The 56,385-nt window shown below is 59.8% G+C and carries 55 protein-coding genes (1 of these 55 only partly in view); 27 read left to right on the top strand and 28 right to left on the bottom strand.

What is annotated here, in order from left to right; all coding sequences use genetic code 11:
- The 7 genes from HL45_RS04965 to HL45_RS21095 all read right to left on the bottom strand — a co-directional run.
- On the bottom strand, window positions 1-348 hold the 5' portion of the coding sequence (locus HL45_RS04965; protein WP_144240003.1) for a hypothetical protein. The gene continues 12 nt to the left of window position 1, outside the view; 348 of the gene's 360 nt are visible here — the first part of the coding sequence; its start codon is at window positions 346-348; its stop codon lies beyond the left edge, outside the window.
- A gap of 185 nt (window positions 349-533) precedes the next feature.
- Window positions 534-1,937: a PQQ-dependent sugar dehydrogenase gene (locus HL45_RS04960; RefSeq protein WP_049969977.1), complete on the bottom strand. Its 1,404-nt coding sequence runs from the start codon at window positions 1,935-1,937 to the stop codon at window positions 534-536.
- Between the two features lie 88 nt (window positions 1,938-2,025).
- Window positions 2,026-3,447: an aminomethyl-transferring glycine dehydrogenase subunit GcvPB gene (gene gcvPB / locus HL45_RS04955; protein ID WP_049969976.1), complete on the bottom strand. Its 1,422-nt coding sequence runs from the start codon at window positions 3,445-3,447 to the stop codon at window positions 2,026-2,028.
- Window positions 3,447-4,787 carry an aminomethyl-transferring glycine dehydrogenase subunit GcvPA gene (gcvPA, locus tag HL45_RS04950; protein ID WP_049969975.1) on the bottom strand — a complete coding sequence of 447 codons (1,341 nt, stop codon included), beginning with the start codon at window positions 4,785-4,787 and terminating at the stop codon, window positions 3,447-3,449. Before gcvPA ends, gcvPB begins: the two co-directional genes overlap by 1 nt.
- A gap of 219 nt (window positions 4,788-5,006) precedes the next feature.
- On the bottom strand, window positions 5,007-5,390 hold the full coding sequence (gene gcvH / locus HL45_RS04945; RefSeq protein ID WP_049969974.1) for a glycine cleavage system protein GcvH: 384 nt from the start codon (window positions 5,388-5,390) through the stop codon (window positions 5,007-5,009).
- Window positions 5,390-6,484 (bottom strand): glycine cleavage system aminomethyltransferase GcvT, encoded by a 1,095-nt coding sequence (gcvT, locus tag HL45_RS04940; RefSeq protein WP_049969973.1) that lies wholly within the window; start codon window positions 6,482-6,484, stop codon window positions 5,390-5,392. The genes gcvH and gcvT overlap by 1 nt, the downstream gene beginning before the upstream one ends.
- A gap of 87 nt (window positions 6,485-6,571) precedes the next feature.
- Window positions 6,572-6,739, bottom strand: coding sequence for a hypothetical protein (locus tag HL45_RS21095; RefSeq protein ID WP_162833844.1), 168 nt, complete (start codon window positions 6,737-6,739; stop codon window positions 6,572-6,574).
- 63 nt (window positions 6,740-6,802) lie between these two features.
- On the opposite strand from HL45_RS21095, the gene HL45_RS04935 reads away from it, so the two are divergent.
- A complete protein-coding gene (locus HL45_RS04935; RefSeq protein WP_049969972.1) occupies window positions 6,803-7,255 on the top strand; it encodes a hypothetical protein in 453 nt (150 codons plus the stop codon).
- Here HL45_RS04935 and HL45_RS04930 read toward each other — a convergent pair.
- The 3 genes from HL45_RS04930 to HL45_RS04920 form a co-directional block, all read right to left on the bottom strand.
- A complete protein-coding gene (locus tag HL45_RS04930; protein WP_211250824.1) occupies window positions 7,231-7,422 on the bottom strand; it encodes a hypothetical protein in 192 nt (63 codons plus the stop codon). The two genes, HL45_RS04935 and HL45_RS04930, sit on opposite strands and share 25 nt — an antisense overlap.
- A 77-nt stretch (window positions 7,423-7,499) precedes the next feature.
- Window positions 7,500-9,164, bottom strand: coding sequence for a Na+/H+ antiporter (locus HL45_RS04925; protein ID WP_049969971.1), 1,665 nt, complete (start codon window positions 9,162-9,164; stop codon window positions 7,500-7,502).
- 166 nt (window positions 9,165-9,330) lie between these two features.
- On the bottom strand, window positions 9,331-10,893 hold the full coding sequence (locus HL45_RS04920; protein ID WP_049969970.1) for a S8 family serine peptidase: 1,563 nt from the start codon (window positions 10,891-10,893) through the stop codon (window positions 9,331-9,333).
- Window positions 10,894-11,120: 227 nt separating this feature from the next.
- Here HL45_RS04920 and HL45_RS04915 point away from each other — a divergent pair, with 227 nt between their 5' ends.
- The 6 genes from HL45_RS04915 to HL45_RS04890 all read left to right on the top strand — a co-directional run bounded on the left by HL45_RS04915 (window position 11,121) and on the right by HL45_RS04890 (window position 18,664).
- The gene (locus HL45_RS04915; protein ID WP_049969969.1) at window positions 11,121-11,585 is read left to right on the top strand and encodes an NYN domain-containing protein; all 465 of its coding nucleotides are present in this window, start codon (window positions 11,121-11,123) and stop codon (window positions 11,583-11,585) included.
- Between the two features lie 31 nt (window positions 11,586-11,616).
- On the top strand, window positions 11,617-12,465 hold the full coding sequence (locus tag HL45_RS04910; protein WP_049969967.1) for a TatD family hydrolase: 849 nt from the start codon (window positions 11,617-11,619) through the stop codon (window positions 12,463-12,465).
- Window positions 12,466-12,514: 49 nt separating this feature from the next.
- Entirely contained in the window at window positions 12,515-13,096 is a 582-nt protein-coding gene (locus HL45_RS04905) for a DUF2150 family protein (RefSeq protein ID WP_049969966.1), read from the top strand.
- A 44-nt stretch (window positions 13,097-13,140) separates the two neighbouring features.
- Entirely contained in the window at window positions 13,141-15,792 is a 2,652-nt protein-coding gene (locus HL45_RS04900; protein WP_049969965.1) for an Ig-like domain-containing protein, read from the top strand.
- Between the two features lie 119 nt (window positions 15,793-15,911).
- Complete coding sequence (hmgB, locus tag HL45_RS04895) at window positions 15,912-17,249, top strand: hydroxymethylglutaryl-CoA synthase (protein WP_049969964.1); 1,338 nt, start codon at window positions 15,912-15,914, stop codon at window positions 17,247-17,249.
- A gap of 461 nt (window positions 17,250-17,710) precedes the next feature.
- Entirely contained in the window at window positions 17,711-18,664 is a 954-nt protein-coding gene (locus HL45_RS04890; RefSeq protein WP_049970092.1) for a winged helix-turn-helix domain-containing protein, read from the top strand.
- Window positions 18,665-18,690: 26 nt separating this feature from the next.
- On the opposite strand, the gene psmA is transcribed toward HL45_RS04890, so the two are convergent.
- The 4 genes from psmA to HL45_RS04870 form a co-directional block, all read right to left on the bottom strand.
- Window positions 18,691-19,437 (bottom strand): archaeal proteasome endopeptidase complex subunit alpha, encoded by a 747-nt coding sequence (gene psmA / locus HL45_RS04885; protein ID WP_049969963.1) that lies wholly within the window; start codon window positions 19,435-19,437, stop codon window positions 18,691-18,693.
- Window positions 19,434-20,132 carry an Ntn hydrolase family protein gene (locus tag HL45_RS04880; RefSeq protein WP_084156794.1) on the bottom strand — a complete coding sequence of 233 codons (699 nt, stop codon included), beginning with the start codon at window positions 20,130-20,132 and terminating at the stop codon, window positions 19,434-19,436. The genes psmA and HL45_RS04880 overlap by 4 nt, the downstream gene beginning before the upstream one ends.
- 58 nt (window positions 20,133-20,190) lie before the next feature.
- Window positions 20,191-20,469 carry a hypothetical protein gene (locus HL45_RS04875; protein ID WP_049969962.1) on the bottom strand — a complete coding sequence of 93 codons (279 nt, stop codon included), beginning with the start codon at window positions 20,467-20,469 and terminating at the stop codon, window positions 20,191-20,193.
- An 86-nt stretch (window positions 20,470-20,555) separates the two neighbouring features.
- The gene (locus HL45_RS04870; protein ID WP_049969961.1) at window positions 20,556-21,263 is read right to left on the bottom strand and encodes a helix-turn-helix domain-containing protein; all 708 of its coding nucleotides are present in this window, start codon (window positions 21,261-21,263) and stop codon (window positions 20,556-20,558) included.
- A gap of 682 nt (window positions 21,264-21,945) precedes the next feature.
- Here HL45_RS04870 and HL45_RS04865 point away from each other — a divergent pair.
- The 3 genes from HL45_RS04865 (at window position 21,946) to HL45_RS04855 (ending at window position 23,521) form a co-directional block, all read left to right on the top strand.
- On the top strand, window positions 21,946-22,557 hold the full coding sequence (locus HL45_RS04865) for a metal-dependent hydrolase (RefSeq protein WP_049969960.1): 612 nt from the start codon (window positions 21,946-21,948) through the stop codon (window positions 22,555-22,557).
- A 24-nt stretch (window positions 22,558-22,581) separates the two neighbouring features.
- Window positions 22,582-23,097, top strand: coding sequence for a GNAT family N-acetyltransferase (locus HL45_RS04860; protein WP_049969959.1), 516 nt, complete (start codon window positions 22,582-22,584; stop codon window positions 23,095-23,097).
- Between the two features lie 196 nt (window positions 23,098-23,293).
- Window positions 23,294-23,521 (top strand): hypothetical protein, encoded by a 228-nt coding sequence (locus tag HL45_RS04855; RefSeq protein WP_049969958.1) that lies wholly within the window; start codon window positions 23,294-23,296, stop codon window positions 23,519-23,521.
- Window positions 23,522-23,547: 26 nt separating this feature from the next.
- Here HL45_RS04855 and HL45_RS04850 read toward each other — a convergent pair whose 3' ends face one another.
- The 3 genes from HL45_RS04850 to HL45_RS04840 all read right to left on the bottom strand — a co-directional run bounded on the left by HL45_RS04850 (window position 23,548) and on the right by HL45_RS04840 (window position 24,941).
- On the bottom strand, window positions 23,548-23,784 hold the full coding sequence (locus HL45_RS04850; RefSeq protein ID WP_233274684.1) for a DUF7385 family protein: 237 nt from the start codon (window positions 23,782-23,784) through the stop codon (window positions 23,548-23,550).
- Window positions 23,781-24,407 carry a GNAT family N-acetyltransferase gene (locus HL45_RS04845; RefSeq protein WP_049969957.1) on the bottom strand — a complete coding sequence of 209 codons (627 nt, stop codon included), beginning with the start codon at window positions 24,405-24,407 and terminating at the stop codon, window positions 23,781-23,783. Before HL45_RS04845 ends, HL45_RS04850 begins: the two co-directional genes overlap by 4 nt.
- A gap of 84 nt (window positions 24,408-24,491) precedes the next feature.
- Window positions 24,492-24,941 carry a pyridoxamine 5'-phosphate oxidase family protein gene (locus tag HL45_RS04840; protein WP_049969956.1) on the bottom strand — a complete coding sequence of 150 codons (450 nt, stop codon included), beginning with the start codon at window positions 24,939-24,941 and terminating at the stop codon, window positions 24,492-24,494.
- 88 nt (window positions 24,942-25,029) lie between these two features.
- On the opposite strand from HL45_RS04840, the gene HL45_RS04835 reads away from it, so the two are divergent.
- Window positions 25,030-25,920 (top strand): PhzF family phenazine biosynthesis protein, encoded by an 891-nt coding sequence (locus HL45_RS04835; RefSeq protein WP_049969955.1) that lies wholly within the window; start codon window positions 25,030-25,032, stop codon window positions 25,918-25,920.
- A 74-nt stretch (window positions 25,921-25,994) separates the two neighbouring features.
- Window positions 25,995-27,467, top strand: a complete 1,473-nt coding sequence (locus HL45_RS04830) for a replication factor C large subunit (protein ID WP_049969954.1) — start codon at window positions 25,995-25,997, stop codon at window positions 27,465-27,467.
- Between the two features lie 192 nt (window positions 27,468-27,659).
- On the opposite strand, the gene HL45_RS04825 is transcribed toward HL45_RS04830, so the two are convergent.
- The 5 genes from HL45_RS04825 to HL45_RS04805 all read right to left on the bottom strand — a co-directional run bounded on the left by HL45_RS04825 (window position 27,660) and on the right by HL45_RS04805 (window position 32,405).
- The gene (locus HL45_RS04825) at window positions 27,660-29,333 is read right to left on the bottom strand and encodes a Na+/H+ antiporter NhaC family protein (protein ID WP_049969953.1); all 1,674 of its coding nucleotides are present in this window, start codon (window positions 29,331-29,333) and stop codon (window positions 27,660-27,662) included.
- A gap of 75 nt (window positions 29,334-29,408) precedes the next feature.
- Window positions 29,409-30,146: an amino acid ABC transporter ATP-binding protein gene (locus HL45_RS04820; RefSeq protein ID WP_049969952.1), complete on the bottom strand. Its 738-nt coding sequence runs from the start codon at window positions 30,144-30,146 to the stop codon at window positions 29,409-29,411.
- The gene (locus tag HL45_RS04815; protein WP_049969950.1) at window positions 30,143-30,976 is read right to left on the bottom strand and encodes an amino acid ABC transporter permease; all 834 of its coding nucleotides are present in this window, start codon (window positions 30,974-30,976) and stop codon (window positions 30,143-30,145) included. Before HL45_RS04815 ends, HL45_RS04820 begins: the two co-directional genes overlap by 4 nt.
- Window positions 30,977-30,994: 18 nt before the next feature.
- Window positions 30,995-31,831, bottom strand: coding sequence for a transporter substrate-binding domain-containing protein (locus tag HL45_RS04810; protein ID WP_049969949.1), 837 nt, complete (start codon window positions 31,829-31,831; stop codon window positions 30,995-30,997).
- Window positions 31,832-31,925: 94 nt separating this feature from the next.
- Window positions 31,926-32,405, bottom strand: a complete 480-nt coding sequence (locus HL45_RS04805; protein ID WP_049969948.1) for a COX15/CtaA family protein — start codon at window positions 32,403-32,405, stop codon at window positions 31,926-31,928.
- A gap of 325 nt (window positions 32,406-32,730) precedes the next feature.
- Between HL45_RS04805 and HL45_RS04800 the strand changes: the two genes are divergently transcribed.
- Window positions 32,731-33,810 (top strand): M24 family metallopeptidase, encoded by a 1,080-nt coding sequence (locus HL45_RS04800; protein WP_049969947.1) that lies wholly within the window; start codon window positions 32,731-32,733, stop codon window positions 33,808-33,810.
- A 72-nt stretch (window positions 33,811-33,882) separates the two neighbouring features.
- Window positions 33,883-36,141: an NADP-dependent malic enzyme gene (locus HL45_RS04795; RefSeq protein ID WP_049969946.1), complete on the top strand. Its 2,259-nt coding sequence runs from the start codon at window positions 33,883-33,885 to the stop codon at window positions 36,139-36,141.
- A 679-nt stretch (window positions 36,142-36,820) separates the two neighbouring features.
- Here HL45_RS04795 and HL45_RS04790 read toward each other — a convergent pair.
- Both HL45_RS04790 and HL45_RS04785 read right to left on the bottom strand, forming a co-directional pair.
- Window positions 36,821-37,240 (bottom strand): hypothetical protein, encoded by a 420-nt coding sequence (locus tag HL45_RS04790; RefSeq protein ID WP_049969945.1) that lies wholly within the window; start codon window positions 37,238-37,240, stop codon window positions 36,821-36,823.
- Window positions 37,241-37,630: 390 nt separating this feature from the next.
- Complete coding sequence (locus HL45_RS04785) at window positions 37,631-38,263, bottom strand: ribonuclease HI (RefSeq protein WP_049969944.1); 633 nt, start codon at window positions 38,261-38,263, stop codon at window positions 37,631-37,633.
- Between the two features lie 130 nt (window positions 38,264-38,393).
- Here HL45_RS04785 and HL45_RS04780 point away from each other — a divergent pair, with 130 nt between their 5' ends.
- From HL45_RS04780 to HL45_RS04755, 6 genes are all read left to right on the top strand, one after another.
- Entirely contained in the window at window positions 38,394-40,001 is a 1,608-nt protein-coding gene (locus HL45_RS04780) for an ABC transporter substrate-binding protein (protein ID WP_233274683.1), read from the top strand.
- A 30-nt stretch (window positions 40,002-40,031) separates the two neighbouring features.
- Complete coding sequence (locus HL45_RS04775; RefSeq protein ID WP_049969943.1) at window positions 40,032-41,018, top strand: ABC transporter permease; 987 nt, start codon at window positions 40,032-40,034, stop codon at window positions 41,016-41,018.
- Entirely contained in the window at window positions 41,015-42,031 is a 1,017-nt protein-coding gene (locus HL45_RS04770; protein ID WP_049969942.1) for an ABC transporter permease, read from the top strand. The genes HL45_RS04775 and HL45_RS04770 overlap by 4 nt, the downstream gene beginning before the upstream one ends.
- Window positions 42,028-43,230, top strand: coding sequence for an ABC transporter ATP-binding protein (locus HL45_RS21885; RefSeq protein WP_049969941.1), 1,203 nt, complete (start codon window positions 42,028-42,030; stop codon window positions 43,228-43,230). The genes HL45_RS04770 and HL45_RS21885 overlap by 4 nt, the downstream gene beginning before the upstream one ends.
- Entirely contained in the window at window positions 43,227-44,540 is a 1,314-nt protein-coding gene (locus HL45_RS21880) for an ABC transporter ATP-binding protein (protein WP_049969940.1), read from the top strand. Before HL45_RS21885 ends, HL45_RS21880 begins: the two co-directional genes overlap by 4 nt.
- Before the next feature lie 117 nt (window positions 44,541-44,657).
- Window positions 44,658-45,320, top strand: a complete 663-nt coding sequence (locus HL45_RS04755) for an HAD family hydrolase (protein ID WP_049969939.1) — start codon at window positions 44,658-44,660, stop codon at window positions 45,318-45,320.
- Here the strand turns inward: HL45_RS04755 and HL45_RS04750 are convergent.
- A complete protein-coding gene (locus HL45_RS04750) occupies window positions 45,279-47,240 on the bottom strand; it encodes a molybdopterin biosynthesis protein (RefSeq protein WP_049969938.1) in 1,962 nt (653 codons plus the stop codon). The two genes, HL45_RS04755 and HL45_RS04750, sit on opposite strands and share 42 nt — an antisense overlap.
- Entirely contained in the window at window positions 47,237-48,448 is a 1,212-nt protein-coding gene (locus HL45_RS04745) for a molybdopterin molybdotransferase MoeA (protein ID WP_049969937.1), read from the bottom strand. Before HL45_RS04745 ends, HL45_RS04750 begins: the two co-directional genes overlap by 4 nt.
- A gap of 72 nt (window positions 48,449-48,520) precedes the next feature.
- Here HL45_RS04745 and HL45_RS04740 point away from each other — a divergent pair, with 72 nt between their 5' ends.
- Window positions 48,521-49,303 (top strand): GIDE domain-containing protein, encoded by a 783-nt coding sequence (locus tag HL45_RS04740; protein ID WP_049970089.1) that lies wholly within the window; start codon window positions 48,521-48,523, stop codon window positions 49,301-49,303.
- Between the two features lie 251 nt (window positions 49,304-49,554).
- Here the strand turns inward: HL45_RS04740 and HL45_RS04735 are convergent, their stop codons facing one another.
- Complete coding sequence (locus HL45_RS04735) at window positions 49,555-49,776, bottom strand: hypothetical protein (RefSeq protein WP_049969936.1); 222 nt, start codon at window positions 49,774-49,776, stop codon at window positions 49,555-49,557.
- A gap of 359 nt (window positions 49,777-50,135) precedes the next feature.
- Between HL45_RS04735 and HL45_RS04730 the strand changes: the two genes are divergently transcribed.
- From HL45_RS04730 to HL45_RS04715, 4 genes are all read left to right on the top strand, one after another.
- Window positions 50,136-50,492 (top strand): Hsp20/alpha crystallin family protein, encoded by a 357-nt coding sequence (locus tag HL45_RS04730; RefSeq protein WP_049969935.1) that lies wholly within the window; start codon window positions 50,136-50,138, stop codon window positions 50,490-50,492.
- A gap of 6 nt (window positions 50,493-50,498) precedes the next feature.
- Window positions 50,499-52,172, top strand: coding sequence for an ABC1 kinase family protein (locus tag HL45_RS04725; protein ID WP_049969934.1), 1,674 nt, complete (start codon window positions 50,499-50,501; stop codon window positions 52,170-52,172).
- Window positions 52,173-52,259: 87 nt separating this feature from the next.
- Window positions 52,260-52,640: a hypothetical protein gene (locus HL45_RS04720; protein ID WP_049969933.1), complete on the top strand. Its 381-nt coding sequence runs from the start codon at window positions 52,260-52,262 to the stop codon at window positions 52,638-52,640.
- A 68-nt stretch (window positions 52,641-52,708) separates the two neighbouring features.
- The gene (locus tag HL45_RS04715; RefSeq protein ID WP_049969932.1) at window positions 52,709-53,794 is read left to right on the top strand and encodes an aminotransferase class I/II-fold pyridoxal phosphate-dependent enzyme; all 1,086 of its coding nucleotides are present in this window, start codon (window positions 52,709-52,711) and stop codon (window positions 53,792-53,794) included.
- Window positions 53,795-54,054: 260 nt separating this feature from the next.
- Here the strand turns inward: HL45_RS04715 and HL45_RS04710 are convergent, their stop codons facing one another.
- A complete protein-coding gene (locus HL45_RS04710; protein ID WP_049969931.1) occupies window positions 54,055-54,684 on the bottom strand; it encodes an RNA ligase partner protein in 630 nt (209 codons plus the stop codon).
- A 455-nt stretch (window positions 54,685-55,139) separates the two neighbouring features.
- Between HL45_RS04710 and HL45_RS04705 the strand changes: the two genes are divergently transcribed.
- Both HL45_RS04705 and speB read left to right on the top strand, forming a co-directional pair.
- A complete protein-coding gene (locus HL45_RS04705) occupies window positions 55,140-55,520 on the top strand; it encodes a translation initiation factor IF-5A (protein WP_049969930.1) in 381 nt (126 codons plus the stop codon).
- Window positions 55,521-56,327, top strand: coding sequence for an agmatinase (gene speB, locus HL45_RS04700; RefSeq protein ID WP_049969929.1), 807 nt, complete (start codon window positions 55,521-55,523; stop codon window positions 56,325-56,327).
- Window positions 56,328-56,385 lie beyond the last annotated feature (58 nt).

Raw genomic sequence — 56,385 nt, 5'->3', positions numbered from 1 at the left:
CATCTCAGCGCGGTACTGTCCGACCTGTGAATCGTTGACAGAGAGTTCGATGCGGAGATCGCTGGAGAGCGGCGCAGTTCCGACTTCTTGGCCCCATCCGCTTACGGTCGGCCCGACCAATTCGTAGGGATTCGTCCGAAACAGTCGCTCGTCGTCCAGCATCACGTCGAGTTCCGTCGCGTTGACGCTCGCGTTCCACTGAATCCATACGTCTACTGTTTCACCACGCACGGATGGCTGGACGGAACCGATTGCCCCCGTTCGATTCTCGTTCGTGAGGCGGCAGGGTTTCGAGACGACGGCCGTTTGCTGAACTGTCGTCGTCTTTTCGACAGTCGATTGGGCCACGGTTGAGAGTTCGTCCGTCCCGGAAGTCGGAGCTGTATCGAATACTGCGCTATTACACCCGGAGAGACACAGCAGGAGAACTAAACCAAGCGGTTTCAGGAGCCATTTCATCTGTCAACGGTAGCAGGGACAAACCATACGTATTGTGATAAGATGGGGTGGGACTCAGTCATTCGACACCATTCTCAAATCGCGTCACCCTCGTCCGGCGGAACGAGTTTATACACCCCACCGCTCCCCGTCACGCTATTCGTCTCGCTGGTGAGAACGAACAGTTCGCCATTTCCGCCGCGACCGAACGCCAGCACGTAGCGATTCAGTTCGCCGTTTTCGCTCCCGGCGATGCGAAATTCCCGTACCGGCCACTGTTCGCTCGAAGTGTTCGGTCTGCTGGCGAAAAACAGCCTGCCGCGTGGCGACCGAAACGACCGACTCCAATCCCCGAAAATGTAGTCGTCAGTACGATTTTGGAGCGCGCTTCCGTCGTATACGTAGCCGCCGATGACCGCAAGACCGACCGCCTGCCCGCCTTTTTTGTGCGGATATTCGATGATGGGGTCGGCAAACTGTTGGCCGTCGTGCGGTGGCTTACCCCTCGCGGAACCGGGGCAGTTCTTTCGGCGTTGTTTCGGGGCGTTAGCGTTGAAGCAATAGGTTCCTTCCCGCACGTTCCAACCGTAGTTGTCGCCCGCTTCGACCAGATTCACTTCCTCGAATCGTCGTTGCCCCACGTCCGCGACGAACAGTTCGTCGCCGGAAAACGACAGTCGCCACGGATTGCGCAGTCCCCACGCCCACACTTCCGGCAATCCGTTTTTGCCGACTAACGGGTTGTCGTCAGGAATCGCATACGGTTTGTTTTCCGCCCGGTCGTCCACGTCGAGTCGAAGGATGCTCCCGAGCAGGTTTCGGGTTACGTCCTGCCCGTTGCCGCCTCGGTTGCGCGTGTACCAGTCACTCGCGTGGCCTCGCCCCGTGTCACTCGCGCCGCCGCCGTCGCCGAGCGGAACGTAGAGATAGCCGTCCGGGCCGAACACGATATCCCCGGCGTTGTGGTTCGCCTGCGGTTCGGGCACTCCCAGAATCCGACGTTCTGACTCGGGGTTTGCAGCGAGCAAATCCTCGTTTGCCTGGAACTCGGACAAAATTGCAGTGTGGTCGAATTTCGGCGGTGTCGATGTTCCGGGCGGGGCGCTGTACCGAACGTAGAACCGCCGGTTGGTTCGAAAGTTTGGATGGAGTGCGAGTCCGAGCAGACCGCGCTCGTCGCTGAAATCGGTTCGCATCTTCAACCGGTCGCGCACGTCGAGAAACGGTTCGTCCGCGATTCCGTCGCCATCCAAAACGTAAATCCGCCCGATTTGGTCGATGATGTACTGATGGCCGACCTCCGCCGCGGTTTCGAAGCCGACCGGTTGTGTCAGGGGTTCGTCCGCTACTTTTTGCACTCCAATGCTGGCACCGGTCGGTATCGCTGGCCGTTGGGTGGCCTCGGTTCGAGTCGCAGAAATCGAACCGAAAACGGTGGCTCCGCCGATTGCAGTCCGCAAAAACCGTCGTCTGGAAACGCCCTCGTTTTGTCGTCTCATTTTCCCATCCACGATTCCACGAACCGCGGGTTAAGGGTTCGGCGTAAATTGCGCTTGGTGCGCGAGAAAAACGATGAAAGCAGTTGGATTACTCGTCCAACTTCTGCCACGAAAGTCGCAGATTTCGCGCGGCACTAGCTTGGTCGATTCGCTTCGCAGTCGTCTTCTGCGGTGCGGATTCCAGTGTTTCGTCGTTCTCGTCCGAAACCGCGTTGAACGCTTCTGCGAGTTGGTCTAAGGTTTCGCGGTTCTCGATTTCCGTCGGTTCGGTCATCAGCGCCTCCGAGACGATTTCGGGCCACTTCGTCGTCGGCGGGTGGACGCCGTAGTCAAGCATTCGTTTCGCCACGTCCGCGGCGTCTTGGTCGCCCGCGCTGGCCACGAACTCGTGGTGGAACGGTCTGAACGGAACTTCATACTCGATTTGCGAGGCGAGGTAGTTCGCGTTGAGGACGGCTTTCGCGCTGGCGTCGTTCAATCCTTCGTCGCCGAGTCGGGCGATGTAGGCGTAGGTTTTGACCAGCACGAGCCAGTTGCCAGTGAAGCCGTGAACTTTCCCGATGGTTCGTTCGGGGTCGAATCGCTCGTACCGATTTTCGACCTGTTTCACTCGCGGCGCGGGCAGGAACTCGGCCAACTTTTCACCGACACCGATTGGGCCAGCACCGGGGCCGCCGCCGCCGTGCGGCGTGGCGAACGTCTTGTGGACGTTGTAGTGCATGATGTCGAAGCCCATGTCGCCGGGACGGGCACGCCCGAGCAGGGCGTTCAGGTTCGCGCCGTCGTAGTAGAGCAGGCCACCTGCTTCGTGGACGGTTTCCGCGATTTCCTCGATGTCGCGCTCAAACAGGCCGAGCGTGTTCGGATTAGTGAGCATGAACAGCGCGGTGCTGTCGCCGACGGCGGCGGAAAGGGCGTCCAAATCGACGCGCCCGTCCTCCGCGCTCGGCAGTTCGACCACGTCGTACCCGCCGAGTGCGGCGCTGGCGGGGTTGGTTCCGTGGGCGCTGTCAGGGACGATGATTTCGGTTCGCTGGTCGCCCTCGCCGTTCGCCTCGTGGAAGGCTTTGGCGACGAGAATGCCGGTGAATTCACCCGCCGCACCCGCCGGAGGCTGAAGGCTGACGGCGTCCATCCCGCCGATTCTGGCGAGGTAGTCCTGCAAGCCGTGCATGAGTTCGAGGGTTCCCTGCACGCTCCCCTCGGAGCGGTCAGGGTGGATGCTCGCGCCGGGGAGCGCGGCCACGTCCTCGGTGAACTTCGGATTGTACTTCATCGTACAGGAACCGAGCGGGTACGGGCCGCTGTCGATGCCGTAGTTCATCTGGCTGAGTCGGGTGTAGTGGCGCGCCAGTTCCGGTTCCGAGAGGTCTGGCAGTTCGAGGCTGTCTCGGGTCAACTCGTCCGGTAGGGACGAGTCTATTTCGACCGCGTTACCATCTTTTTCCGAAAGAAGCGGTTCGTACAGGTCGTCCTCATCGCGTTCCCATTTCGCTTGTGTGTATTCCATTATTTTGCCACCTCCCGAAACAGCGTGACGAACTCGCCGACGGCGTGTTCGTTCACGTCGGTTACGCAGACCTGTACCTCGTGTTCGCCGACTTCGTGAACCGCGAAGCCGCGCTCTTCCAAGTCGGCCACGATTGGCGGCGCGGGTTGGTCGGTGTGCGCGACGAACTCGCGGAAGTGGTGTTTGTCGTGAACCGGGGCCTGCACGCCGCTGATGTCGTCCAGTTTTTCGGCGAGGTCGTCGGCCAGCGTGACGCAGTTTTCGGCCAGTTCGACCAATCCGGACGATCCGAGGTATGCGATGTGAATCGCGGTTCGGAGCGCGACCCACGCCTGATTCGTACAGATGTTGGAGGTCGCACGCTCCCTGCGGATGTGCTGTTCGCGGGTCTGGAGCGTGAGTGTGAACACGCGATTTTCGTCTTCATCCTCGCTCACACCCACGAGTCGGCCCGGAACCTGCCGGACGAACTCTTCACGCGTTGCGAACAGGCCCAGTCCCATTCCGTAACTCGCGGGCAGGCCGAGGGTTCCGGCATCGCCGACGACCACGTCGGCACCGACATCGGCGGGTTTCTGTAGGAGGGAAAGCGCGACTGGGTCGGAACCGAGACAGAACAGCGCGTCGTGTTCGTGTGCGAGGTCGCCGATTCCGGTGAGATTTTCTTCGATGGTTCCTCGCGTCGTCGGATTCTCCGCGTACACCATCACCACGTCCTCGTCTATCGACTCGGCGAGGGCGTCCACATCGACGTTTCCGTCGTCGGTGGCGAACTCTTCTACCACGAGTCCCGGCCCCTCGGTGTAGTTTTCGAGAACGCTCTTTCGCCCGGAAAGGAGGTACTCCGGAACGAGCACTTTGTTTCCGCTGGTCTGTCGAACCCGCGAGGCCAACAGTGCCGATTCGGCCAGCGCCGTCGCGTGGTCGTACATCGAGGCGTTGGCGATTTCCAATCCCGTCAGTTCGACCAGCATGGACTGGTATTCGAACAGCGCTTGCAGGAACCCCTGCGTGACTTCGGGTTGGTACTGCGTGTACGAGGTCAGAAACTCGGAGCGGTCGGCGATGTGATCAACCAGCGACGGAACGTAGTGGCTGTACTGTCCCCGTCCGAGGAACTCCGTCAGGTTCCGATTTTTGCCGAGAGTTTTCTGTAAATCGCGTCGAGTTGCCTGTTCCGACCGTTGTTCGATGCCAAACTCCCCGTCGAACCGAACCGATTCGGGAATGTCGAAGAGGGCTTCGACGCTCTTGACGCCCACCGCGTCGAGCATCGCCGTCGTCTCCTCCGCCGTGTGTGGTGCGTACGGACTCCCCGCACTCGCATTGCCTCCGGTCATTGCCTTCGGCTAGGGAGCGCACCCTTTTAATATGGGAGGAAAGCGGATGCCCATGTTGCATAGGAGTGGATAGCTCTGTGTGGCTGATGGGGCAAAAAGCGTGAAAATATGCACGACAGAGCAGATTGTACTCGTATCCCGTGTGGAAACCTCTCACAGTTGGTGGTCGCAGTCGCTACAAGTCGAAGACCGGAACGAAAGGGAAAAGTGGGCAGGCCGTTACTCGATTTGGTCGCGGTACTCGTCCGCAGACAGCAGGTCGTCGAGTTCGCTCTCGTCGTCTACTTCGACTTCGAGCATCCACCCGTCGCCGAACGGGTCTTCGTTGACCAGTTCGGGCGTGCTTTCTAACTCGTCGTTGATGTCCGTGACGGTGCCGGACACCGGCGAGTAGAGGTCGGACACCGCCTTGATGCTTTCCACTACACCGAACTCGTCGCCCTGTGCGAGTTCGTCGCCCTCGCTCGGGAGTTCGACGAACACGACGTCGCCCAGTTCGTCCTGCGCGAAGTCCGAGATGCCGATTGTTGCGGTTCCGTCGGTCACGCTGACCCACTCGTGCGATTCGAGATAGTTACAGTTTTCAGGTACTTCGAAGCTCATTATTTGTCATTCAGGAAGGGTGTGCTCTCAATCTTTGCTTTCTTCGACCGCCCGCGCACCATCACGCGGATGACGGTTCCGGGGTCTGCGTAATCGGTCGGGACGTAGCCCAAGCCGATTGGTTCGGAAAGCGTGGGACTCATCGTCCCGCTCGTAACCGTCCCGATGATGGTGTCGTCCGTGTTGGTGATGTCGTAGCCGTGGCGCGGAACGCCTCGGTCGATGAGTTGGAAGCCGACGAACGTCTCCTCGACGCCTTCCTCTTTCGCTCGTTCGAGTGCGTCGCGTCCCACGAACTCCGTATCGAGTTTCACCGTGAAACTTACTTTGGCCTCGTAGGGGTTGCGCGGGTCGTTCTCGTGATTGAAATCCTGTCCCGACAACAGGAATCCCATCTCGGTGCGAAGCGTGTCGCGCGACCCGAGTCCACATGGCTGACAGTCGAAGGCGTCCCAGACGGTTTCGGCGTCGTCCCACGGGCAGATGAGTTCGAATCCGTCTTCTCCCGTGTAGCCGGTGCGTGCAATCCAACATCGCACTCCTGCGACGGTCGCGTACATCGCCTCGAACTTCGAGAGGTCGGTGACAGACTCCTCCGTCGCCTCGCCCACGGCGTCGGCCGCATCCGGGCCTTGTACCGCGTACATGGCGTAATCGTCGGTGGCGTTGCGGATTTCCGCGTCGAGTTCCCACTCGTTTCGGAACTGTTTCCACCGGTCGTGCATCTGCTCGCCGTGTCCCGCGTTCGGGATGAACAGATAATCCGCCTCGTCGTCGTCGGGGAGTCGGTAGACGACGGTGTCGTCGATGATGTTCCCGTCCTCGTCGGTAATCATCGAATACTGGGAGTCGCCAGCCGACAACTGCGTCACGTCGTTCGTCGTCAATCGCTGCATGAGCTGTTCGGCATCCGGCCCGCTGACTTCGATTTCTCCCATGTGGGAGACGTCGAAGATGCCGACGGAGTCTCGAACGCTCAGGTGTTCTTCTTTTATCGAATCGAACTCGACAGGCATGTCCCACCCGCCAAACTCGGTAAACGTCGCGCCCCGCTCATCGTGATGGTTGCGCAACGGCGGTTTCCGAAGGGGCATACCTGAACTGTCGGAGCGAGGTAAGTAATGTTTTGTTTTCTCTGTCGCGGGATGCCGGTTCTTTCGTTCGTCCGAGAGCCGCTCGAATTATGCCGGTTCGACGACAATTTGTCCGTCGCGCTTCTTGAAGACGAGTCGGTCACCCTCCTCGACTTCGATTCCTTCGTCCGCGAACTCTTCTCGAACGGCTTTGATGAGGCTGATTCGCCAGCGTTGGGTGACGGTCGTCGTGCCAAGGATTTGCTCGGAAGACATCACCGATTCCAACGCAATCGGTACTGTTATGGATTTGTAGCTATTCAGACTAAATAGTTGATAATGACTATTTCAACGCCGGATTTCGTTCGCCGACTGCACGAACGCGGTGCAGATTCAGTCCTCGTTCGCGGTCGGTGCGCGCCGACCGGAACTGTAGAGGACACCGCGACGCTCGACCCGGGTGCTGTCGCCACGCTATACGGCGACCATCTTTGCCTCCCACTGCACGTCACAGTGCCAACGGTGAATGGGAGGAAAAAGCGGCAGTTCAGTACAAATCCCTTTGCAGACGCTATCGATGGGATAGACCAGTTGCTCACGGAATACACGCCCAACAACGTGTGGCTTCGAAGACACGCACAACTCGTCTCCGCGCTCACGCCGCTCGCAGTCGGAATGCTGGAAAGTCGGTTAGCGCGAACTGCAACCACTATCGGCGCGACGTTCGTAACGTGGACAGAATCCTCGACACCCGCGAACGACGGGCTTTACGACTCCGTCGTCGAACCGTGAGCGCGTGCAAGTAGGGAAGTCGGTTCGACCGCAATATCCGTACTCTCACACGACGGGCACTGCACGACGAGCGACCAGTCGAGCGGCTTGATGTCGCCCGCGACGTGAGCGGCGATGTCGAGATGCAAGACGAACGAATCGGAATGTCCACAGTTTCTGCAAGTCATTGGTAGTCAGACCGACTGGTGTATTCACGTTGTCGGCCGCTCCGAACTGGTTCCGTTTCGGTATTTGAACGTTCGGTTCAGTCGTTGCCGGGAGAGAGTCCGTACTCGTCCGCGCGAGTTCGCCAAAACTCCGTGTAGGCTTCCTTTTCGGGGTCTTCTCGAACCGTGCTTTCGCCGTCCTCCACGCGGTTGAGTTTGAGGTCAACTTCCTCCAACAATCGTTCACCTACGTCGTCGCTGACGACGCCAGAACGCATCGCGTCCATGATTGCACTTTTTTCTTCTTTGAGCACGCGACGTTCCCCGACGAGGAGTTCTTCTTGCCGCAAGTCCGGATTGTCCATGAGCAGTTGAGAAATTGCGTCGTTCAAATTGTCTTTCTCCTGTTCGTATTCCCCGCGGAAATCCTCGTACACGTCGCCGGGGAGTTCGCCCTTCCGGTGCAATCGCTTCGCGGCATTGAGCGCGGAATCCACAGCGCGCGCACGCCCGAGGAGGAGTTCGTACAGTTCCTTGGTTTCGCTTCGGGTGACGACGTCGAGTCGGTCGAGCAATCGTCCCATAGTCAACCCCTGCACGACGAGGCTGAACGCCGCGACGCCGAACACCATCGCGCGCAGTTGCGTAACGCGGGGGAAATCCGGTGGAAGACCGAGCACCAGCGCGATTGGAATCGAGGCGTGAAGCCCGCCCCACACCATCACGTGCTGATACGAGAACGGCACCGTCCGGTTGCTAAATCGGTTGACGAGACCGGTAATCGGATAGACGATGAGTGCGCGAACCGCCAGCGTCAGTACGATGGCGATGGCGATTATCTGCCAGTTGTCGAGCATCTGTGCGATGGGTGTTTTCGCGCCGATGAGGACGAAGATGAGCGTGTTGACGAGGAAGGTCGCCGTCTCCCACGTGTTGAAGATGGAAATTTTCGTCTGCGGGGTCATCGCGTACTCCGCGCCACGGTTGCCGATAAACAGTCCCGCGGCGACGGTCGCGATGACGCCACTAACGTGCAGGTAGTGTTCGGCCAGCAGGAAACTGCCGTAGGCGAGGATGAGCGTGAGAACGATTTCGGTCATATGCTCGTCCAGATTGACCATGATGCGGTAGATGAGGTATCCCGCTGCGAGACCGACGAGTAAGCCGCCGAGACTGGCGACGACGATTTCGACACCCGCGTCCGCGACGACCGTCGGTGAAATGCTCTTCGACTGGTTCACCAGCACGAATAGGGTCGAGAAAATGACGACACCGACCCCGTCGTTGAGCAGGCTTTCACCTTCGACCAACACGGACAGTCGTTCCGGCGCGCCGAGTTCTTCGAACAGGGCGAGAACCGAAACCGGGTCGGTCGGGAGCACCATCGCGGCGAACAACAGGGCGAGCAAAAGCGGATAGCCGAAGGCGTAGGTTCCTATCCACCCCAAAATGATAACGGAGAAAATCAGGCCCGGAACCGCGAGGGCCAAGACCGGGACGATGTTCTCTCGAAAACTACCCAAGTCCGTTGTGGCCGCCCCTTCGAACAGAAGGGGCGGGAGGAGAACGAGTAGAATGAGGTCGTGTGAGAGAACGATATCGATGTTGATGCCGAGAATCGAGACGCCGAGTCCGGCGAGAAGCAGGGCAATCGTGTACGGAAACCGCCCGACTTTGGCGACGAAGACGCCGACACCGCCCGCGATGATGAACACTGCGAGCAGGTCGATGAGACCGGCCTCGATTCCCGATGAAGCAACCATGGTTGGTGGTTTGCGTGGGGTGTAGGTAAGTATTAAAGCCGAATCAACGAGATTGGGGCCGTCCTATCGGAAAAATACTGTCGAAGACAACATCATATCGACAAAAAATCGCCGTTACTCGTCGGCTATCGAAACGGGAGAGAAGGGACCAATCGGACTGCGGTGTTTACTGGTATTCCGTAATGGTCAGGTCGTAGCTACCCGAACCACTGTAGGAATCCACGTCGATCTGGAGCGCCGTCGAGGTGTCAGGGTTGTCGATGGTGATGGTTTCCTGACTGTTAGTGCTCGTCGACGAGTAGTCGTAGTTACTCGGACTGGCGGCCGTCGTCGTGCCTTCGTTGACGAAAAGGTCGAAGTCAGCACTCGATGGGCCGGACAGTTCGATCTTGATCTGGCTTGGACTGCTGAAGTCCCAGTTCCACGAGTAGTCGTCGTAGTCGGCGTAGCTCGACAGCGAGCCACTGACCGTCTCAGAGGAGGTGTCTCCGCCTGGGTTGTCGCCGCCACCGCTACCGGGTTGGGTGGAGACCGCGTTGTTGGCGTTGACCTGTCCTGCGCCTTGTTTGTCCGACGAGAGACCGATGTCCTTCGCCGTGGCCTTCAGGTGGCTACGGAGTTCGTTGTTCGAGAGGCTCGACCATTTGGCGAGCGTCAGACCGGCGACACCGGACGTGACTGGCGTTGCCATCGAGGTACCGCTGAACCGTGCGTAGCTGTCGGTCGGAATCGTGGAGAGAACGTCCACACCGGGTGCGGCGAGGTCAACGTCGCCGTACTGGGAGAACGAAGCGAGGTTCTCGTTGCTGTCCACTGCCGAGATGGCCATACATTCGCTGTACGCCGCCGGGTAGGAGACACTGCTGGAGCCGTTGTTACCTGCGGCACAGATGATGAGCGAACCTTGGTTGTTCGCGTACGACACCGCGTTCTTCATCGTGCTGTTGTAGCCGCCACCACCGAGCGACATGTTGATGATGTCCGCGCCTTGGTCTGCAGCCCATTCGACGGCGTCCGCGATGTCGGACGTGGAACCGCTTCCGCTCTCGTCGAGTGCGCGGCCGTTGATGAGCGAGGAGTTGCTCTGTCCGGCGACGCCGGTGCCGTTGTCGATGACGGCAGATGCACAGCCGGAAACGTGCGTACCGTGCTGTTCGTTTGCTGCGTCGTCCGGGTACGGGTCGGAGTCGCCGTCAGCAAAGTCGTAGCCGGGGTTGGCTTTGTAGTTGTCCGCGAGGTCTGGGTGGTCGTACTGTGCACCCGTGTCCACGACAGCGATAGTCACGTTGGATGAGCCGAGCGTCGTGTCCCACGCTTGGTCGGAACCGACCTGCTGTGGCGCGTACTGGTCGCCGAACTGCGGGTCGTTCGGCGTCAGTTGCGTTTCCAGCGTCTCGTTTTTCTCAGCGTACTTGATGCCGGGACGGTTCTCGATAGCGTTGATGAAGTTCTCACGAGCCGTCTCGTTGCCGGGAACTTTCACCGCGACGTATCGAAGGTTGTCGTTTTTGTGAACTATTTCCGCATTGCCCATCGTATATTGGGCAACCTTCTGTTCGATGTCCCCTTCACCCGCAGAGATACCGACCAGCACTTCGTCCTTTTTGGGTCCTGGTTCACGGCCCGGAGTCGCCGCAGTAACCCCACCAAGGGCTGCAGCAGCACCGACTGCGCCGGTCGTTTTCAGGAACGTCCGCCTGTCAAATCGAGATGTGTTGTCGTCTGCCATACAGCACGCTAACAAACCGCCCTCTTATATTTAAATTTTATCTATTTAGTTTGAAAATCTGTAAAACTATACTAATAAATAAAAGTGAACCTGTCTGGTAGTAATTGATAGAGAGGTTAATTAACAATTTTAAATGTAGAGAGACACCACAATCGGATGCGTTCTAAACGACTCCGACAGCAGGGAGAATCGCCACGGCTATGTCCGGGTATCCGTTAGTTCGACGCATGACTGGCGGCTTGCGGTCGGTACTCGGCGGAACGAGTGACGACGATGACACGACCGTCGCGCTGTTCGTCGATGGCCCGAACGTGCTCCGCGACGAGTTCGACGTGGATTTGGACGACGTTCGAGCGGCAGGACGGAAGCTCGGGCAACTCGTCGTCGCTCGATTGTATCTCGACGAGCACGCGACACCCGGCCTGATTCAGGCGGCGGAAGCGCGAGGGTTCGAAGTCGTAATCACGAGCGGCGACGTGGACGTGAAACTCGCCATCGACGCGACCGAACTCGCGCTGGACGAGCGCGTTGACGCGCTCGCCATCGCATCGAGAGATACGGATTTCAAACCGGTGTTAGAGAAAGCGGCGCGAAACGGTATCCGAACTGTTGCCATCGCACCCGGCGAGTACGGACGCTCGGATGCGCTCCAAAACGCGGCACACGACGCGTTCGTTATCGAAGAAGAGTAGGCGTTTTTTCCCCGGAGCGAGACGGCTAGGTATGAACGACCTCGGCACACCGGTACTCGACAATCATCTGCATTTAGACCCGGAACACGGACGGGGCATCGAAGCGGTCAAGGATTTCGCACGAAGCGGCGGGACACATCTCTTCGTCGTCAACAAGCCCTCGTGGTTGCTCGGCGTCGAGGCCGAGCGCGGCGATGATTTCAGGGAAGTGTTCGACACCACCGTCGATGTCGTCACGCGCGCGAACGAAATTTTGCCCGGAAAAGCGTGGCCCGTCCTCGGCGTCCATCCCGGTCTGATTTCGAAGGCGGTAGACGACCGCGAATACGCGCCTGCGGACGCGCGCGACCTGATGCAGGCCGGACTCGAAGTCGCAAGCGAGTACGTCGCGGACGGTTCGGCTATCGCACTCAAATCCGGACGGCCACACTACGACGTGAGGGACGAGGTGTGGGATGCTTCGAACGCGGTGCTTCGGCGCGCACTGGAGTTGGGAGCGGAAACTGGCTGTGCAGTTCAATTGCACACGGAGGGAACCGACGACCTCACCGACGTTGCTGGGTGGGCAGAAGATGCTGGGCTCGCGCCCGAGCGAGTCGTGAAACATTACGCAGGTGGGAAGTTGGCGGGCGTGACGCCGAGCGTGATGAGCGAGAAAGAGCGGCTAACCGTTGCCGTGGAGCGTGGCGAACCGTTCCTGATGGAGACGGATTTCGTCGATGACCCCGATAGACCGGGTGCAGTGATGGGACCGAAAACGGTTCCGCGCCGCGTCAGATGGATGCAAGAGCAGGGGTACGACGACGGCATTCGAACGGCCCACGTGTCCACGCCAGAGCGAGTGTACGGGGTAGACACGCTCGAAACGCTCTCCCGATAGACGCCGACCGAAGGAAAGGCCTATTTATCGTGCTACGCAGGGGAAAGGTATGAGCGCTCCTCCAGAGGAGTTCTACTCCGAAGAACGCTGGCAGAACTGGCTGGACAGAATCAAGGACGAGGACATCGACCCGGAGAACGAAGATTCCGCACGCTTGCTCCTCAACCTGCAAGACGACGTAGCGATTGCCGTCGCCAAAATCGTCACCGCCTACGACGATGACAACATCGACGAGGAAACGGCCCTCGACGAACTCACGGACATCCGCGAAACCGTTCTCGCGGAAGTCGAGTTCGAGGACGAAGAAAAAGCGATGCTCATCGACGGCGTCCAGACGAGCCTGCTCTGTGTATTCTACGCCTCGGAGGAGTACGTGGCACACGGGCCAGCAGAGGACGCGGAAGTCGAGGAGTACATCCTCGAAGCCCAGAAGGCCGAAGCCGCGGAGGATTTGGACTCCGCGCTCGGACTCGTCTCCGCCGGTGGAACGCGAATCATTGATGGTGACGAACTCGACATGTCCGTCACCGAGGATATGGACTACGGACTGGTGACGGAGTGGGTAAACGGCCTCGACAGCCTCCTTAGCGCGATGAGCGACCCCGAAGTGGTCGAGGAAGACGACGAGTAATCGAGTAACAGGTTTTTTATCCTTTTCCTGTATCTGTCCCATCCATGACGTTTTGGGCGGACGAGCGGGGGGTGACCGTGCAGGTAGGGACGATTTTGCTGTTCGCCACGCTCATCGTCGCCATGTCGGTGTATCAAGCGACGGCGATTCCGAGCCAGAACGCGGAAATCGAATTTCGACACAACGAGGAGTTACAGGGCCAGATGCAGGACGTGCGAAACGCCGTGATTCGGACGAGCACGACCGGAACCAGCCAACCGACCTCGATAACCCTCGGGACGCAGTATCCGAGTCGGATGTTTTTCATCAATCCGCCACCGTCCTCGGGAACGCTGCGAACGACGGATTTGGGCGCGGTCGGCATCGAAAACGTCACTGCACGCGCGCCCGAGACGGCGGACTATCTGGACAGCAGTCAAACAAACCTCTCGTTTTCTACGCGCGCGCTGGTGTACGCGCCGAACTACAATCAGTACGGAAACGCGCCCGACACCGTCCTCGAAAATACGGTCATCTACAACCGTGCTGGCGAGGGGAACGCGACCTTGACCGGCCAGCAACTCGTGCAGGGGCGAAGCATTTCACTCGTCACGCTCGACGGGTCGCTGTCGAAATCCCAGTCAACCACGGCAAGTATCGACCCGCGGGCGCTTAGCCCATCGACTACGGAAACCCGGTCGATTCCGGTGGAATCGACCGGGAACGGAAACGTGACCGTTCGGATTTCGACCGGCCTCGGCGAGGAAAAATGGAACGACCTGCTCGCCGACCAGATAGTTTCAAAGCCGGGCGGGTACGTGGCCGACGTGAGCGTCGAAAACGGCATCCTTCGGCTAACGCTCCTTGGAACCGATTCGAATGGGGAATCCGTCACCTACGACCTTCGCATGGCGAAGGTCGGCGTCGGGTCGGAGACGAGCGAAACGAACGCGACGTACATCACGAACGTCAGCGGCGGCGGTGGCGCTTCCGTCGGGGAACCGACCACGCTCGTGGCGGAAGTCCGCGACCGGTACAACAATCCGGTGAGCGGAGTGCGGGTGAACGCGAGCGGTGGCGTGACGCCGACGAGCGCGCGGACCGACGAACAGGGCCGGGTTCGGTTCTCGTACACCGCGGACACCCCGGGAACGGAGACGGTGATGCTCGCCATCGACGACGGGAGCGAGGAACGCGAGCGTGTGAACTTCGAAATCGAGGCGACTGCTGGTGGCGGCGCTGGCGGAACCTACGACGTGGAGTGGATTGCAGAAACCGGACTGGACTGCGACGACGAGTTCACCGTCTGTGTCCTGAATCGCAGTCAGCGTCGCGGTGCGACGCTGACTGCCGACGTCACCTACGGCGGGGAACCGGTGACCGACACCGCCGTCGATTTCGGTCTGAACCAGACGGGTATCATCACGACCACGCCAAACGCGGAGACGACCGATTCGAACGGCCGCGTCGAAACGGAGATTCGTGCAAGCGAGACGGGAACCGTGCGGCTGTTCGCCGCGAGCGGCGGCGATGCAGACCCGGTGGTAATACGCGTCACCCAGTCGGGCGAACTGCCGGGAATCGTCTATAACGAGGACGCGACGCCGACCCGCGGAAATCGCGGCGGTGGCCCGCAGTCCGGATTCGAGTTCAGCGTCACGAACCAACTACCGGAGGACGTGACCCTCACGGACGTTCGAATCGACCCGCAAGATACGTCCATCGATGTCCTGAGCGACCCGTCAACCGGAGAGGGTCGGTACGAAAGCGAACTCCACGTCGAAGCCGAGAGCGACGGAACGAGCGACGTCGGCAACGGCGTCTCGCTTCCGGCGACCATCGACATCGACAGGGATGGCCAACAGTTCTCCTACGAAGCGCCGCTCCGACAGGAACCGAGAATCGGCGGCGACGGTGGAACCGCGACGTTCTATCTCTATCAGTTCGAGCGAAACGAGAATCCGGTCGGTATGACGAACGAGGCGGTGGACATCACGCTGTACTTCGAAGACCACGACCCGGTCGAGTTCACTGTGAACGAACAGGATGGCGACGGTGGCGATGGAAATCAACCGAGCGCGAACATCGAATACGTCATTTCGGACACGAGCAGGAACAATAACGCACGATACCAGTTGTCCTACGACGTGACGGAAACGAACGATTTCGACCGGTTGGAAGTCAGGTACAACAATCTGGACGAGAACTACGACGCGGCGAGTGGCCGCTACGAAACCACCGATTCGCGCGGGAAAACCAACGTGTTCACCGCGGGCGGAACGATGGGCGACGACTACGAAATCGTGCTGACGGCCTACGACGCCAGCGGGAACGTCCTCGGCGAAGAGCGCGTGACGGACACCGTGGACGGCCAGAGTCCGCCCGGAGACGACTTGTCCACGCCATCGAGTCCACAAGTTCAGAACGTCGATATCAGGGACAGAACGAACGTTCGACAGGACGAAGGCAGGTATCAGGTGTTCTACGATGTGTCCAACAGCGGCACCTTCGACGCCGTCGAAGTGGAGTTCCGAAATCTCGACAACGAGTGGGCGACGGAAACCGAAACAGCGGGTCAACGAAACGGAAATATCTGGTATCGACGAGGCGGAACCGCGCGAGACGACTACGAAATCATCGTTCGGGTACTCGACGGGGACGGTATCGTCGTGGACACGCAAACCATCACGGACACCGCGGACGATACCGACCCGTAGCGGTTGCGAGCGATTCCGGTCGGTTTCGAATGACTCCGACCGACTCCGAATGATTTCGACGACTGTCGATACTTCCATCGACAAACACTTATACCAAGTCAGACAACGTGATGGCAAGAATGACAGCCGTCGGTATCGACGCCATCGAAATCTGGACTGGGAAGCTGAAACTCGACCTGCCGGAAACCTTCGCTCCCGTGAAGGACGAAGACCCGGAAAAGTACACGAAAGGACTGGGACTGTACGCTAGTTCGTTCCCCGACGCGCACGAGGATATCGTGACGATGGGCGCGAACGCGGCCTATCGTCTGATGGACAGAAAAGGCCTGACGCCGGAGGACATCGGTCGCATCGACGTGGCAACGGAAAGCGCGTTCGACAACTCCAAGCCCGTTTCGACGTACATCGCGGGCTGTCTCGAACAGGTGTACGACGGCGACTTCCACCACGCGAACAAAGGGGAACGAAAGTTCGCCTGCATCGCCGGAACGCAGAGTTTGGACGACGCTTACAACTGGATTAAAGCGGGCCGGAACCGCGGGCGCTCCGCGCTCGTCATCGCCACCGACACGGCACTCTACGCGCGTGGCGACCCCGGAGAGGCAACGCAGGGAGCAGGCGCAGTCGCCATGCTCATCAGCGAAGACCCGAGTCTCGTGGAACTCTCTACGGAACAGGGCTACGGCAGCGCCGACGAAACCGACTTCCTGAAGCCGAACCAGCAGTTCCCGAGCGTAGACGGCAAACGCTCCATGCAGGTGTACCTCGCGCGGATGCGCGAAGCCCTCGAAGACTTCGAGAGCGTTTCCGGCGACACGCACCCCGACGACTTCGAGTACATCCCGTTCCACACACCGTTCCCCGGTATGGTTCGAAAAGCGGGTCTGCTCGGCTACCGACACATGATTCGGGGCACGAACGTCGAAGACGAGTTGGCGGAGGAAATCGGACGCCAACCCCGCGAGGAGGAGTACGACGACCGCGAGGCCTACGAAGAGGCCATCCTCGGGTACATGGACGAACTGAAATCCACCGACCAGTACCAAAGTTGGTACGGCGAAACCATCGACCCGACGCTCAGCATCTCCCGCGAGGTCGGCAACTGGTACACCGGTTCGGTTCACATCGCCCGCGCCTCGGCGCTCCAGTACGCCAGCGAGAACGACATCGACGTCACCGGCAAGCAACTCCTCGTCGGCTCCTACGGCAGTGGCGCGCAAGCCGAAATTCACGCTGAAACCATACAGGACAGTTGGGAGGAAGAAATCAACGACTCCACCATCGACGAACAGATTCGTGACCGCTACGACCTCTCCTTTGCGGAGTACGAGCAGGTTCACGACCGCCACAACCACGACAAGCGCGTCGAGCTGGACGACTTCACGGAACCGGAAGACGAGTTCGTCTTCACGGGTCGCGGCGAGATGGACGAACGAACCTACCAGTACGTCGAATAAGGCGACGAAGACGGTGAAGTGTCGTTCCAGTTTTTCGAGTTGTGATTTTGGTTTTTCGCGTAGTTGAGCTACCCAGACGGTTGGTTCTGGTGTGCTGACTGCAGATGCAGGCAATAGGTCACGCCTGCGAAAGACTCCGTCTTTCGCGGCCCAGAAAATCTTTGATTTTCCCCGGCCCTCGCTCGTCATTCGCTCCTTGCAGCGCTCAGTCCTCGCTTCGCCCGAAGGAACGAGTGACTGCAAGAGCGGGGGCGTGACTTGGAGTCGGCATCAGGAGTCAAAACGTAACCAGAAGCCAGTCTCGTAGTAAGCTCACCTGACAGACCATAGGACAGAACTGCTCTCCCTCACCATTTTCTCGAACGTTTCCGTGGACAAACGATTTATCCGAGTCGGCACCCACTGTGCAACCAAGGAACACACCCGGAACCGCGCGCCAATCGAAAATCCGCACTACCAAAATGACAGAAGCCGAATCAGAAACACAGTCGGCAAAGAATCTCCCCGATATCACATTTCCCGAGAACGACGAGCAGGTAGACCCGACGGACGCCTTCTCGGTTCTCGGCAACGAAGTTCGAATGACCGTCCTTCGCGCGCTCGTGGACGCCGAAACAGGCGGCAAAGACACCCTCGCGTTCTCAGAACTGTTCGAGGCGACCAGCGCCGACAACACGGCGGGCTTTTCCTACCACCTCCGGCAGTTGACCGACCATTTCATCCGGAAAACCGAGGGGGGCTACACCCTGACCTACGCCGGGCGCGAAATCGCCCGCGCGATTCGGGCGGGAACCTACACGGACAGCGTGGATTTCGACCCGATAGAAATCCCAGACCCATGCCCCTTCTGCCGGGAAGAATCACTGACTGCCCATGGCGAGGACAACTACGTCGCCATCGAATGTTCGGCCTGCGACAGGCCGACGCTCACGCTTCCGTTTCCGCCCGGCGGCCACCGCGCGCACGACCGCGATGGCCTGCTGACGGCGTTCGACCGCCATCACCGCCATCGCCTATCGCTCATGGCCGATAAGGTGTGTCCGGAATGTAGCGCCCCGGCGGAGGCTCAAGTAGGCTATTTCGACGCGGACGAGCAATCGGACAGCTCACACGGCGGGCGACCGCAGGTTCGCTTCGACTGTGACCGCTGTGGCTGTCGCCTTCACTCGCCGGTGACCTTGACGGTACTCGAACATCCCGAGGTAATCTCGTTCTATCACCGCCACGGCATCGACATCCGGGAGCGTCCCGTCTGGAACGTCGGCGAGGAGTGGCGCGAAGCGGTCGTCTCCGAAGAGCCGTGGTGTGTTCGGGTTTCGACGGAGCTAGACGGCAACGTTCTCGCGCTGTTCGTCGCGGAAAATCTGGACGTGGTGACGGTGCAGGAGACGACGGTTTCGGGGGCCGCGTCGTAGCCAAAACGAAAATCGAGTCCGACTGTTTACGATGCTCCGTCGGCGAGCAGGTCAAGCGATTTTAGGGTTTCCCGACGAGCACCGACGCCGAGTTCGCGGTAGGTCGGGTCGATAACCACCACATCGACTTCTTCGGGCGAGAGGGGTTCCTCCCGCGCCACCGCGAGCGCGGAGAGCGCGAGTTCGACGCCCGCATCGACCGACGGGTCGGAATCGTAGTTCGTTTCGAGATACTCACGAACCACGTCGTCGTTTGCGCCGATTGCAGTCGCCTGCCACTCGGAGGGCGTCCCTGACGGGTCGGTTTCGAACAGACGGGGATGTACCTCACCCTCGGCATTCGTGTCCACTCCGCCGACTAACAGGGCCGCACCGAACGGTCGCGCGCCGCCCTGTTGGGTGTACTCCTGTACGTGGTCGGTGACGGCTTTGGTGAACGGTTCGACGGCCATCGGTTGGTCGTAGCGCAGACGGTCGGTTTGGGCGCGTCGTCTGCCGAAATAAACGAGTTGGCGGGCGTCCGCGACGTGGCCCGCACTTGCAACCCCGAGGTGGTCGTCGATTTTGTGGAGCTTTTCGATACCCTTCGATTCGAGCAGGGGCGACCGGACGCGCTTGCTCGCGGCCAGCACGACGCCGTCGTGGCCGCGAACCCCGACGCTGACGCTCCCCCGGCGAACTGCCTCGCGGGCGTATTCCACCTGATACAGTCTGCCGTCGGGCGAGAAGATGTTCGTCCCGCGATCGTAGGCCTGCTGTTGCTGGCCGTTCATGCCGACACCCCCTCGGAACCGGAATCGTCGTCGCCGTCATGGCCATCACTGACCTCGTCGTCCCCGTCGTCCTCATGGTCGTCGTAGCCGTCGTAACTACGGATTTCGACCCCGTCACTCGTGATGGTGGCGATGGTGACTCCGTTGCCACTCGCGGTGTCTCGCTCCGCCGCGGATTCGATTGCGCGAACAGCGACATTGCGGGCGGCGTCAGTCGAGAGTCCGGGTTCGAACTCGCGTTCTAAGACACCGTAGGCGAGTTGCATTCCGCTTCCGCCCGCGACGTAGTCGGATTCCATGACGCTCCCGCCCGCGTCCAACTCGTAGACGTGCGGGCCTGTCGCATCGACCCCGCCAAGGGTCGGGTGTGCGCCGCGGAACGGGCCGTTTCGGAGGAGATTCCCAGTGAGCGTTGCGAGGGCGGACATGTCGATGGTCGTGTCCCGCCGCGTTTCGTAGAGGCTTGTTTCAGCCCGGAGCGTGCGGACAAACGATTGTAAGTCGCCGACTGCACCGGCGAGCGTTATCGCGGCGGTCGGATGAATCTGCTCGACTTTTACCATTTCCTTGTTCGAGACGAACCGGCCGCCGAGGCTGGCGCGGCGGTCTGCGGCGAGTAGAACGCTGTCCTCGGTCGTCAGAGCAACCGTGGTCGTCCCGGTCTTGGTTATCGAATCGGCTAGTGATTCGGACATAACAAAACGAAAGTTCCACGTTCGGAAAAGTGTTAGCTAAAATATATTTTAGTTCGTGTTAGGAATCGTTCCATTCGACCATCTCGTTCACGTCGCCGGAAAGCGGCCCCTCCACGAGTGTTCCAAACGCGCCGCGTCCGGCGAGAGTTCGGAGGTTCGAAACGAAATCCCGCCACTGGCCAGCACAATCGACGTGGAGGTGCCACGTATGGCTCGGCGGACAGCGACCGGGAGAAGAGATACGAACATCATCAGTCTGTTGGTCGATACGTTCTGCACACCACGGGCACGTCGGACAGTTTGAGGCGACACCCTCGTGGGATTTCTCTGCACTCATTAAATCAATCAGACACATCTAATTGAGTTCAATTCTCGCCTTCACAACGCCATCATTTACATACCCCGTCGGTTATTTCCTGTTTTTCACACGGCGAGGTCGCGCATGGCATCGACCATGATTTCTTTGTCGCAGTCGGTGACGGCCAAAGAAAAGCCGTCGAGTTGGGCCATCTTCGACGCGTGTTCCCACAGGTCGTCAGCGTCGAGTCCGTGGAGGACGACCGCGTTCGGCGTCGGGTTGACGACGCGCATGGCGACCAGCGGGGATTCCCCGCGCGTGACGTTCGTAAAGACGAGCGCGCGACTCGTGCTCTGGCCGTAGAGGCGGTAGAACTCCTCGCTAGAGAGTCGGGTGATGGCTTCGATGCTGTCGATGACGGTGTGGCCCGTGATTTCGTTTTTCGCGCCCGACGCGATTTCCGTGGCATCAATGGCGTCGTACAACCGAGAGAGCGGAACGCTCGTCGGATATTCGCGCAAATCGTTGACGATGGTGCTGTCGAACCCCGCGGAGAGGACGCGGGCGTACTGCCGGATTCGGTTGCCACCGCGCTGTTGGTCGATGTCCAACAGCGCCGTGACGGTTCGGCGAACGACGCCGATGCCGGGATTTTCGCGCCGCCCGCTCTCGTAGTCAGAAATGACCGACGAGGAAACGTCGAGGTGGTCTGCGAGCGCGGTCTGAGACACGTCGAAATCCGTGCGCCACTTTCTCAGGGTCGCCCCGGGGTCGTCGCTCAAGGTGATTTCACCCGCGATTTGTTCCGCGAGCGTCCGGCGCGCATCTGTCATGAATTTGGATGTGGCAGTGGCACAGAAAAACGTATCGAAAGCCCCCTTCGACACCCGTCGAAACTACGTGGACGAGTGAGTGGGTTGATTGTTTGCAGTGATGAGACTCGTTTTAACCATCCTCCAGATTTTGAGAACAAACAGACCAATTGGGAGTTATTTTTGTTTTTGTGAGAGTAGTGCTTTTTCCTTTGGTTTGAGAAGTTCGCGCTCGGTAATCACGATTCTACATAACCGCCCCCGAATTGCAACCGCAGTTTCCCCACTCCTCCCCGCCAGCGCGGAAGTTGCACCCATGCCTCACTAGCGTTCGGCATTCGTGCGAACGCGCTGGCGCATCCTTCCGCCTGAGTGATCAAGTTCTGTGGCGTGCGAAGGCGAACGTCGATTCGCCCGCGCGAGGGGCGACTGAGCGAACAAAGTGAGTGAAGGAGTCGGTTGGGTAGGTATGTGGACGGTTGCGGTGCGGGGGCGGTTATGTAGAGTCGTGATTTGAACGAAACTCTCCGGAGAAAATCGGCAACCGAGACTCAAAAACCACCCGATAAACCTCCAAACCACTGTTACACCAAATCCAGAAGAGAGTAACCAACACGTACCGACTCCATAGCGTGAAGTACGGCGAACCTACCGCACCCGTTGTCGGACAATTACTATCCGTAACCCTGTCATCCACCGTGTGATGCCATCAGTGGTCGTACACGTTGCGGTGGCGGGACTGCTCGCCACGTCACTGCTTTCCGACCATTTCGACAATCGAGCCGCGATGATCGTAATGGTCGCCGCCGCGATACCCGACCTCGACACGCTGGTCGGACTGTGGATTCCGGGGGGACACAGAGCCGTCTTTCACACGCTTCTCCTCCCGGCGGGAATCGGTCTACTGCTGTTCACGGACAAAATCGGCGGGAGTTGGATTCGTCGGCGCTGGGGAGCCTACGGAGTTCGAGTCGCGTGGGTGAGTCTCGTCGCACTGCTCGTCGCGGGAATCGGATTGGATTTGGTCACCAACGGTGTCAACGTGTTCTATCCGGTTCACGACCAGTTTTACAGCGTCTCCGGGAAAGTAGAGGTTTCGAACCAGGAAGGCGTCGTCCAGACGTTCATCGAACCAGAGGCTCGCGGTTCAACGGAAAATACGCACTACGGAACCGGCTTTGACCTCGCAAGAGGGCCTGACCCGGCGAAAGAAGAGCGCGTCTTTCCAATCGTCAAAAGTGGCCGACAGCTTTTGCTGGGCGCGATGAGTTTCGGTATCGTCGGCTTTCGAATGTGGGAGTCACGCAACAAGTAAGCCGCTTCCCTCTCGACAGAGGGTATGGAAATCAGACCCTACGACGGAACCGAATCCGACGCAAAACAGTTGTGGGAACTCAAACGCGGGTTCGAACTCGGACTCGGGGAGGGAACCGGCGCGGACGACAAAGCCGAGGTCTACAGCGAGAAACTGACCGACGACTACCGCGAGGAGTATCTGAACTGGGTCGGGCGATGCGGAGCGGACGACGAACGCTGTGTTACGGTTGCAGACGCGAATGGGAAAGATAACGAAATAACGGATGGCGAACTCGCGGGCTATGTCTTCGTTTTGCCCGCTCGACTCGCGTTTATCTGGGACGCCGCAGTCCTCAACGAGATTTTCGTCCGACCGGAGTACCGCGGAACCGACGTTGCGGACGACCTGATGGATGCCGCAGTCGAACTCGCACGCGACCAACCGCTGCCGTTGGACAGACTCGTTCTCGACGTTGATCGGGAAAACGACCGCGCGAAGGCGTTTTACGACCGCCACGGTTTCGAACATTGGGGCGAGATGGTCGCCCGAACGTTGTGAATTGAGAAGTTTCGGAAGTGAATCAACCTCGAAACGGATAGTTGCACGGGACTCGATAGCACACCTCCAGAATTATAAATCATCCAAGAACTCATCCCAAACCGAGATATTTATTCGACTCCGAGTTAATCTCTGTATAACGCCTGCCAACCCCCCGTTACTCTCTCCCCGGGGCGCGGCAGGAGGTGAGAAACGAATGTGGCAAGAGTACGTCTTCCTAGCGGGTAGTATCGTCATCATGATTTCGCTCGTTCCGACGATTCGGGACGAAGAGGCACAGGTACCGCTTCGAACCAGTGTTCCATCAGTAGCCGTGTTGTTCGTGCAAACGCTGGCGTTTCTCTCGATGGGACTGACCGCTTCGGCGGCCGGAACCGGGATGGGCTTTGGTCTGTGGACGTTGATTGCGAAGTACAAGTCGTAACCAGCGAGCAATCAAAAAGACGATTTTCACGATTCGTGCGTGAACAGGAGAATCCGGTTGTCTTCTCGAACGATACAGAACGGCATCGACCCGGTCGGTTGAAAGCTGTGTTCTCGCTGTTCCGTCAGCAGTACCTCGGTAAACGATTCCTCGCACGCCGGACAGGCCACGGAGTCGCGGTTTTCGAACAGCGAGGTATGTCCGGCGTCCCGCTTTAGTTTCAGGCGGTGGCGCATCGCGTGAACGTCGAATCGGTCGGTCACGGTCGATTACCTCCGTGGTTCGCCTGCCACTGTTCGCGCGTGACGGTGTAGCGATGCGAATCACGAACCTCGTCCCCGTCGGGATGCCAGTTGCGGAGGATGCCGTCGTACTGGCCGCCGTGTGCGTCGATATATTTTCGAATGGCTCGCTCCGACTTTTCGTTGCCGTCGAGATATTCGACGGCAACGAGTTCGAGGTCGAGCGTCTCGAACGCGAGTTCCAGCAACGCGGCGGCGCGTTCACCCGAGTAGCCGCGACCCCAGAACGGTTTGCGAATCCACAAGCCGAGAGTGCCGGTTCGACGCTCCCAATCCATGTTTATCCCGGTCAAGCCGACGATTTCGCTATCATCGTCTTCATTTTCGAACGCACCTTCTTCGCCCTGCTGCAAGCGAATCACGAACTCCGCACCGTTTCCGTCGGCGCGGCTTTTCTCCATCGCGTCGATGAAATCCTTCGTCTCCTTGGGCGTGGCGTGTGGCTCCCACGAGACGTGTTTCGTAATCTCGTCGATGTTCGGCGCGTCGTGGGCGATGTGCCGGTACAGATTGAACACATCGACGTTCTCGTGCGTCAGCGCTTCCAGTACGAGGCGTTCCGTCTCGATGCGTTCGGGGAACATAGCATGGACGACAAATCACAAGGACAAAAATATTCTGACAGTTAGATATTCTCTTGCACGCTAACGATTCTCCTCTGCCAACGTTCAGTCTTCGGCCTGAACCTCCTTTCTACTCGTCAGTTCGTCGGGCACGAGGTGGAAGAACCGAAACGAAACCTCCCGCGACGGCCGGTCGAAAATATCGACCAGCGGAATATCCACTCGGCGCATTCCCTGCACGATTTCCGAGTCGATGTCCGCCTCTTCCACGTCGTCCAGTTCCCCGGAGGCGATGACGCTCCGCCATCCCCCGTTACCGTCGTCGTAGGTGACGAAGGAGATGGGTCGCCCGACGAGTTCCGACTTTTCGCTGTCCGGCCCGGCTGCGAACCGGAAATAGAAGTGTTCGGTCGCTGCGTCGTAGCCATACGAAACCGGAATCGAGTGCGGCGGTTCGTCGGTTCCCGCCGCAAACGAGACGACGCCGGTTCCTCCAGTCTGCAAAAACGCTTCCAGTTCCTCCTCGTCCATCTGCACTGCTTCGGTATCCCCCATGGCACAGAAAGTACGCCCTATCGAGCGAAAAAGGTGCGGGGCGGAAATCGGAGATGCATATTTGTCGTTTCGGACTGCAGATTCAGCTATGCCCACCAATCCATTGCACGTCGTGGACGTGTTCGCACAGGAGAAATACGCGGGCAACCAACTCGCAGTCGTCCACGACGCCGCGGCCCTGTCCGACGAGGAAATGCAGATAATCACCCGAGAAACCAACTTCTCGGAAGCAACGTTCATCGAGTCGGCAGACGGAAACGGCGGCTACGACGTTCGAATCTTCGACCCGGCCGAGGAAATCCCGTTCGCAGGGCATCCGACCCTCGGCACCGCGTTCGTGATTCGTGAGTTCGTCCGCGACGATAGACCGGACGAACTGACACTGAACCTCGGCGTGGGGCAGATTCCGGTTCACGTCGAGCGAGACGAAGACGGAACTGAACTGTTCTGGATGCGCCAAATTCCGCCGACCTTCGAGAAAACGTTCGACCATTCGCTCGCGGCCCGCGTTCTTTCTCTCAACGAAGACGACATCGACGAAGCGTATCCCGTTCAACTCGTCTCGACCGGATTACCGACGCTCGTCGTGACACTGCGCTCGCTTGACGCCGTCAAGCGAGCGCAGACGAACCACGAACCGTACTACGAGGAACTCATCGGCCCGCACGGAAATCTGAACGTGCTGCTCTTCGCGCCGGAAACCGAAGACGAAAACGACCTGCACGCGCGAGTGTTCGCCGACTGCGCTGGCGTCCCCGAAGACCCGGCAACCGGGTCTTCGAACGGATGTCTGGCCGCATATCTGGTTAAGCACAACTACTTCGATTCGGACGAAATCGACGTGCGAGTCGAGCAAGGATACGAGATGGGACGGCCCTCGCTGCTCCACCTTCGGGCGTCGGGAGGCGAGGACGAAAATGGAATCGAGGTGCGGGTCGGCGGGAAAGTGATACCGGTTGCCGAAGGAAATCTGCTGTGAGACGTCGAGCGTTTTGGCGTCGCTCGGTTCAGCCTTCGCAACCACTAAACGCACCACCTGCATAGAACGAGGTAATGGTAGACTGGACGGAGAAGTATCGTCCGAGCACGCTTTCTGAAGTGCGCGGGAACAACAAGGCCCGGGACAACCTCCACAAGTGGGCAAAGACGTGGGACGAACACGGGGACGCCGTCATCCTCCACGGAAGCCCCGGTGTCGGGAAGACCTCGGCGGCCCACGCGCTGGCGAACGACATGGGATGGCCGACCATCGAACTGAACGCCAGCGACCAGCGAACCGGCGACGTGATAAAACGCGTCGCGGGCGAAGCCGCGAAAAGCGGCACCCTGACAGGAGGCACGTCGGGGAGGCGCATCGTCATCATGGACGAGGCGGACAACCTGACGCACAACGCAGACCGCGGTGGCTCGCGGGCGATTACGGATGTCGTAAAATCGGCGAACCAACCGCTCATCCTCATCGCAAACGAGTTTTACGACATGTCGAACTCCCTGCGAAACGCCTGTGAAACCATCGAGTTCCGCGACGTGTCGGCCCGGAGCATCACGCCGGTTCTCCGCGACATCTGCCGCCAAGAGAACATCGAGTACGAACCGGAAGCGCTGGAGGCCATCGCCGAGAATGACAGCGGCGACCTGCGCTCCGCCGTGAACGACCTGCAAGCGGTTGCGGCGTCGAACGGAAAACTCACCGCCGACGACGTGGTGACAGGCCAGCGAGATACGACGAGCGGCATCTTCGACTTTCTGGACGACCTCATCAAAGAGCAGGACGCGGAGGGCGCGCTGAAGGCTTCCTACGACGTGGACGAAACGCCCGACAACCTGCTCAACTGGGTGGAAGACAACGTCCCGAAGGATTACCAAGGGGCGGAACTCGCGGACGCTTACGGCTTCATGGCCAACGCAGACCGCTGGTTGGGCCGGGTTCGGGCCACGCAGAACTACCGCTATTGGCGCTACGCGACCGACAACGCGACTGCCGGGGTCGCAGCCTCGCGCCGTGGAAAGAAAAGTGGGTGGACGCGCTACGGCCCGCCGAGCTACTGGCGCAAACTCGGGAGTTCGAAAGGCGCGCGCAACACCCGCGACTACATCGCCCGGCAAATCGCCGAAGAGAGTGGCATCAGCATGAGTACGGCCAGACGCGAGGTCATGCCGTACCTCGCGGAGATGACCCACCACTGCAAGAATCGAGAGTTGACCGTGGCGATGGCGGCGCGTTACGATTTGGAGGAAAAACACGTTTCGTTCGTCACGGGAAGCGGGAAGACGACAAACAAAGTCCAACAAATCGTGGAGGACGCAGAGGAGTTGAAAGAGCAAGCCGCAGTCGAGCATTCAGGCGGCGCGTTCGAGGGTGGATTCGGTTCGAAATCGGACGATGAAGGAGAGGATGATTCGGAAGTCGAAGCCGAGTCGGAAGGCGAAGATTCGGCCGACGACGAGCCTGAAGAAGCCGAAAGCGAGGACGAGGGAGATGCGGGCGGAGACGACGGGCAGGCCAGCTTTGGCGACTTCGTGTAGGCAGGACGAATCTCTGCATCGAAATCGGCAGGTCACTTTGGATTGGACGGGCAGGCCAGCGGCCTGCCCGCCCTGCGATTCTTTTGTTGTCGTGTTTGATGGCCGTAATCACACACAATCAAAACGTACCACTGAACGCTGTTTTCGCAGTGGTCGAAAAACAGACAATCGAAAAGCCGCCCAAAACCGATTTCAGTACGGGAAGATGCGGAAGCCCTCCGGAAGCGTAATTCCGAGGAGGAGGAACATCGTGCCCGCAATCGTGGCGCAAATTATCGCGTAGGGAATCTGCGTTTTGACGTGGACGAGGTGGTCGCTCCCGCTGGTCGAGGAGGCGAGAACCGTGGTGTCGCTGATGGGCGAACTGTGGTCGCCGAAGATACCGCCGCTGAACACGGCACCCATGACGAGTGGCAGGTTCGCGCCCGTCGAGAACGCCACCGGAATCGCAATCGGGAACATGATTCCGTAGGTCGCCCACGAACTACCGTCCGAGAAGCTCACCATGCTGGTGACGACGAAGAGGGCAACTGGCACGAGGAAGGCCGGAACGCCGGAGAACCAGTCCGTAACGAAATCGGAGATACCCAGAATCGTCACGGCGTTCTGAATGGAACTGGCGAACATCAGGATGACCGCCGCGAGCAGAATACCCTTGAATCCGCGCGTCATGGCCTCCGTCGCGTCCTTGTTGCTCGGGATGTCGCCTTTCACGCGGTACAGGACGAACGCGACGACCAGCGCGGCGAAGGACGCGAGGCCGAGTCGAACGCCGCCGATGTCGAACGACCACTGACCACCCGCCGGGAGGATGAGTTGGTAGCCGCCGAGCGAGAGCAGGGTGTTCATCTGCGGGGCGGAGACGACCGGATTCGGCCGCCAGAACATCGCACCGAGGCCGACGAGAATCATCGTGGCGATTGGAATGGCGAAGTTCCGCCAATCGGGAGTCGCCGTCTCGGCCATCTCGTACTCGTCCATCTCGCGGGAAATCATGGGGTCGGCGTCCTCGCCGATGACGCCGCCGCCGTTTCTGGCGCGCTCTTCTTCGTCGCGCATGCCGAAGATGTTGGGAACGACCTGCCACGCGACCAGTGCGGCGATGATGAGGGCAGTCCACGAATAGAAGCCGAACGCGAGGCTGTTGAAAAACAGCGGCCAGATTTGGTCAGTTGCGGCCTGCACCGAATCGCCGTTCTGGACGACGTAGCCGCTCATGTCGGACGGGAGCGCGTTCTGCGCCGCGGCCTGTTCGAGGCCGCCCCCGATGAAACCGATGAGCGCGACGCCCCACGTCGAGTAGAAGGCGAGGCGGGCCGCCGGACTTCCGGCGCTGTCAACGTAGTAGGCGAGTTTCGCCCGCGAAATGTTGTATTTGTCAGTTAGCGGGCGCATCATCGACCCGACCACGAGGCAGTTGAAATAGTCGTCAATGTGGATGGCGATACCCGCCAGAAACGCCGCTTTCTCGGCGTCTTCGGGGGAATCTGCCCGTTTCACCAGCGCTTCGAGGACGCCCTGAATCGCGCCGGAGCGAATCATCAAGCCGATCATGCCGCCGATGGCGAAGATGGCGAGCAGAACGTTTTCGACGTACCCCGCGTCGGAAAAGAGTGGAGAGGTTGCGATGATGGTCGGGACGTGTTTCAGGCCGAATATCGCGCCGAGAGTCGGGCCGAACGCTCCGCCAATCATATCCTGTGGGACGCCCGCAGACGCGGGTTTTAGTGCGCCGTACACCGCCCCGGCGCTGGCGACGCCGACGAACAAGCCGATGATAGCGTCACGTGAATACCACGCGAGACTAATCGCAAGGAGGGCCGGGACGACGGACAGCCAACCCGCACTGATTTGGTCGAGAGCCATACCATGTGTCCCGAACAGTCGAATAAATGGGTTTCGACGTGTGGTAACCAATCCCTCGAAATGAAAAATTATCTCTTAGTGGACTCGTGCGAGGAACTGTCTCGCACGGTCGGTTTCCGGATTGGCGAAAAAGTCCCGTGGCGGCCCCGATTCTACGATACGCCCCTCCGACATCAGTACGACGCGGTCGCCGACTTCGCGGGCAAAACCCATTTCGTGCGTGACGACGAGCATGGTCATGCCCTCTTCAGCCAGATTCCGCATGACTTCGAGGACTTCCCCGACCAGTTCCGGGTCGAGCGCGCTGGTCACCTCGTCGAACAGCATGACGCTCGGGTCCATCGCCAGCGCGCGGGCGATGGCCACACGTTGCTGTTGGCCGCCCGAAAGCTGATTCGGATATTTGTGGGCTTGGTCGGAGAGTCCGACGCGGTCTAACATGGCTTTCGCCCACTTTTCGGCGTCGTCGTCCGAAAAGTCCTTGACGACTTTCGGGCCGAGCGCGACGTTCTCCATCGCGGTCTTGTGCGGAAAGAGGTTGAAACTCTGGAACACCATTCCGATGTGTTGACGGAGTTGGTTCACGTCCACGTCCGGGTCGGTGATGGCCTGTCCCTCGATTCGAATTTCGCCGTTTTGAATCTCTTCGAGTCGATTCGTGCACCGAAGGAGCGTCGATTTCCCGCTTCCGCTCGGCCCGACGACGACGACCACTTCGCCGTCATCGACGGCGAGGCTCACGTCTTTCAGGACGTGCGTCTCGCCGAAATACTTGTCAACGTGGTCGAACTCGACCTCGGGGACGGAACTCATCGTTCCGTCCCCCACATCGACCGCGTTTCCATCGTCCGTACCAGTTTCCCGAGCGGGAGCGTGATGACGAGATAGGCGACCGAAACGACCACGATGGGCGTCCACGCGTCGAACGTCGTGCTGTTTACGTTCCGGAAGACGCTGATGAGTTCGGGAATCGCCAGCACCGTCAACAGCGACGTGTCCTTGACGAGGATGACGAGGTCGTTGCCGATGGCCGCCAGCGCGTTCCGCCACGCTTGCGGCAGGATGACGAACCGCATCGAGTCGATGTACGACATGCCGAGCGACCGCGCCGCCTCGGTTTGGCCCTCCGCAACCGAATTAATGCCGCCTTTCACCGCCTCGCCGATGTATGCCGTGTGGTTCAGCGTCAGGCCAATAATCGCCGCGGCGAAACTCCAGTTCTGGAGCGGGAACTCCCCCGGCGGCCAGAACGCCGGAACGCCGAGGTAGATGACGAACAGCTGGAACAGCAGCGGCGTCCCGCGGAAGAACTCCACGTACATCGTGGCGATTGACTGCGTAAACGTCGTATTGGAGACGCGACCCAATCCGACGAGGACACCGAAAAAGAGCGACAGTGCCCCCGCAATCAGGATTATCTGTAAGACGAGAAACAGCGCCTCGACGAACTGCGGCAGAACCGTTATGAGCAGGTCGTAATCCACGAAATCGGTGAGAATCAGGTACAGGAAGAAGGCGACACCGGCCGCAAAGAGGCCAGCAATCGCCATTCCAATCCATCTGACGCGGCGGTCTGTCAGCAACCCCTCCTCGGACTGTCTCGAACGTTCGATTCCCCGGTCTTCGGTGTACGTCTCGGCCATCACGTTCTCCCGTGGCGATTAGCCACTGGTCGTGCCTCCGTCGGTTCCCTCTACTGGCTGGAAGTATTCCGAGTAGATTTCGTCGTAGGTTCCATTCTCCTGAATCGTCGCCAGTGCGTCGTTGACCTGCTGGCGGAACTGGTCGTCGTCCTGCCGGAACGCGATGCCGTATTCTTCGACGGTGAGCGTGTGGTACGGCGGCGCGTCTTCGCCCGTCGCCGCGGAGTCTTCTTCCGCTTCGAGGAAGACGACGTTCTCGTTCTGGTCGGCGAACTCGGCGCTGACCGTATTGTCGTTGATAACTGCGGCGGCCTGATTGTTCCCGAGGGCCGAAAACGCGCCGGGAATCTGGTCGTAACTGTCGATAGTGAGGTTGCCGTTGAACTCCTGTCGCAACTGTTGTGCCGCCTCTTCGCCGGTCGTTCCCTTCTGAACCGCGACCGTCGTGCCCCGCAGGTCTGCGACTTCGTTGATGTTACCGTCTCGCAACACGAGAATCGTCTGATACGCCGTAAAGTACGGGTCGGAGAAATCGACCTGCTGTTCTCGTCCCTCGTTGATCGTCATCGCGCTCATGATGACGCGGAAATTCCCGTTGTTGAGGCTCGGGATGATGGTGTCGAAACTCGTCTGGACGAACTCGTAACCCCTGTTCAGTTGGCCTTGGAAAATCGCCTCGGCGATGTCCACGTCGAAGCCAACGAGTTCCCCACCCGTGGTTCGGTATTCGAACGGTCGATACGGAATGTCGGAACCGATTCTGACCGGGCCGCCGTCCTGAGCGCTCGCGTTCCCGGCGAGCGTCAGGCCAGCGATAGCTCCGCCGGTTCCCCTGAGAAAGGTCCGTCTGTGCATTGTGGTTCTCCCCCGATACTACATGGTCAATCATCGTATAGAAAGCTACTATCGGTTTCTCGACCGATTTCGCTAAAAGTTTCGGCGGGAGCTGTTAGTCGTCCGACGGATAACCAGCGGTCGATTCGCTGGCCGAAGACGCGTTTTTGTCTGGTTCCTCGTAGGCCCACAGTGTCGTCGCTAGCAGTGCTGCGAAGATGACCATCGCGGCGGCGTGGTGAGCCACCTGCGAGGCGGGACCGTAGATGAGGACGGTTGCCCCACCGAGCAGTAGTTGAATGGGAAGGACGACCAGCGCGATGGTGGACGCGACCCGGATACGGGTGCTGTCGTAGTATTTCCACGCGCCGACGGTCGTTCCGAGAATGAAGAAGCCGGTCATCATCGCCACGAGGCGGTGGAACCACTCGATGAAACTCGGAATGGTCTGCGGAAGCAGGCCGCCGTCACAGTACGGCCACTGGGCGCTACAGGATAGCCCCGCTCCTGCCGCGGCGGTGTAGACGCCGAGCAGGATGAGGGCGAACGTCAAACTCGTTGTAAAAGCGGCGAATCGCCTGAATCCAGAACCCATCAGGCGTTCACCTCGATGTCGTGTCGTATCACGGTAATCCCCTTTTCCGTGGGTTAGGAGGCGTCGTACTTAGGTCTGTCCGACTTTCCCGGAAACTGGGAGTCGGGGGAGGAAACGGAAAACGGCTGATGTGAGACAGCAGGGGGCAGGCCGGGGTTCAGCGGGAACCGAACAGGGTTGCGAGGCCACCAACGGGCGGCACCGTGGTGGGCACTCTCCATTTACTGTAAATGAGTAATAAGTTTTGTGGGAATGATATGTCGTCTGACACTGGGCAGGTTTCGAGGGAAACAGGTTGAAGGGTGTCGGGGGCGACGAACCGAGTATGTCGAAACTGGCTCGTCTCGACTTCCTCCTCGACGCGCGCGACCTCCGGTCTGTCTGGTTCGCACGCCCGAACAGTTTCGCGTGGCTCACGGGTGGGAACAACGTCATCGACCGCGAAGGCGACGCGGGGGTCGCCGCGGTCGGCTACGATGGCGACGACTTGCGGGTCGTCACGAACAATATCGAAGCACAGCGCCTTCGAGACGAGGAACTGTCGGACGAGATTCCAGTCAGTGAGTACAATTGGTACGAACAGTCGCTCGCGGAGGCGGTCGAGGAACGGGCGGAAACCCCTGCGGCCGCGGATTTCGACGTTCCGAACGTCGAAGCAATTGATGCCTCGCCACTGCGCCAACCGCTGACGGAGGCGGACATCGACAGCTACCGTTCCCTCGGCGAGGAAACTGCGGCGGCAGTCGAAACCATCTGCCGAGAGTTGGAACCGGAGGATACGGAGCGAGAAATCGTCTCGGCAATTCGCGGCGCGCTCGATTCCAGAGGGATCGAGACGCTGGTCGCACTGGTCGGCGGAAGCGAGCGCGCAGAAAAATATCGCCACTACACGCCGACCGAGTCGAAATTGGGCGACTACGCGCTCGTTTCCGTGACGGCCGAACGGACGGGACTCCACGCCAGCCTGACCCGAACTGTGGCGTTCGACCCGCCGGAATGGCTCGAATCGCGCCATCGCGCCGCCACGAGGGTCGAAGCGACGGCGCTCACGGCGACCCAGCAGGCCGGCATCGAGGAAGGGACAGGAAACGAAGTGTTTTCGACGATTCAGTCGGCGTATGAGGAAGTCGGCCACGAAGGCGAGTGGAAAAAGCATCATCAGGGCGGGGCCGCAGGCTACGCCGGACGGGAGTGGATTGCCACGCCAACGACGGATGCCGAAATTCGGCTTCCGATGGCGTTCGCGTGGAACCCGACGGTACAAGGTGCGAAAAGCGAGGACACCATCCTCGTCACCGAGAACGGGATGGAAATCCTGACCGAAACTGGTAACTGGCCGATTGAGGCGGTGTCTGCGGTCGGTGGCGACGGTGCGATTCCGCGGCCGTCGGTGTTGAACCTTTGATTTCGACGAACGTCGAAGGCAAATTCGACGGATTCGGATAGATTTTTAGCGGAGGGCAGGAAGATAGGGGGCATGGGACTCGACGAGGATTCACTCGACTACCACCGGAACGAACCGCCGGGGAAAATCGAGATTTCGACGACGAAACCGACGAACACACAGCGCGATCTGAGCCTCGCCTACTCTCCCGGTGTGGCCGCACCGTGCGAGGAAATCGCGGCGGACGAGGAGAAGGCGTACAGCTACACCGCGAAAGGAAACCTCGTGGGCGTCGTTTCGAACGGGAGCGCCGTTCTCGGACTCGGTGACATCGGCGCACAGGCCAGCAAGCCGGTTATGGAAGGCAAGGGCGTTCTGTTCAAGCGATTCGCCGACATCGACGTGTTCGACATCGAACTCGACCAAGCGAACCCCGGCGACATCGTACGAACCGTCAGCGCGATGGAACCCACCTTCGGCGGCATCAATCTGGAGGACATCAAAGCGCCGGAGTGTTTCGAAATCGAGGAACGACTCCGCGAGGAGATAGACATCCCCGTCTTCCACGACGACCAGCACGGCACCGCCATCATCAGCGGGGCCGCACTGCTCAACGCGACGGAAATCAACGGGAAGAGTCTGGAGGAACTCAATATCGTCTTCTCCGGCGCGGGTGCCAGTGCGATTGCAACCGCCCGATTCTACGTTTCGTTGGGCGCGCGCAAGGAGAACATCACGATGTGTGACTCCACGGGAATCATCACCGAAAGTCGCGCGAAACAGGGCAACGTAAACGAGTTCAAGACGGAGTTCGCCCGCGACGTTCCCGAGGGCAGTCTCGCAGACGCCCTGAAGGATGCCGACGTGTTCGTCGGCCTCTCTGTCGGCGGCATCGTCAGTCAGGAGATGGTGCGCTCGATGGCCGACGACCCCATCATCTTCGCCATGGCGAACCCCGACCCGGAAATCGGCTACGAAGCGGCCCGAGAGGCCCGCGACGACATGGTCATCATGGCGACCGGACGTTCCGACTACCCGAACATGGTCAACAACGTCCTCGGATTCCCGTTCATCTTCCGGGGTGCACTCGACGTGCGTGCCAGCGACATCAACGAGGAAATGAAAATCGCTTCCGCGCGGGCGCTCGCGGAACTCGCAAAGAAGGACGTGCCGGACGCCGTCGTCAAAGCCTACGGCGACCAACCGCTCCAGTTCGGCCCGGAGTACATCATCCCGAAACCGCTCGATCCGCGCGTGCTGTTCGAAGTCGCCCCTGCAGTCGCCGAGGCGGCCATCGAAACCGGCGTCGCCCGAAGCGACCTCAACGTCGGCGAATACGTCGAAACGCTCGAAGCGCGACTCGGCAAATCCCGCGAGATGATGCGCGTCGTCCTGAACAAGGCGAAAAACGACCCCAAGCGCGTTGCACTCGCAGAAGGCACGGACAGAAAGATGATTCGCGCGGCGTACCAACTGCGCGAGCAGGGCATCGCGGAACCCGTCCTCATCGGCGACCGCGACGAAATCGAAGTCGAAGCGGCAGACCTCGGACTCGACTTCGCTCCCGAAGTCGTTGACCCCGAGAACAGCGACCACGAAGCCTACGCAGACCGTCTGTACGAACTGCGCGGCCGCAAAGGAATCACCCGGAGCGAGGCCGCGGAACTGGTCGAACGCGACAGCAACTACTTCGGGAGCGTGATGGTCGAGCAGGGAGACGCCGACGCGATGCTCACCGGCCTAACCCACCACTACCCATCGGCACTCCGACCGCCCCTGCAGGTCATCGGTACCGCTTCCGACGTGAACTACGCCGCCGGGGTGTACATGCTCACGTTCAAAAATCAGGTCATCTTCTGTGCCGACGCGACGGTGAATCAGGCCCCCGACGAGGATGTGCTGGCCGAAGTGACGAAACAGACCGCGAAACTCGCCCGGCGGTTCAACGTCGAACCGCGGGCCGCACTGCTTTCGTACTCCAACTTCGGCAGTGTGGACAACGAAGGCACCCGCAAACCACGAGACGCGGCACAGATGCTCCGCGACGACCCCGAAGTCGATTTCTCCGTGGACGGCGAGATGCAGGCCGACACCGCCGTCGTCGAGGAAATCCTGAACGGTACCTACGAGTTCTCGGAGTTGGACGAACCCGCGAACGTCCTCGTCTTCCCGAACCTCGAAGCGGGCAACATCGGCTACAAACTCCTCCAACGCCTCGGTGGCGCGGAAGCTATCGGTCCGATGCTCGTCGGCATGGACAAACCAGTTCACGTCCTCCAGCGTGGGGACGAGGTCAAGGACATCGTCAATTTGGCTGGCGTGGCGGTCGTGGACGCCCAGAAAGACGAGTAACTCCCGCGAGCGAAGCGAGCGGCGTTTTTTAGTGGAGATTTTTTGCGCGAGTGGTACCCGCAGTGCCGAAGGCACGAGGACACCCGAGCGGAAAAAAGGTCCAAGCGATATCGTCAATTTGGCTGGCGTCGCTGTGGTTGACGCCCAGAAAGACGAATAGCGCAAACGAGAGAACGCACATCTCGAATTTTCGTCCTTTTTCGTGGAAAGTGCTGTTGTTTTGTTGCTAGGTACTGCCGACTCCTATCATACCGCCACCGCCCCGCTTCGGCCACTCCCTCCCCAACCGACACTTGCGCTCACTTTGTTCGCGCAAGCGTCCCTCGCGCGGGCGAACCGCAGGTTCGCCTGCGCGCGCCGTGTGGAGAAATCGGAATCTCGAACAGACACAAACCACGGTGGCGCGTGCGCCAACAGTCCCGAGGATTTCACATCCGAGAGACTGTCTGGGTTCGCGCGAGGTCTTCGTGAGCGAAGCGAGCGAACGGCTCATCAGAGCGTGCCGCTGATGGTGGATGACCGAAACGAGCGCCAGCGAGTGACGGGAATCGGTTGGGGAGTCGTGTGGCCTGCGGAGGCGGTGCGGTTTCAGTGGAGTCGTGACTTGCAACGAGGTAGCAGAACGCAAAAATCCAACTGTGGAACGAAGGGCGCTGTCCAGTCAAAAACAGAAGATTAGCTACCGAGGACGCCCAGAAACGCGCTCCTTCGAAACCGACTCCGATTCCCCTTCGTCCACCGAATACAGCGGTTTCACGGGAACGATAGTATGCGTCTTTGCAACACCGTCCTCATGCCGCCGCCATTTAGAAGACGAGTGTAAAACGTACTCGTTCGGACAGCGTTCCCGAATTTCGTCCACCAACTCCCTGAATCCCGCAGAGTCGAACCGCGCCTCCGAAACGAAATCCGTCTCGATGACCAGCGAATCCCGCTGTGGAATCCGGTCGAGTCGGCCCTCACAGATTTCCTCGAACTCGTGTGCCAGTTGTGGAAGGCTGGTGTTGAGCGGGAGTTTGACGTAGGCCTGTCTGTAGTCGGGTTGGTCTGTCGTGCGCTTCCAGTACCGCAGTACCGAGTCGAATATCCGCGTGCCCATCGCGTGCCACACCTTGGAGTGCCCACTCTGAGCGACGTTGTAGTCGTTTCGTTGTCGGCATCAGGTCGATTGCTGATATGTAAGTTATAAGGATATAAACCGACACGCAGGAAATACACCGGTATGCAGGAGACACCGAGACGCAGGAGTTTGTTTTCGTCTCGGACGACATTTTTGTTCCCGAAGCTGCCACGAAGGTGAGGCGAGACGTTACTGGCGTGTCTCCCGTCGGTTCGGCAATGTCCGATAGTTCAGACGAGACGGACAGCAACTACCGGTGTGACGCGTGCGGCGCGGCGTTCGACACCGAGGACGAACTCCGGAAGCATATCCACGAGCAAGGACTCGTGGATTGAACGCGTCTAACGGACGCTTCACTCAACCACTTCATCAATCACTTGCATGTCTGTTCGCCCGGGACGGTGGCGGAATCTGCGTTTCGCTGGATTGTGGAACGTCGGGAAGCAGACATCGGTCAGGCTCCCGATTCACGTGGGCGTACTCCTCCGGCGCGTTCGCCAAGGGATGTGCGGGGTTGCGGTCGCTCCGGATTTGGGCGGCCCGGAGTTCGCCGAACCCGGCAATCCGAGCGCGGATGCCGCGCCAGTGGAACTTTCCCGGCGGCGGAACCGAGAACGGTTTCGGCGGTCGCCAATCTATCCGATTGGACGCGAGCACCGCATTGTTGACGTTAGCAGCCAGTTGGTCGTGGTCAACCAGCACACCAACTCGCGCGTCGGGAGGAGCGCGAGCCGCCAACACGTCGAGTCCGAGGTGAAGCGCTCGGTACTCCGCGACGTTGTTGTCCGGAACGTCGTCCGGAATCGAGAGACGGGCGACGCGTTTGCCATCGCGGGTTTCGATGATGACACCGAGTCCGCCCGTTCCACTGTTATGACTGTAGGAGCCGTCGGTTGCGACGTAGAAATCACGATGATGTGTGTGCGGTGGATGGGCGATATGCGGTGTGGGCGACTCGTCGAACAAGTCTCGCAATGAGGGATGTCGGCCGTGAACGGCCATGAAGAACGGTTCGGTGTCTGATTACTTAACTGTGCGGTTATGTTCGGTAGTAAATGTCATGGGATTATTAGACGCGGGGAATGATGACTTGTACCACAGATATATAATGGATTATGCGCCATATCAGGGCATGCCCGACGAACCAATGAATCGGCGGACGTATCTGAAATTTGCAGGTGGCGCAGCGGCGTCGGCAGCACTCGCTGGCTGTACCGGTGGCGACGGAAATCAGGACGGAACGAACACCGGAGACGGCGGAAACGGTGGCGGCGGTGGTGGTGGCGGACAGTCGGGTGACTTCGCGGTCACCATCACGCAGGGCCAGATGCCATCGACGCTCGACCCGCACAACCACCGGGAGACGACGACGGACAACGTGGTTCTACAAGCCTACGAGGGCTTGCTTTCGCGCGACGCGGAAGGGGGAATCACCAACAGTCTGGCGACGGAGTACGAACGAGTGAACGACGGGACGGTGCAGTTCACCATCCGCGACGACGTGCAGTTCCACAACGGCGACGACCTAACGCCCGAGGACGTTGCGTTCAGCATCAACCGCATCGTGCAGTCGGACGTCGGCGGGTTGGAAAGCCCACAGAGCGACCAGCTTTCGGGCGTGACCGGCGCGGAAGTCGTGGACGGCAACGTGCAGGTGTCCTCGGATGGCATCAACCCTATCGTGTTCGCGCTGTTCGCGTCCTACTGTGACATCGTACAACAGCAGTGGATAGAGAACAACAACAGCAACTTCATCGCCAAGAATATGAACGGCACCGGGCCGTTCGAACTGCAGAACTATCGGGAAGACGTTCGTGTCGTCTTCCAGCGAAACGAAAACTACTGGCGCGAACCCGCCGCCGTCTCGGAGTTGACTTTCAACTCCGCGACGGAGTCGAGCACGCGGGTCAATCAACTCATTAACGGCGAAACCGACATCGTCGTCAACGTTCCGCCACAGGATGCAGAGCGTGTGCGAGGGTCGAACAGCACCCGACTCGCCGCGAAGGCGAGTACGCGCGTCATCTACAACGCGATGCGGTACAACGTGGAACCGTTCTCCAGCGCGCAGTTCCGCCGGGCGATGAACCTCGCCATCGACCTGCCGAGCATCATCGACAACGTCCTTTCCGGCTTCGCCGACCCGACCGGACAGCCCACGCTGGACGGGTTCACCGGCTACAATTCCAACGTCAACCCATACGGCACGAACAGACAGCAAGCCGAGCGACTCGTCGAGGAGAGCGGCCACGCTGGCGCGAACATCACGCTTCACACGCCGGTCGGCCGGTATCTGAAGGACGTTGAAATCGCACAGGCAGTGTCCGAGCAGATAAACCAGCTCAGCAACGTCAACTGTTCGGTGCAACAGCGGGATTTCAACACACTCGCGGGCGAGTTGTCCGACGGAAATCTCGACACGAGTCCGAAGTTCTACCTCATCGGTTGGGGGAACGCGACGTTCGACGCCAGCCAGACCATCATCCCACTGCTGACGACTGACGGCGCACTCACCTCCTACAGTAACGAAGAGGTGGACACGCAGATGAACGAAGCCCAAAACATGCCGGACGGGAACGAACGAAATTCCAAACTACAGGAGATGAACCAACTCCTCCACGACCAGGCACCGTGGATATTCCTGAACCGGCAGTACAGCGTCTACGGCGTCAGCGAGCGCCTCCAGTGGGCGGCACGGGCCGACGAACGCATCGAAGCATACGCAATCTCCCAGAACTAGATGTCAGCGTTATCGAAGAGGTGTCTGTAGATGTCGATGGGTCGATTCCTGTTTCGAAGAGGATTACAGGGGATATTCGTCATCTGGGGCGTCGTTACCGTGGTGTTTCTCCTTCGATTCATCACGCCCGGCAACGCGATTACGTTTATCGCACCGTTAGACGCGAGTCCGGAGTTGAAACAGCGAATCGCGGTCGAACTCGGGCTGAACAAACCGATGTACGTCCAGTATTTCGACTATCTCGCCCGACTCCTTCAGGGCGACATGGGATATTCGTACATCTCGGGAACACAGGCGAGTACGCGAATCTTCAACCGTCTTCCAGCCACGTTGGAGTTAGCAGTCGCGGCGAGCCTCGTCGCGGTCATCATCTCGATTCCGCTCGGGGTGCTAAGCGCAACGCGACGCCACGAACCGGCCGACTACGCAGCCACGACGTTCTCGCTGGTCGGTATCAGCACGCCGAACTTCTGGCTCGGCATCATGCTGGTGCTCCTGCTCGCCGTCGGCGGGCCGCTTCCGACGAGTCAACGCGGAATCGGACTGGTTCCCGCAGTGGAGATGCTGTTCACCAGCGGGAACGTGAACGGACTGGTAACGTGGCTGAAGCACATCTTCCTTCCGGCGATAACGCTCGGGACGTACTTCACCGCGCTCATCACGCGCCTGACGCGGAGCGGCATGTTGGACGAACTCGGGAAAACCTACATCCGCGCATCGCGGGCGAAGGGCCTCCCGGAGACGCTGGTTCGGTACAAACACGCGCTGAGAAACACCTTGATTCCCGTCATCACCGTCCTCGGATTGCAGTTGGGGACGCTCATCGGCGGGGCCGTCATCACGGAACAAGTGTTCGCGTGGCCCGGACTCGGCACCCTCATCATCAACGCCATCAACGCACGTGACTGGCCGCTGATTCAGGGGTCGCTCATCGTCGTCGGTACCGGGTTCGTCGTCCTCAACATCTTCGTGGACGCGCTGTACGCCTACATCAACCCACAGGTGGTGTACGAATGATTTCGCCGCGCACGCTTCGGAACCTCAAACGCGAGTACAGACAGAGTTTGCTGGCCAAAATCGGTATCGTCGTCGTCGTCACCGTCATTCTGATTGCGGCGTTCGCACCGCTTTTGGCACCGCACAATCCACACCGACAGAATTTGGACGACTCCAATCTGCCGCCGTTAGGATTCAGCAAACAGACGACTGAAACGACCACCCAAATGGTCGATGGAGAGATACAAATCATCAACAACACGACGTACGTCGAAGCACAGTCGGCCCACCCGCTGGGAACTGACCAACTCGGACGCGATATGCTCTCGCGGGTGATTTACGGGGCGCGAACCTCGCTCCTCGTCGGCCTGTTCGGAACCATGCTCGCCACGCTAATCGGCGTCACAGTCGGTCTGGTCGCGGGGTACTACGGCAAACTCGTGGACGACGCGCTGATGCGGAGCGCCGACATTATGTTGGCGTTTCCGTCGCTCGTGTTGGCAATCGCGCTGGTCGGCCTGTTCCAACGCGCGGTGTTGACCATCCCCGACCCGCTCGTGGCGTTAGGGGTCGTCTCCGGAATGCCCGCGCAAATCGCGCTTCCGGGAACGGTCATCCTCGTCGTCGCGCTCGTCAACTGGGTGTGGTTCGCCCGCGTGTCGCGCGGTGAGGCGCTGACCGTCTCGGGTGAAGAGTACGTGAAAGCCTCTCGCTCCGTCGGGGCACCCGACTCGTTCATCCTGCGCAAACACATCCTGCCGAACAGCGTGACGCCGATTATCGTGTTGGCGACCATCCAAATCGCGGCCATCATCCTGCTCGAAAGCGCGCTGTCGTACCTCGGCTTCTCCGGGGTGAGCCTCTCGTGGGGCTTCGACATCTCACAGGGACGGGATTATCTCGCAACCTCGTGGTGGATTTCGACGGTTCCCGGCGTGGCAATCGTCATCACCGTCATCGGAATCAACCTCGTCGGCGACTGGTTGCGCGATGCGCTTGACCCCGGTATCGAAGGCGAAGGAGGTGGCGTATGAGCGACCTGCTTCGCGTCCGCGACCTCTCGTCGCGCTTTTTCACGGAGAAAGGACAGGTCAACGCCTGCGAATCGCTGAACTTCGACATTCGAGAGGAGGAAGTGTTCGGCGTCGTCGGCGAATCCGGGTCGGGAAAGAGCGTCGCCGCGCTGTCCATCATCGACCTCGTGGAATCGCCCGGCAAAATTACCTCGGGGGAGGTCTGGTATCGCAATCCGACGCTCGCCGAGGAGACGAAATCCGACCGGCCGGAGGCAGTTGACGGCGAGTTCGTGGACATTCGACAGTTGACGGTTCGGGAACGACGGGCCTTGCGCGGCCCGTCGTTCAGCATGATCTTCCAAGACCCGATGAGCAGTCTGAACCCGTCGATTACGGTCGGCGAACAGATTGCAGAAGCGGTCGAAGTCCAACAGCGAGCGCGGTCGAACCCGCGTTCGACGCGCTCGCGGACGCAAGGCTACGGACTGGCCAACCTGATTTCGAGCGCCGTCCTCCCGTCACAGGATTACGTCAGCGAGGAAAGTCACGCGAAAGCAGTTTCCCTGCTGGAGCAGGTCGGCATCCCCGACCCCGCAGACCGCGCCGAGGAGTATCCACACCAGTTCTCCGGCGGCATGCTCCAGCGGGCGATGGTTGCTCAAGCCCTCGCGGGCGAACCGGATTTGCTCATCGCGGACGAACCGACGACGGCGCTCGACGTGACGATTCAGGCCCAAATCTTAGACCTTCTGCGCGACTTGCAGACGGAAACAGGCATGAGCATCATGCTCATCACGCACAACCTCGGCGTCGTCGCCCGGATGTGCGACCGCGTCAGCGTGATGTACGCCGGGGAACTGGTCGAACGCGGGAGCCTCGAAGACGTGTTCGACAGACCGGTGCATCCCTACACCAAGGGACTGCTGGGGTCGCTTCCGGATCTGGAAGACCCCGCGCCGCGACTCCAACCAATCGAGGGGAACGTCCCCGACCTGCTGGATTCGGAGATGGAAGACCGATGTTACTTCGCCGACCGCTGTCCGAAGGCAATGGAAGAGTGTCTCTCCCATCCGTCGATGGACGATGCGGGCGGTAGCGACGAACACGAAGCGCGCTGTGTGCTCACGAAAATGGAGTACGACGAATCTCGCGCGCTGGCGAGCGACCGGTTTGAACGAAACTCGGGAACTGCCGAAAACAGAGGTGAAACCAAATGACTGACCCACTCCTTCGCGTCGATAGTCTTCAAAAGTACTACTTCGAGCAGGACACGCTGACCGACCGCCTGTTCGGACGGGAGCCGAAAAGCGTGAAAGCAGTCGATGGCATCTCGTTCCACATTCAGGAGGGCGAAACGCTCGGTCTCGTCGGCGAGTCGGGGTGTGGAAAATCGACGACCGGCGAAACCCTGCTGAGCCTGCGCGACCCGACCGACGGGCGCGTCGAGTTCGACGGCCAGAACGTCTACGAGATGGACGATTTGACCGAGTTCAGAAAGCGCGCGCAGGTGGTCTTCCAAGACCCCTTCTCCAGCCTCGACCCGAGAATGACGGCGGGAGAAATCATCCGCGAACCGCTCGACGTTCACAAAGTCGGCTCGCGGGACGAGCGCAGGGAGCGCGTACAGGAACTCATGGAGCGCGTCGGTCTTTCCGCGGGACAGATCGACCGCTATCCGAACGAATTTTCGGGGGGTCAGCGCCAGCGAATCGGGATTGCCCGGGCGCTCGCGTTGGAACCCGATTTCATCGTGCTGGACGAACCGGTTTCTGCGCTAGACGTGTCGGTGCAGGCGCAGGTGTTGAACCTTCTGCAAGACCTGCAGAACGAGTTCGGCCTCACGTATCTGTTCATCGCGCACGACCTCTCCGTGGTTCGCCACATCTCAGACCGCGTGGCGGTGATGTATCTCGGCGAAATCGTGGAGGTCGGGCCGGTTGACGAAATCTACACCGACCCACAGCACCCCTACACGAAAGCACTGCTGGAGAGTGTTCCACGCGCGGACACGAGCGAGCAGGAGCGCGAAATCCACACGCTTTCGGGCGACGTGCCGTCGCCGCGAAATCCCCCGTCTGGGTGCCATTTCCGAACGCGATGTCCGAACGTTATTCCGCCGCAGGATGTGGAGATTCAGCAGTCTGCCTACCGCGAGGTGATGGATTACCGCGAACGACTCGAATCGGACGAACTCAGCGTGGACGGTGTGCGCGAACTGGCCGCTGGCCCGGAGGAAAATCCGGCGGAGTTGGACGACGAGACGCTCAAGACCGAGTTGTGGAACGAACTGTTCACCCATCAACTCGAAGGCGGAAATCGGGCCACCGTCGCGGAGTCGTTTGACCGAGTCGTTTCCGGCGACCGAGACGGTGCAATCGAAGTGCTTAGAAAGCGGTTCGAAAGCGTTTGCGAGCGAAAACGGCCGGTGCTTCAAAACCGTGACCATCCCGCCGCGTGCCACCTCTACGACCAACCGGAGTCGGCGCAGGCGGAGTCCGAGCGCGGAATCGAATCGTCCGCAGACTGACTGAACGGGCGACAACTACCCCGATTCGGTCGGTTTTTCGAATCGTCTTTCTGTCGGATTCAGCGTCGATGTCGGACGAAGAGTTATAAGCGAAGAGGCACTACTATAGAAACCCCAATGGTCGCCGGCGAGTACGATTTTTGGCTTCTCGATTTGGACGGGACGCTCATCGACATCGAACCAACCTACGTCGAAACGGTATTCGACCGCGTGAGCGACCGCCTCGGTCGCGAGTTTACGGAGTACGAATCCGAAATCATCTGGCACGGACTGGGCGGGTCGCGAGACGCACAACTGCGCGAGTGGGGCATCGACCCCCCGAACTTTTGGGAGGCATTCCACTCGATAGAAGACCCGCAACTCCGCGCCGAGCATACGTTTTTGTACGACGACGCCGCGTTCGTCGCCAACTTGGACTGCCCGGTCGGATTGGTCACGCACTGCCAGCAGTTCCTCACCGATCCCGTCATCGACCGACTGGGAATTCGGGACTGGTTCGACACCGTCGTCTGCTGTGACGAGCGATTAGGATGGAAACCCGACCCCGCGCCAATCGAGTACGCGATGGCCGAAATGGGCGTCAGGCAGGGTGGTCGCGGCGTTCTAGCTGGCGACGGTTCCAGCGACATCGGCGCGGCGTGGAACGCGGGCCTAGATGCGATTCACGTCGAACGACACGACCCACATCGCAGAAATCAGTGCGTGCTGGGCGACTACCGCGTCAACACCTTCGACGAACTATGGTCGAACGCCGGGCAGGTCGCCGAGTACACCGACTAACTCCGAATCGAGCGCAGTCCGTAATTCTGCCATCCCGTCCTTGCGTTCGCGTGCTGGATTCGCCAGCACGCGAACGCGTTCTTCGCCGAGCGGGACGAATCCCAAATCCAGTTTTTCGGCCGTCGAGCGCAGACCGAGTCCGGCGTCGGCGAATCCGGCGGCGACTTTTCGGGCCGGACTTTCGTGGGCCTTGACCGTCATCTCGAAGCCCGAGATAGATTCGACGAGTTCGTGTCGGGTCGTTCCGCGCTCCTCCGCGAGGTCAGCGACGGCGTTGCCGAGCGTCGTCCGCAGACCGGAGTCCGTTCCACGATTGATAAACGTGAGGTCGCGTTCGACCAAATCGGCGAGTCCCTCGATTTTCTCGGGGTTTCCAGTCGGGACGACCACTCCCCACTCGCGAGAGTAGGACGCGAGTTCGGTGTCCTCACTCGCATCCGTCGGCGTCTTCGATTTCTCATCGGATGACGAACGTCGTTCGTCACCCGTTGCCACCGCGAAATCCGGCACGCCGTTTCGGAGTCGACGGAGGCCTTCCCGGCTACCGAGCGCGAGGTAGCGCGGCGAGTCGAGTTTGTCGAGGAGGCGCGAGAGCGCGGGGTCGTCCTCGCCGACGCCGAAGACGGACGGCGGGCGCACGTCCGGCGAAAACAGTCGTACTTCGACCGACTCGCCTTCCGCGAGGTAGGCCGTATCTGGTTCGACGGTCACCACGCCGTCGGCTTCCACGAGGCTGGTCGTCGCGCCGCTTCCCTTGTCAACCGGGTAGGCCAGCACGCGACCGTTTTCATCTTCGACTAACCCGGTTGGCATGAGTCGCATTCTGCCCTCCCCGTAGCGCTCTTCCACTGCCATCCGAGCCTCGATGGTGGCCGTAGCGGGTTCCGAAAGCCCCGCCGCGTTTCGAATCGCTGGCGCGACGAAGGTTCGGAAGATGGTCAGCGCGGAGACGGGATACCCCGGCAGGCCCACGTAGGCGGAATCCGGAAACCGCCCGATGAGCATCGGTTTACCGGGTTTGACCGCCACGCCGTGTAACAGGAGTTCTCCTTGGGATTCGATGACGCGGTAAATCACGTCCACCGCGCTGGCGCTGGTGGAACCCGACGAAAGCACGAGGTCGCATTCTTCTTCGGCCTCCAACAGCAACCGTTCCATTTCGTCGTAGTCGTCGCCTGCGTGGGGGTAGAGAATCGGTTCGCCGCCCGCCTCCTCGACTGCCGTGGCGATGGTGTAGCTGTTTACGTCGTAAATCTGGCCGGACTGGTCGGACAACGGATTTCCGGGCCGGACAAGTTCGTCTCCGGTCGAGATGATGCCGACTTTGGGTTTTCCACGAACCGGAACCTCGTCCACGCCGAGCGCGGACAACAGGCCGATTTCCCGCGCCGTGAGTCGCGTTCCGGGGCCGAGAGCGCGCTGTCCCGCAGAAACGTCCGCGCCCGCGAGCATGACGTGGTCGCCGGGCGCGAGCGACGTGCGGATTTCGACGCGGTTCGCGGCTTCACCGCTCGCTCGTTCCGAGTCGCGTGGCGACTCGTGTTCATCAGTCCGTTCGACCATCACTACCGCATCCGCCCCCGGCGGCATCACTGCCCCCGTCGAGATTTCGACTGCTTGGCCCTCACCGACTTCGACAGTGGGTTCCACTCCTGCGTGAACTTCCCCGACGAGATCGAGAATCACGGGGTCGGCTTCGTCCGCGCCGAAGGTGTCCCGCGCCTGCACCGCGTAGCCGTCCATGCTCGCGCGGTCGAATCCCGGCACGTCGCGGTCGGCGTCCAATCGCTCGGCCAGCACTCGCCCTCGCGCGTCTTCGAGCGAAATGCGCTCGGTTTCGGGCGTTAGGTCGAGCGACGCGATGGCTTCGCGGGCGGCGTCTGGTTCCGCGAGGTCGCGGAACTCCTTGCGGTCGCTCATGCAGACCACTCCCAGTTGGTGACGGAAACAGTCTCGCCTTCCGGAATCCCCTCGCGTTCTTCGGGCACTTCGACCCATCCGTCAGCCAGCGCGACGCTGGAGAGCACGCCGGAACCGCTTGCGCGCGTCGGAGTCGCGGTTCCGTTTTCCATCGTGACGCGGACGAACGACCGGATTCCGGGTTCGCTCCGGATTTTCCTGCTGAGTTCTGCGGTCGTCGTCGGGAAGGAATCGACCGGGAGGTGACCCGCCCACTTCATCGCCGGACGGAGGAACTGCATCGCGTTGATGATACAGGCGACTGGATAGCCCGGAAGCAGTACGATTGGTGTTTCGTCCACGACGCCGAGGGCGACCGGATGGCCCGGTTTGAGGGCGACACCGTGAACGAGAACCTCGCCCAGTTCTGCGACGACTTCGGGGAGCAAATCGCGCTCGCCGACCGACGAACCGCCGGTCGTGACGACAACGTCGTGGTCGAGGTTCGATTCGATAGCCTCGCGGAGCGCGTCTTCGTCGTCGGTGACCACGTCGTGGTAGGTCGCCTCGCCACCCCACCGTTGGACGAAACGCGAGACGGTCAATCCGTTCGTTTCGACCACCTCGCCGGGTTCCGGGTCGGATTGAACCAGTTCCTCGCCGGTCGGAATCACGGCGACTGTGGGCCGGTCGTACACCGTCAGTTCGCGGATGCCGACCGATTTCAGCATGCCGAGGTCGGACGGTCGGAGTCGGTGGCCGGGTTCGTAGAGCGACTGTCCTTTCTCTACGTCCTCGCCGATTGGGGCAACGTTTTCGCCCTCCGCGACGGCGTCGAAGATTTCGACGTCTTCGCCGAATTTCTCTGTCTGTTCTATCATCACCACGGCGTCAGCGCCCCCGGGAAGTTCGCTTCCGGTGTGGACTCGAACGGCGGTTTTCGGGCCCATCTCGTGCTCTTGCCGGAGAATTTCGGGTGACCGACCGCTCGCGCCGAAGGTGTCCTGCGCTCGCACCGCGAAGCCGTCCATCGCGGCCCGCGGGTAGTGGGGAACGTTTCGCGGGGCGACGACCGCCTCGGCGAGTATCCGCCCGTCTGCCGAACCGACGGGGACGGATTCGGTGCGGTCGTGCCCGGAAACCGACTCGCGGAGTCGCTCGCGGGCGGCCGACACGCGAGTCGTCTCCTTGAACCCGGACTGTTTTCTGTCCGGCTGGTGGTCGCTCATGTTCGTCCGTTCGAGTCGCCGGGCAAAAAGGAAGCGGGGAACACTTATCATCGGATGGACAACAGTTTCGGTATGTCCCTCCTCGATTACCCGTTCGCGCTGGCAATTTTCTGCGCCAGTTCCTTCGTCGGAAGCGTCATGTTCTGGTACGGAAGCAAAGACCTCCGAACTGCCTACCGAATCCTGACGAACGACCCGAACGACGTTCAGTCGCTCGGCGACGGCACTCCCGTCGAAGTGGAAGGTATCGCACAACCCGAAAACGGCGTCCTCCAGTCGCCGTTCACTGGAAGCGACTGCGTGGCATACGAGTACGAAGTGAAAGAGGAGCGAAACAGCAAGAACGGACGCCACTGGCGCACCATCGATTCCGGCCGAAACCACGTCCCGTTTCGCATCGAGGACGAAACCGCCAGCGCGCTGGTTGACCCGCGCGCCGCGGACTTTCGGTTCAAATCGGAGCGTTCAATCGACGTTCGCGGCGGGAACAAACCACCCGAGCGAGTGCGGGAGTTCATCACCGCGAACAAGGATGTAGACTCGGAAGACCGCACACTCGACCTCAAACTGTTCGAACTGAAAACCGGAAAGGATAGAAAGTACATCGAGAAGCGCCTCGATTCGGGCGAAAGCGTCCACGTCCTCGGCGAAGCGCGCTACGATTCGATGGCGGGAAGCGAGGCGGGAGAGGTGAACACCGTCATCGGTCACGGCGAAAACGCTCCGCGATTCCTCATTTCGGACGCGGACGAACGCGGCGCGGCGTGGCGCGTCGCGTGGGGCGGTCTGCCGTATGCTTTCGGGGGCGTCGTACTGTTTGGGATTGCTGGCTTTTTGCTGGTCGGGTCGTTGTAGTCGCCGCTCGAATCAGAACGAGAGACGGAAGCTCGATTTTTGCGCGATTGAGATTCCGATTCCGCATCCGACCGCGGAGGGGCTGTACGCCAACCATCTGGTTTCCCCATCAGAAACGTGTCGAGAACGACGATACTGACGTAGGAGATGGCGGCCCAGAGGGCGAAAGAGGTGATGAATCTCACGGTCAATCTATCGTTCCAACAGGTAGTAGTTGTTCCGAAAGTTACGTTTTTGCTCCAAGGTCGAACTCATTCGTTTCGAGAGCGCACTTCGGAGTCCTCCGAATCGCGCTCGTGTGTCGACGCGGACAACATGACGACGAATCCGAACAGTAGCCAGACGAAGAATTTCGGGTCGAGCAGTGCGGTGTTGTCATACTCGGTCAGCGTCAGGAAGGCAGTTCCGACGACGGTCGTAATTCCGAAGGCGACGACGGTGATGAGCGCGATTTTCGTCGATACTTCGAACACGCTCGTTTCGACTCGTCCAACTCGTTTTTCTCGCGGTTTTCGGTTGGCTTCTACACACTAATCGGGACGAACTGTCGGGGGAGGGGGAACCACTAAGATGAACCCGAATCGCTGTCCGGTGAGATTTCTATGCCCCCCACTTTCGGCGTGCATCTCCCAGTTCACGGGTCGTTGCGGAAGAGCGCGCTCTTCCGCGTTCTCGTTCACTCCATACGTCGCTCACGAGAACACCACTCCCCATTCACACCGTGGTTCCAGAGGAACAACGCAGTTCGCGGTTACACCGCTCACATGGAGATGCGCTTCTACGCATCTCCCAGACCGCACCCTTTTTCGGCTTTGCCTCCCAAGGTGGAAGCATGTCAGCGCTTCGTGATGCGTTGCGGGAACTTCCGGATGCCGTGTTCGCGGACTTGTTAGAGAGCGAGGGCGCGTACCTCCTCGTCGTCGACATGCCCGGCGTCACCGAAGAGACGATTGATATTGACGTGACAGATGGCCGCCTCCAAATCGAAGCGCGGCGCGAGAAAGACGTGCCCATGGAGTTCGATTACTTGAGCGAGGAGCGTTCGCTGTTCCTCGACGCCGAACTGCCGCTGCCGCCGGATTCGACCGGTTCGGGCGCGGAAGCAACCGTCTCGCGGGGCGTTCTCGAAATTACGCTCCCGAAACGGTCGTCGGCACCAGACCAATCCATCCCTATCAAAGGTCGATAGCGGTAGGTGGTCTTTCTGGCATCTCTTCGCGCGTATCGTCGGTTTTTCGTCGTCGCATGGCACTTCCTGCCGCTCCTGCTTAGCTACGCCCGTGACCGGAATCGGTTTTTCATCTTCGGTCGCTCCCGGCAGGTGAGCAGTGAAACGAGAATCGAGCGGGCGGACACGCTCCTTGAATCCCTTCTCACGCTGGGACCGACATTCATCAAACTCGGCCAACTGCTTTCGACCCGTCCCGACATCCTCCCGCCGGAGTACGTAGAGGAACTCTCGAAACTACAGGACGAGGTTCCGCCCGCAGAGTGGGAGCGAGCGCGGAAAGTGCTCGAATCGGAAATCGGGCCGGTAGAAGAGAAGTTCGCGGAGTTCGACACCGAGGCGATAAGCGGTGCCAGTCTCGGGCAGGTGTACGCCGCGAAAATCAACGGTGAGAAAGTTGCCGTGAAAGTCCGCCGCCCCGGCATCGAGGAACTGGTCGAGGCCGATCTGCGGGTGATTCGCTGGTCGCTTCCGATTCTAATGCGATTCATCGGCCAAGGACGAGCGTTCTCGCTGGAAAACCTCGCCGACGAGTTCGCCCGAACGATTCGGGAGGAGATGGATTACGGTCGGGAGGCGTCGATGCTCCGAGAAATTCGGTCGAACTTCGAGGACGAGGACGGCATCGCCATTCCGCGAGTCATCGACAGCCACTCTGGTTCGCGCGTCCTCACGATGAAGTACATCGGCGGGACGAAAATCAACCGAGTCGATGAACTGGACGAGAAGAATATCGACCGGCACGAACTCGCAGTCACCCTCCAGCGAGCCTACCTCCAGATGATAATCGAGGACGGCGTCTTCCACGCCGACCCGCACCCCGGCAATCTGGCGGTGGAAGACGACGGCACAATCGTCTTCTACGATTTCGGCATGAGCGGGCGGGCGGACGAGTTTATCCAGCACAAAATCGTGGATTTCTACATCGCGGTGGCGAATCAGGACATCGACGGGATTCTCGACGCGCTCATCGAGATGGGTACCCTCAGTCCGGAGGCCGACCGGGCGACGATGGGGAAAGTGATGGAACTCGCAATCGAGGACGCTCGCGGGGAGGACATCGAAACCTACCGCGTCCAGCAAATCATAGAGCAAGTAGAGGATACGATTTACGAGTTCCCGCTTCGCCTTCCCTCGAATCTCGCGCTCGTCTTGCGCGTGGCGACGGTCGTCGAGGGCGTTTGTGTTACCCTGGATTCGAACTTCGACTTCATCTCCGTGGCGACGGAGTACCTGAGCGAGGAGGGCTACCGCGAGGAATCCATCAAACAGTATGTTTCAGAGACGGGCGACCAACTGCAAGCGTCCGCCCAGTCGATAATCAGAACGCCACCGAAACTGGAGCGAACGTTAGACCGCATCGACCGCGACGATTTCTACGCCCGCGTCAGTATCGAGGACGACAACGACGTGTTCGATTTGCTGGCGAAACGCCTCATCTACGGCATTCTGCTCGCCTTCGGCGGCCTGACGACGGCGGTGCTGTACGCGGCGGAGGCGGTTCCCGCCGCCGCAATTTCGGGCGCGATTTCGCTGTTCATCGTCGGACTGCTCTATCGCTCGTTCCGCAAGCGAAAGGGGATTCGGACGACGCCGCAGTTCACGCGGCAGAATCTTCGAGACCGGCGCGGTGGGAAGTAAGCATCCGCTTTATCCGCGACTGCTTTCGATTCCAACTGCCAGGTACTGTTGGGAACATTTTCAGGATTCTAACTTGATATTCTACCCATGTCCTCTAACGTTCGGTCTACCGCACCCGCAGCCGACAGAGAAAGCGGGTGGTGGCTGCTCATCCTCCCCGGATTGGTAATGACTATCGCCGCCGCGATGTATCAGTTCTTCTCCTCGATGGCGTTTAGTTCCGCTGTCGTAGAATCGCTGCCGTCGCTTCCAGCACCCGTCACGTTCATCGTCATGGTTTCCATCTTGACCGCTCCCGCCCTCGTGGCAATCGGTATTCACTTCGACCGAAAATACGTCGCATCCGTGTCGGCGTGGGAACCGCGGTCTGAATACATCCTCCTCGGAATCGCCATGTGGTTCGGTATCGGCATTCCGCTCGCCCTGCTGTATCTGTTTCGGCGGCACAAGTACGTCGGCGTGCCGTGATTTTCCCTTTGACCGTTTTCGCTTGCCACGTTCCGTAGCTTTTCCCTCACCCGCGAACAAGAGTCGGTATGCAAATCGACCCGTTCAAACTGGAACGCTGGTTCGCGGAATACGAACACGAGGCGGACATCATGCTGGCCGAGAGCGGCATCCGAAGCCTCGATGCAGACCGTTTCGACACCAATCCCGGTGAGTTGGGCTACGTCATCCCGACCAATGGCAGTCCGGAGTTTCGCGCCGAAGTCGGCGAGCGCTACGACCGAACCGCCGACGAAGTGCTGTTTACCTGCGGGACGCAAGAAGCGAACTTTCTGGCGTTTCTGAGCCTATTAGGCAAGGCAAACAAAGAAGGGGATGGCCACGCTGTCGTCGTCACGCCGACTTACCAAGCGCTCCACGCTGTCCTGGACTCGTTAGGAGAGGTGACTCGGGTGTCGCTCGAACCGCCCGAGTGGGAACTCGACGTTGACGCAGTGGCCGACGCGATTCGGGAGGATACGCAGGTCATCGTGTTGAACAACCCGAACAACCCAACGGGGCGCTATCATCCGCAGGAGAAAGTCGAAGCCCTGTACGACCTCGCGGAGGATTCGGGGGCGTACCTGCTCTGCGACGAGGTGTATCGCCTCCTCGCGGACGACCCACTGCCCCCCGTCGCTAGCATGGGCGAACGCGGCATCAGCACGACGAGTCTGACGAAAGCCTACGGGCTGGCGGGTCTGCGATTCGGGTGGCTCGTCGGTTCTGAGGAGGTTGTCGAGAATGCGTGGGAGTGGAAGGATTACACCACCATCTCGCCGGGTATCATCGACCAGCACGTCGCTCGGCAAGCACTGGGCGAACAGGAAGACGAGATTTTGGCCGAGAACCGCGAGTTGGCGAAACAGAATCGGGATAGAGTGCGCGAATTTGTCGGTGAGTATGGACTCGATTGGTACGACCCAGTCGGCGTGAACGGTTTCGTCTCGATTCCGGACGGCTTCGAGAATGGGACGGAGTTTTGTCGAGAAGTCGTCGAAAGCGAGAGTGTCGTTCTCGCACCCGGCGATTTGTTTGGATTTGACCAACACTTTAGAATCGGGTTTGGACTTTCCTCGGAAAAGTTGGAAGAAGGACTGGGACGTATCGAATCCTTCCTTGATCGGCAGACGTGAAATGAATATTTGAATGAAATCAGGCGCGCGAGGGATGACTGAGCGACGAAGAAGCGACTGAGGGCTTCGTTTGTTGTCGTGATTTGCCCCAACACAGTCTAATCAAACGAAACTAAGCAAATCACGACAACAATGAAACCGCTATCGCACAGCAACCGCACCATGCCCTCCCCAACCGACTCCTTCGCTCCCTTCGGTCACTCAGTCGCCCCTCGCGCGTTACTCGCGCGCCAGACGCATCCAACCGGGAAGTTGGTCGGTCACTCCTCCTCGATAGCGTCGAGATACTCTTCGAGCAACGACGGAAAATCCCGTCCTCGAAGGTAGCGCAGACCGAAATCCTCGGCCCAACTGATGATGCCGGTATCTTCGGTGACCACGCCCGCATCGAGTTCGCGGGCGAGGATGAGCAAGTCGAAATCCTCGCGGGAGTCGAGGACGCCGCGTCGGAGGGTCGAGCGATACTCGCTTCGCAGGTCGGAGATGACCTCGCCGACGTTCGCCTCGCCGTCGTCGAAGGCTTCCCGAACCGCGTTTTCGGAGACGCGTAACCCCCGGTCAACTCGTCCACTCATTTCGTCGATGAACCGGTAGACGAGTTCGGCGGGAATCATCACCTCGAAGCGAGCGGGGTTTTTCTTGATGACCCACGTTTCCAGTTTCGAAAGGGTGCGTTCGGAGACGTTGCGTTCCTGCAGAATGACTGTGAGTTCGTCGTGAACCGAGGGCGGGATGTAACAGGAGATGTTGAGCGAAAGTTTCGCCCGGGCAATCGCATCGAGCAGACGGTCGATGGCCGACTCCAACGCCTCGCCTTCGTTTCGAATTTCCTCCGTGAGGAACACCGACGTATCGAGGACGAACCGCTGTTTCAGCGGATGTTCCGGCATGATTACCGATTCGTGTGAGAGGGCAAAAGCCCTCGTATGGTAGTTGCTCACACATGTCATGACCAAATCTCAGAAAAATATTTATAATGATTGATGGCCAAGTAGCAACTGTCGCGGGAACCGAGAGAACAAACCGGACGGTCTACGTTCGATTGAATGTAGACGCGGAGCAAAAACCAAGTGGTCGGTAACACGACACCGAGGTCAACGCTCCGACGGAGAACCGAAGCGACTCAAAAAATCGTCCACGCGGACGATTGTGAAGACCAAGTAACGGACGGCGTGAAAACGGCGTTCGTGAAACTGGTGGAAGCCAGCAGGGTCGTACGAGTCGTGGAAAACGTCTCTCGTCCGGGTTCTAATCACGGTTCTCGTGCTTTCTCGTTACACCGACTGCTGAGCGACAGCGCGACAGTTCCAAACGGTTTATACCGGAGCGAACGCAATCCCGCGGTATGGCGAAAGAGCAAAAGGAAGTCCGCGAACTCCAAGAAGGAAACTACGTCATGATGGACGACGCCGCATGCGTCATCAAGTCCTACAGCACTGCAAAGCCCGGTAAACACGGCAGTGCGAAAGCCCGAATCGAGGGCAAAGGCGTTTTCGACGAGAAAAAACGCAGCCTCAGCCAACCGGTTGACGCGAAGATTTGGGTACCGATTATCAACCGGAAACAGGGCCAAGTCGTCAGCGTCGAGAGCGAAACCGTCGCACAGGTCATGGACCTCGAAACCTACGAAACCATCACCATCAAGACGCCCGAGGGAATGGGCCTCTCGCCCGACGACGAAATCGAGTACCTCGAAATGGACGACCAGCGCAAAATCGAACGCTAGATGTTTCCCGGCGCGTCCACTGACCGCGGACAAGCGGACTTCGTGGTGGTAGGTGCGCCGCTCGACGTGTCCACCACGTTTCAGCCCGGAACGCGATTCGGTCCCGAACGAATCCGACGATTCTCCCGGACGTTCGACGACTACGACCATCGCACCGGGCAGTTCTTTTCAGACCTCCACGTCCACGACCACGGCGACGTCTACGCATGGGACGACGCCGAAGAGTACCTCGAATACGTTGAAGGCGTTCTCACCGACATCGTCTGGGACGACGCCTACCCCCTCCTCCTCGGCGGGGAACACACTGTCACACTGGCGGGTGTTCGGGCAACAGAACCGGACACCTTCGTCTGTCTCGACGCCCATCTGGATTTGCGAGAAGCCTACGACGGCAACCCCCTGAGCCACGCGACCGTCACCCGGCACGTCCTCGACATCGCCGACCACGCCGTCATTCTCGGTGCCAGAACCGGAAGCGAAGAAGAGTGGAACCGCGCCGCCGAATCCGACGTAACCGTCGTCCCGCCCGAGGAAGTCGCCGACTGGGAACCCGACTTCGACGGTTCCGCCTACCTCAGCGTAGACATCGACGGTGCAGACCCCGGTTTCGCCCCCGGTACCGGAACCATGGAACCCTTCGGCCTTTCACCCAGAAAAATGCGCGACGTGGTTCGGGACGTAGCCGAAAAAACCGACGTCGTCGGATTCGACGTGGTCGAAGTCAACGACCGCGACGACGGCCAATCGGCTTCGCTCGGCGGGAAGCTACTGCGTGAATTCGTGTTTTCACAGGCTCACGATGGGTAACTGGGAAACGGAGACGAAGTCGGATTTTTAGTTTTCTACGCAATCCCACCAGAATCTC

This window comes from Haladaptatus cibarius D43, assembly GCF_000710615.1.
GTDB classification, from domain to species: Archaea; Halobacteriota; Halobacteria; order Halobacteriales; family Haladaptataceae; genus Haladaptatus; species Haladaptatus cibarius.
The sequence above is the reverse complement of the archived record's forward strand: the minus strand, read 5'-3'. Positions and strand labels throughout refer to the sequence as shown.

Bases quoted from the DNA above. Each gene is read 5' to 3' on its own strand.
- HL45_RS04960 (WP_049969977.1), bottom strand. From the start codon at position 1,937: ATGAGACGACAAAACGAGGGCGTTTCCAGACGACGGTTTTTGCGGACT.
- gcvPB (WP_049969976.1), bottom strand. From the start codon at position 3,447: ATGGAATACACACAAGCGAAATGGGAACGCGATGAGGACGACCTGTAC.
- gcvPA (WP_049969975.1), bottom strand. From the start codon at position 4,787: ATGACCGGAGGCAATGCGAGTGCGGGGAGTCCGTACGCACCACACACG.
- gcvH (WP_049969974.1), bottom strand. From the start codon at position 5,390: ATGAGCTTCGAAGTACCTGAAAACTGTAACTATCTCGAATCGCACGAG.
- gcvT (WP_049969973.1), bottom strand. From the start codon at position 6,484: ATGCCCCTTCGGAAACCGCCGTTGCGCAACCATCACGATGAGCGGGGC.
- HL45_RS21095 (WP_162833844.1), bottom strand. From the start codon at position 6,739: ATGTCTTCCGAGCAAATCCTTGGCACGACGACCGTCACCCAACGCTGG.
- HL45_RS04935 (WP_049969972.1), top strand. From the start codon at position 6,803: ATGACTATTTCAACGCCGGATTTCGTTCGCCGACTGCACGAACGCGGT.
- HL45_RS04930 (WP_211250824.1), bottom strand. From the start codon at position 7,422: ATGACTTGCAGAAACTGTGGACATTCCGATTCGTTCGTCTTGCATCTC.
- HL45_RS04925 (WP_049969971.1), bottom strand. From the start codon at position 9,164: ATGGTTGCTTCATCGGGAATCGAGGCCGGTCTCATCGACCTGCTCGCA.
- HL45_RS04920 (WP_049969970.1), bottom strand. From the start codon at position 10,893: ATGGCAGACGACAACACATCTCGATTTGACAGGCGGACGTTCCTGAAA.
- HL45_RS04915 (WP_049969969.1), top strand. From the start codon at position 11,121: ATGACTGGCGGCTTGCGGTCGGTACTCGGCGGAACGAGTGACGACGAT.
- HL45_RS04910 (WP_049969967.1), top strand. From the start codon at position 11,617: ATGAACGACCTCGGCACACCGGTACTCGACAATCATCTGCATTTAGAC.
- HL45_RS04905 (WP_049969966.1), top strand. From the start codon at position 12,515: ATGAGCGCTCCTCCAGAGGAGTTCTACTCCGAAGAACGCTGGCAGAAC.
- HL45_RS04900 (WP_049969965.1), top strand. From the start codon at position 13,141: ATGACGTTTTGGGCGGACGAGCGGGGGGTGACCGTGCAGGTAGGGACG.
- hmgB (WP_049969964.1), top strand. From the start codon at position 15,912: ATGACAGCCGTCGGTATCGACGCCATCGAAATCTGGACTGGGAAGCTG.
- HL45_RS04890 (WP_049970092.1), top strand. From the start codon at position 17,711: ATGACAGAAGCCGAATCAGAAACACAGTCGGCAAAGAATCTCCCCGAT.
- psmA (WP_049969963.1), bottom strand. From the start codon at position 19,437: ATGAACGGCCAGCAACAGCAGGCCTACGATCGCGGGACGAACATCTTC.
- HL45_RS04880 (WP_084156794.1), bottom strand. From the start codon at position 20,132: ATGTCCGAATCACTAGCCGATTCGATAACCAAGACCGGGACGACCACG.
- HL45_RS04875 (WP_049969962.1), bottom strand. From the start codon at position 20,469: ATGAGTGCAGAGAAATCCCACGAGGGTGTCGCCTCAAACTGTCCGACG.
- HL45_RS04870 (WP_049969961.1), bottom strand. From the start codon at position 21,263: ATGACAGATGCGCGCCGGACGCTCGCGGAACAAATCGCGGGTGAAATC.
- HL45_RS04865 (WP_049969960.1), top strand. From the start codon at position 21,946: ATGCCATCAGTGGTCGTACACGTTGCGGTGGCGGGACTGCTCGCCACG.
- HL45_RS04860 (WP_049969959.1), top strand. From the start codon at position 22,582: ATGGAAATCAGACCCTACGACGGAACCGAATCCGACGCAAAACAGTTG.
- HL45_RS04855 (WP_049969958.1), top strand. From the start codon at position 23,294: ATGTGGCAAGAGTACGTCTTCCTAGCGGGTAGTATCGTCATCATGATT.
- HL45_RS04845 (WP_049969957.1), bottom strand. From the start codon at position 24,407: ATGTTCCCCGAACGCATCGAGACGGAACGCCTCGTACTGGAAGCGCTG.
- HL45_RS04840 (WP_049969956.1), bottom strand. From the start codon at position 24,941: ATGGGGGATACCGAAGCAGTGCAGATGGACGAGGAGGAACTGGAAGCG.
- HL45_RS04835 (WP_049969955.1), top strand. From the start codon at position 25,030: ATGCCCACCAATCCATTGCACGTCGTGGACGTGTTCGCACAGGAGAAA.
- HL45_RS04830 (WP_049969954.1), top strand. From the start codon at position 25,995: ATGGTAGACTGGACGGAGAAGTATCGTCCGAGCACGCTTTCTGAAGTG.
- HL45_RS04825 (WP_049969953.1), bottom strand. From the start codon at position 29,333: ATGGCTCTCGACCAAATCAGTGCGGGTTGGCTGTCCGTCGTCCCGGCC.
- HL45_RS04820 (WP_049969952.1), bottom strand. From the start codon at position 30,146: ATGAGTTCCGTCCCCGAGGTCGAGTTCGACCACGTTGACAAGTATTTC.
- HL45_RS04815 (WP_049969950.1), bottom strand. From the start codon at position 30,976: ATGGCCGAGACGTACACCGAAGACCGGGGAATCGAACGTTCGAGACAG.
- HL45_RS04810 (WP_049969949.1), bottom strand. From the start codon at position 31,831: ATGCACAGACGGACCTTTCTCAGGGGAACCGGCGGAGCTATCGCTGGC.
- HL45_RS04805 (WP_049969948.1), bottom strand. From the start codon at position 32,405: ATGGGTTCTGGATTCAGGCGATTCGCCGCTTTTACAACGAGTTTGACG.
- HL45_RS04800 (WP_049969947.1), top strand. From the start codon at position 32,731: ATGTCGAAACTGGCTCGTCTCGACTTCCTCCTCGACGCGCGCGACCTC.
- HL45_RS04795 (WP_049969946.1), top strand. From the start codon at position 33,883: ATGGGACTCGACGAGGATTCACTCGACTACCACCGGAACGAACCGCCG.
- HL45_RS04790 (WP_049969945.1), bottom strand. From the start codon at position 37,240: ATGGGCACGCGGATATTCGACTCGGTACTGCGGTACTGGAAGCGCACG.
- HL45_RS04785 (WP_049969944.1), bottom strand. From the start codon at position 38,263: ATGGCCGTTCACGGCCGACATCCCTCATTGCGAGACTTGTTCGACGAG.
- HL45_RS04780 (WP_233274683.1), top strand. From the start codon at position 38,394: ATGCCCGACGAACCAATGAATCGGCGGACGTATCTGAAATTTGCAGGT.
- HL45_RS04775 (WP_049969943.1), top strand. From the start codon at position 40,032: ATGTCGATGGGTCGATTCCTGTTTCGAAGAGGATTACAGGGGATATTC.
- HL45_RS04770 (WP_049969942.1), top strand. From the start codon at position 41,015: ATGATTTCGCCGCGCACGCTTCGGAACCTCAAACGCGAGTACAGACAG.
- HL45_RS21885 (WP_049969941.1), top strand. From the start codon at position 42,028: ATGAGCGACCTGCTTCGCGTCCGCGACCTCTCGTCGCGCTTTTTCACG.
- HL45_RS21880 (WP_049969940.1), top strand. From the start codon at position 43,227: ATGACTGACCCACTCCTTCGCGTCGATAGTCTTCAAAAGTACTACTTC.
- HL45_RS04755 (WP_049969939.1), top strand. From the start codon at position 44,658: ATGGTCGCCGGCGAGTACGATTTTTGGCTTCTCGATTTGGACGGGACG.
- HL45_RS04750 (WP_049969938.1), bottom strand. From the start codon at position 47,240: ATGAGCGACCGCAAGGAGTTCCGCGACCTCGCGGAACCAGACGCCGCC.
- HL45_RS04745 (WP_049969937.1), bottom strand. From the start codon at position 48,448: ATGAGCGACCACCAGCCGGACAGAAAACAGTCCGGGTTCAAGGAGACG.
- HL45_RS04740 (WP_049970089.1), top strand. From the start codon at position 48,521: ATGTCCCTCCTCGATTACCCGTTCGCGCTGGCAATTTTCTGCGCCAGT.
- HL45_RS04730 (WP_049969935.1), top strand. From the start codon at position 50,136: ATGTCAGCGCTTCGTGATGCGTTGCGGGAACTTCCGGATGCCGTGTTC.
- HL45_RS04720 (WP_049969933.1), top strand. From the start codon at position 52,260: ATGTCCTCTAACGTTCGGTCTACCGCACCCGCAGCCGACAGAGAAAGC.
- HL45_RS04715 (WP_049969932.1), top strand. From the start codon at position 52,709: ATGCAAATCGACCCGTTCAAACTGGAACGCTGGTTCGCGGAATACGAA.
- HL45_RS04710 (WP_049969931.1), bottom strand. From the start codon at position 54,684: ATGCCGGAACATCCGCTGAAACAGCGGTTCGTCCTCGATACGTCGGTG.
- HL45_RS04705 (WP_049969930.1), top strand. From the start codon at position 55,140: ATGGCGAAAGAGCAAAAGGAAGTCCGCGAACTCCAAGAAGGAAACTAC.
- speB (WP_049969929.1), top strand. From the start codon at position 55,521: ATGTTTCCCGGCGCGTCCACTGACCGCGGACAAGCGGACTTCGTGGTG.